Source organism: Streptomyces sp. NPDC093591 (assembly GCF_044764885.1).
In the GTDB taxonomy this organism is placed as follows: domain Bacteria; phylum Actinomycetota; class Actinomycetes; order Streptomycetales; family Streptomycetaceae; genus Streptomyces.
The window spans coordinates 112161-168589 of the sequence record NZ_JBIWIY010000009.1; the positions used below are offsets into that span (position 1 = coordinate 112161).

The following is a 56429-nucleotide window of genomic DNA, read 5'->3' on the forward strand; positions in this document are numbered from 1 at the left end:
CCCGCGTCGGCGCCGGCCCGTTCCCGACGGAGCTGTTCGACGAGGACGGCGAGGCGCTGCGCCGCATCGGCGGCGAGCGGGGTGTGACGACCGGCCGTGACCGTCGCTGCGGCTGGTTCGACGCGGTCATCGCCCGCTACGCGACCCGCGTGAACGGCCTGACCGACTTCTTCCTCACCAAGCTGGACGTCCTGACCGGCTGGGAGGAGATCCCGGTCTGCGTGGCGTACGAGATCGACGGCAAGCGCGTCGAGGAACTCCCGTACTCCCAGACGGACTTCCACCACGCGAAGCCGGTCTACGAGATGCTGCCGGGCTGGAGCGAGGACATCAGCAAGGCCAAGTCCTTCTCCGACCTCCCGAAGAACGCCCAGGCGTACGTCAAGGCGCTCGAGGAGATGTCCGGCGCGCCGATCTCCGCGATCGGCGTGGGTCCGGGCCGGGACGAGACGATCGAGATCAACTCGTTCCTGTAGGACAGGGAGTGGAATCGCCCGGCCGGTCCTCCGGCCGGGCGATTCTGTGCGCATCCAGGCGTTTCTGTGCGCATCCATCGGACGTTTATGTGCGTTCGTCACCCTGACCTCATGCGTACTCAGTCATTCAGGGGGAGACCGGCGGGCGCCGCCGGGGCGACGGAGTCAGCGCACCCGGCCATCCGCGAGGACAGGGCGGTCCGGGGCGTCACGGCATGGGCCGAGGTGCTGAGCGGGCTGTACGGGCCGGTCGGCGTCTCAGCCGACCAGGGGTTCCGCGCGACCGTGCGGGCGCGGCAGCTGGGCGTCGTACGGGTGTCCGCGGTGGACTGCCCGGCCGCGGAGATACGGGGGACGCCCGGGCCGGGCGGGGCACGCGCGGCCCGGTACCACCTCGTCCTGGTGCCGGGCGGCGAGGCGGTGCTCGAACAGGCAGGGCGGAGCGTGCGGGTCGGGGCCCGCGGCCCGGTACTGCTCGACACGGATCGGCCGTTCCGCCTGCACCTGACCCGACCGCGGAACACGGTGGTCACCGCGCACCTGCCGTGGGCGGAGCGGGACGGCCTGGGGGGACTGGTCGCGCGGGAGTTGCCGGGTCGTGAACAACTCGCCCTGCTGGTAGCGGAGTTCCTGTCCGGCCTTGCGCGGGACGGGACGCCGTACGGGCCGATCGACGAACTGCGACTGGCCTCGGCGGTGACCGAGCTGGCGCGGGCCCTGCTCGACCACCGGCTCGGCGCCGACGAGGGCCCGGCAGCCCCGGTTCTGCTGCGCCGGATCCAGCTGTACATCCTGGACCACCTCGACGACCGGCGGGTTACGCCGGACCAGGTCGCCGCCGCGCACCACATCTCCACCCGCTATCTGCACCGGCTCTTCCAGGGGCAGGAGCTGACCGTCGCCGCCTGGATCAAGGCCCAGCGGCTGGAGCGGTGCCGACGCGACCTGACCGACCCGGCGCTGCGTCATCTGCCCGTCCACACCATCGGGGCGCGCTGGGGTTTCGACCGGCCGGCCGACTTCAGCCGGGCGTTCCGTGCCGCGTACGGCATCACGCCGACAGGCATTCGCGCGGGTGCGCTCCCTGCGCAGAAACAGTGCGCGCCACGCCAACGACAGGTCTCCGCCGTCCCAGCAGACTCAACTTCCTGAGGGGACACGGAAGTTGTGGGTCCCCCCGGTATCTGTCGGCAGAACCCATGGGGGAAGAGCATGACCGAACAGGAAGCGCAGGTGAAGGCGACGGCCGCCGCCCCGCGAGCGGTGGAGCCGCGCGGCGGCGCCGGCATCTTCGACGTCGATCCGGACCAGAGCAAGGTGAGCCAGGACCCGAAGGTCGTGGTCAAGGGCGACATCGCCGCGTTCCCCGAGAACGGGGTGGTGTGACATGGGATCCGTGGAAGGGATGCTCGCGCAGATGCGCAAGCTGATCGGCACCGGAGAGAACCCGCCCGGCTCGAACAACAACTTCATCACCGACTGGTACGGCTTCGACGACGCGTGGTGCAACATGACCGTCAGCTACGCCGCCGCCAAGTCGGACAACCTCGACGCGATCTTCGGCAAGCACGCGTGGACGGTCGGACACGCCCGGAGGTTCCAGTCCAAGGGGCGCTGGCACTACGGGGTCGGCGGCATCCGCGCGGGCGACGTCGTGTTCTTCGACTGGAGCGGCACCCGGTCCATCGACAACATCGACCACGTCGGCGTGGTCGAGGCCGTGCACTCCAGCGGCAAGATCACCACCATCGAGGGCAACACCAGCGACAAGGTCCTGCGCCGGGACCGCTACTCCTCCGAGATCGTGGGCTACGGCCGCCCCGCCTACGGCAACGCCGCGCCGCTTCCGCCCACCGACGGCATCCTGCGCCGGGGTTCCAAGGGCGGGGCGGTGAAGACCCTCCAGGGCAACCTGAACAAGGTCATGGGCTCGAAGCTGGTCGTCGACGGGGACTTCGGCCCCGCCACCGAGTCCGCGGTGAAGGCCTTCCAGAAGAAGTACGGCCTCACGGTCGACGGTGAGTACGGGCCCGCCTCGGACAAGATGATGCAGTCCGCCCTCAAGGGCGGCACCAAGCCGCAGAAGCCGACTCCGCGTCCGCCGGCTGCCGGGAAGCTCGTCGTCGACGGCCAGTTCGGGCCCGCGACCTGCGCCGCGCTCCAGCGTTCGCTGAACTCGCACGGCGCCAAGCTGTCCGTCGACGGTTCCTTCGGGCCGCTCACGAAGAAGGCCCTTCAGGGCTACCTGAAGGTGACCGCGGACGGCGTCATCGGTCCGCAGACCGTCAAGGCCCTCCAGAAGAAGGTGGGCTCGGGCGTCGACGGCCAGTGGGGCCCCGACACCACCCGCCACCTCCAGCAGGCCCTCAACGCGGGCAGGTTCTGACCCGGGCGCGCACGCCCTGACAGCGTGAGGAAGGCGGCCCGGCCTTCACCGGAGACGGTGAGGTTCGGGTCGCCGGGGTTTGGAGGGGCAGAAAGGCGCAGCCTCGACGGCGACCTCAGCGGGCGGCACCGCCGATGAAAGCGGCCCAGGCCCTGCCGGAGACGGTGAGGTTCGGGCCGTCGGGGTTCTTGGAGTCGCGGATGTGGATGGTGGGGGAGTGGGGGCAGGGGGCGACTTCGAGGCAGTTGCCGCCGCCGCCGTCGCTGTACGAGGACTTGCGCCAGGCGTAGGCGACTTCGACGCATGCTCCGCCGCCGCTGTCGCTGTGGCTGGACTTGAACCAGCGCAGGGTTCCGGTGCGGGTCATCGCTTCTCTCCTGCCAACTGCTCGATGAGGCTCAGTGACTCGTCGGGACTCAGGGCCTGTGCACGGATCTTCGCATAGCGGTGTGCCAGTTGGGACACCTCCGCCGGATCGCTGATCAGGATGCCCTGGTCCTCGACCTCCAGGTACACGACGTGTTGGTGGTCCTTGGTCTCCACGAGGTGCATGCCTCCCCGGTCACCGGCGTACGTCCCGCGCAGCCCACGCTCCAGGGACAGCACCTGCACGCACACATTGTCCCTCCGGGCGTCCTCGGCGAGCGAGCGCAATTGCCCGCGCAGGATCTCCCAGTTACCGAACGGCCGCCGTAGCACGGTTTCTTCGAGGATCAGCTCGATCATGGGGGCTGGGTCCCGGTCGAAGAGCGCCCTGCGGGCCAGTCGGGCCTCGACAAGTTCCTCGCGCTTCTGCTCGGACACCGGTGGATAGCCGCCACCGATCAACGCCCGGGCGTAGTCCTCGGTCTGGAACAGGCCGTCGACTACCAGCGTCTCGTACGAGCAGATAGTGACCGCCTCAGCCTCCAACCCCGAGAACCCACGGAAGCGGACCGGGTATTTCTCCAGCAGCATCCACTTGCGCGCCGTCTGAAAGACGCCCAGCCCGCCCCCGATCTCCTCCTCCAACTTCACCAGCATCTGATCGCTCGCGGGCTGCGCACACGTCTCCATCGCGCTGATCGCCGCTGCCGTGTACCCAAGCTTGTCTCCCAACTGCGGTTGCGTCAGCCCGTGTTGCTCCCGCAATGCTTTCGCCAGGGCGGCGACCAAATGGGCCGTGCCGCCCGCCTCCGTCTTGTTCTCCGCCCGCGCCATTGCGGTCACCTCCGAACTCAACCGAACTCAACCGGTCACAACTCACGGACGCCGCCACTCAACCGTGTTCAACCGGCGACTCAGAGTCATGGATCAAGCTAGCTGCACACCCGCAAACTGACCCCGTGAATACGCAAAGTGACCTGACCTGGCTCCCTGCGACCGGCGTTCAACTCCGCAAGGCCGGCGTCCAGTTCGACGCGATCAGAGTCGACGGCGAGGAGGGCCGGGACGTCGCCGACTGGCTGGCGCGGATGACCGGCGGTGATCCGGGGCCGATCGTCGAGACGGCGACGGGCCGGCGCGGGGTCTACTTCCTCGTGCCCGTCGGCAGTACGTCCCACCGCGCCTGGCCCGACCACGTCACCCGCTTCACCGCCGGTCCGAGCCGTGTCTCGTTCATCCCGGTGCCCGCGCTCGACGGCCTGACCTGGCCCTTGAGTTGGCGCTACCGGCCGACGGCCCCCGACCGCCTCGTGCACACGCGTCTGCTGTGCAGCGTCCTTCACTCGCAGGGGTGAAGAACCCTAACTCCCGCCTGGGAAAAGGCGGTTTCGACTTGCAATCGTCGCTTTGCGTGGCCTTAGAGTCACGCCAACAGAAATGCCCCCGCGGTGCGCCAACACCCGGGGGCTCGACACCCAGGAGCAACACCTCCGGATGCGTACGTATCGTACGACGCCTGCGCGCGTCTTTTCAGGCTTCTCCGCTGCCCTTCTCCGCGACCGGAGCATCTCCTGGTGCGCGGTGAGCGTACTGACGTACCTGCTGACCCTCCCGAACCACACCCGCGTCACCCTCCGCGCACTCGCCGTGCCACGCGCCGAGGAGCGGGCGCGGATCGCCGCCGCCCTGCGTGAGCTGGAGGAACGGCGGTATCTGCGGCGGGTGGTGCGGGAGGCGGGTGAGGGCGGGGCGGCGGTCCAACTCTCCGTCTGCTACGAGGTGTTCGACACCCCGTACGAAGTCGTGCCACGAACGGGTGAAACCAAAAAGGTGCCGGGCCGTTCTGCGTCGCCGGGCCGGCAGACCGCCGCAGCCGTCCGTCTGCTGCTCCTGCTCGGGGAGTACGACCGGCGTCTCACGCTCGACGGCGCCGAGGCGCGGCGGCTCGCGCCGCTGGTGGAGGAGTGGTGGCGGCGGGGTGCGAGCAGTGCCCAGGTGCGGGCGGCGGTGACGGGTGGCTGGCCTCGGTGGGTGGGCTCGGCGTACAGCCATATCGAGGCCCGGTTATGGGGCGGGATGCCGCCTCCCGCAGCACCAACTGCCGTGTGTGTAACGGCCGTTGAGGTTGATTTCCGCAGGCGACGAGGCTTCGCCTGGCGGTTCCTTCGAGGGAAATGGAGCGTTTTCGATGACCGTCGTACTAGAGCGGCCTGAGCTGGTATACCGTCGGTATACTGCTCTCATGGCTGACACCACCGTCAAGGTCGACCCCGCTGTCCGTGACCGCCTCATGGTCCTCGCCCGCGAGCGCGGGATGACCATGCGTGACCTGATTGCGGAGCTGGCGGGGGCCACGCCGACCAAGGAAGAGCTGCGGAAGCGGTACGAGGAGACAAAGGCGTACTGCGAGACCCACTTCGGGGTGACACTCACGGACGAGGACCACGACAGGGTGGAGAAGGTCTGGCAGGACCTTGAGGCCGGTCGGCCCGTGGACAGCCTGTGAGCGCGGCGAGGGCCGGGTCGACCGGCGTCGTCTTCGACGAGTCGGCCCTGCTGGCGCTCGGCTCGGGGAACTCGCTGGCCTCTCAGTTCGTCGCGAACACCGAGCACGGGCCCACTCGGCATGTGTACGTTCCGGCGCTGTGCCTGGCCGCTGCCGACGGCATGCGCAAGGGGCTTGCCGAGCATGTCGGAGCGCTGCCCGCCGTGGAGATCGTCGAGTTGGACTTCGCCGGGGCGTCCACCCTGGGCGGGCTGTTGCGCGACGGGGTGGAGTGGCGGCTCGGCCACGCGATCCACCTGTCCAGGCCGACGCCGGACTGGCCGGACGGGCGTCACGTGCTGACCGTCGAACCCGACCTGTACGCGGACATGCCCCTCGTACGGACCATCAGGTTGCCTCGCCGGCGATGACCCCAAGGGGAGGGCGCCCGCCGGGTGCCCTCTTCCGGCGCCCCGGTCCGCTCAGGTGGGCCGGGGCCGTCGTGTTGGTGGGGAACGGCTGAACGGGTAAAGGGAGTTGAGCAGAGGGGTGTGACGGAGGCATGCCCAGACTGCCCGCTACGAGACCACACCGCCGTGAAGTGACGGGAGAGTGTGTTCGTGGATCAGATCGCACCTGAACTGCTCATGGCCCTCGCCGGAGGCACCGCGGGGGCCGCCGGCGGGGTGCTGGTGAGGCATCGGCCGTCCGGACGGGCCTTGAGCGGGGAGGGCGAGTTGGCCGCCCTCGATGCGGCGGCGGACGACGCGGAACGGGCCAGGGAGCTCGCCGAGTTGCTGGCCCGGCGGGCCGGGCAGGACCCGGCCTTCGCCCAGGCCCTCGAAACCTGGCGCCACCGGGCCCAGGCGTGGGACGACGGGCGGACCGGCGCGGGCGACGTGCACAACGAGATCTCCGGGGGGGACGTTCCAGGGGCCCGTCGTCCAGGCACGGGACATTAACGGGTCCCTCACCTTCGGCGCTTAGCCGGTCTGCTTCCGGTCTGCTTCCGATGGAGTAGTGGGCGGGCAAAGCGCGCACAACGCCCATAGCGTGAACGCGTACGGCTCAGTCCCCCGTACGCGTTCACCCCACGCGGCGATCAGAAGAAGGTGAGTGTCATGCGCGTGCTGCTCCAGGCCCATCTCGACACGGAGAAGACGAACGACGTCATCCGCAGCGGCCAGATGCCCCAGGTGATGCAGGAGATCATGGCGGCTTTCAAGCCGGAGGCCTCCTACTTCGGCCCTGACCAGGGGGTCCGCACGATGTTCCTGGTCTTCGACATGCAGGACACCTCCCAGATGCCGCCGATCACCGAGCAGCTCTTCCAGGCGTTCGGCGCCGAGGTGAACTACACGCCCGTGATGAACCTGGAGGACCTGCAGAAGGGGCTGTCCCAGCTGAAGTAGGCCAGCCGGTCGCAGCAGACCGCCCGGACGAAGCAGGTCAGCTGAAGACGATCATCGAGCCCTGTGCCAGGCTTCGCGTCGCCGCCGCGTGCAGCCCCAGCCACACATGCCGTTCGCGGGCGAAGGGGCTCGGGTCGTACGGGGCGGGGACCGCCGGTTCCTCCAGGGCCGTGGGCGCGAGCGGAGGCTGGGGGGCCGTCGGCGGGTTGGCCGGGTCGATGCCGATGACCGGGGCCACGAACTCCAGCTCCCGCAGCAGCGACTGCGAGGAGCCCAACGGGCCGCCGCCCGCGAGGAGTTCGTCGTTGGAGAGCGGGCTCGGGAAGTCGACGGGGACGTACGCGCCCGCGTGGTCGTAGTGCCAGACCAGGTGCGACTGCTGGGCCGTGGTCTCGAACATCTCCAGGAGCTGTTCGTAGTCGCCGCCCAGTTCGTCGACCGGGGTCACCGGCAGGCCGCACACCTGGAGCAGGTACGCGCGGCGCAGGAAGTGCAGCGCGTCGTAGTCGAAGCCGGCGACCGGCGCGACGTCGCCGGACAGGCCCGGCATGTACTGGTACACCGGCACCGGCGGCAGCCCGGCCTCGGCGAGCACCTTGTTGTATTGCGCGAGTTCCTCGGCGAAGGGATTGTCGGGGGTGTGGCACAACACGTCGACAAGCGGTACCAGCCACAGGTCACAGGCCAAAAGAGGGCTCCTCGCGTAGCACGTCGGTCAGGGAAGGGTAATCGGTGCGGCTCGGGGGCGGATCCCCTCATGCGGGTCTTCATGGGACTCTTCAGGGCTCTTCCGGGGCTCCTCATGCAAGTCCCCGCTCGTGCAGGTCCCATACCCACACTCCGTCGACCCACCTACCCGGCCCGCCCACCAGCTTTTCCACGGTCTCACGCAGCGCCGTGTCGTTCCGCTGTGGCGCCAGCACCAGTACGCCCGCGCGCCAGTACGCCAGATCTGCCCGGGCCTGTTCCCGCCAGGACGCGTTGACCGGCGGGACCTCGCCCGAGTCGCGCACGTCCCGGAGCAGGTTGGAGGTGAAGCGGTGCTCGGCGCCGTAGATCTTGAAGCCGAGGCCGGCCTCGGTCTGCCAGTGCAGCGCCTCCGCGTCGGAGGGGTCCGGCAACGGCACCGGCACGAGTGACTCGCCCTCGCGGACGTACGACTTCCCGGGGTGCGCTCCGGGGCATGGGGGTGGCTCGGGGGCGTCCGGGCTCGGAGGGCCCCGGTAAGTCGGGGGCCTTCCGCAGCTCCCGCTCATGGGTCATCCCGACGCCAGCCGCTCTATCAGGGCGAGGGAGTCCGCGTCGTGGGCGGCGATGATCGAGCGGGCCGTCGGCAGGTCGCGGCGCATCAGGGCGTCGACCAGGTCGGTGTGCCGGGACCACAGATGGCCGCGCAGATCGTCGAGGCGGCGCAGATGCTGGACCGCGCAGACCCAGGACTGCACGCGCAGCCGGTGCAGGAAGTCGGCGAGGTAGGGGTTGCCGAAGAGGGCGCCGAGCTCGCGCCAGAAGCGCAGGTCGTAGCCGATGAGCACGGTGAGGTCGCCGGCGGTGGCGGCCCGCTGGGCCTCGTCGGCACGGCGGCGTACCCCGACCACGGCGGCGTGCACGCGGGGGTCGTCGGGGTCCCGGTGGGCGGCGCGGTCGGTGGCCAGGACCTGGAACATGCCGTCGATGACCAGGCCGCGTGCCTCGATGATGCCGCGGTAGTCCTCGACGGAGTACTCGTGGACGCGGAAGCCGCGGTGCTGGTCGGCCTCGAGGAGGCCTTGCGCGGAGAGATCGACGAGTGCCTCGCGTACGGGGGTCGCGGACACTCCGTACTGCTCGGCGATCTCCTTGACGGTGAACTCCCGCCCCGCCTGCAAACGCCCGGCCAGCACTTCGTCCCGCAGCGCGTCCGCGATCTGCTGCCGCAGGGTGCTCCGGGTCACGGAGCCGTTGCTGCCGTTGCCGGGCATGGTCAGGGCGTCTCCCGTCGTCGCGATGAGGTGGCGTGCACGTATATGTCTACGAGCACGCCACCTTACGCGTTCGGGTGGCGGGGGAGGTTTCTGCGGGCAACAGCGCTTTTCCCGCCCCGCCGCCCCTACCCGTCCCCTCCCTGGGGGCTGCGCCCCCAGACCCCCGTTGTCGGCCCTTCGGGCCTCGTCCTCAAGCGCCGGACGGGCTGGAGTGCCCGCGTCACTCCGTGTACTCGTCCGCCACGGCCAGCGCAGCGTCCAGCGCTGCCAGGCCCTCCTTCAGCTCGGCCTCGCTCACGTTGCACGGCGGTACGACGTGGGTGCGGTTCATGTTCATGAACGGCCACAGGCCGCCGGCCTTCGCGGTGGAGGCGAACGCCGTCATCGGGGCGTTCGCCTCGCCGGCCGCGTTGTACGGCACCAGCGGCTCCCGGGTCTCCCGGTTCTTCACCAGCTCGACGGCCCAGAACATGCCGACGCCGCGCACCTCGCCCACGCTCGGGTGCCGTTCGGCCAGTTCGCGCAGCGCCGGTCCGACCACCTCGGCGCCCAGCCGGGCGGCGTTCTCGACGACGCCCTCCTCGGCCATGACGTTGATCGTCGCGACGGCGGCCGCGCAGGCCAGCGGGTGACCGGAGTACGTGAGACCGCCGGGGTACGGCCGCTTCGCGAAGGTCTCGGCGACGGCCCCGGAGATGGCCACCCCGCCCAGCGGCACGTATCCGGAGTTCACGCCCTTCGCGAAGGTCATCAGGTCGGGGGTGACGTCGTACAGATCCGCGGCGAACCACTCACCGGTCCGCCCGAACCCCGCCATGACCTCGTCCAGGACGAAGAGGATCCCGTACTTGTCGCAGAGCTCGCGCACGCCGGCCAGATATCCGGCCGGCGGCAGCATGATCCCCGCCGTCCCCGGGATCGTCTCCAGGATGATCGCGGCGATGGTCGACGGCCCTTCGAAGGCGATCGTCGTCTCCAGGTGCTCCAGCGCCCGCGCGCACTCCTGCTCCTCGGTCTCCGCGTAGAAACGGGAGCGGTAGAGGAAGGGGGCCCAGAAGTGCACGACACCGGCAGTGGCGCTGTCGGAGGCCCAGCGGCGCGGGTCGCCGGTGATGTTTACGGCCTGCTGCGTGCCCCCGTGGTACGACCGGTACGCCGACAGCACCTTCGGCCGCCCGGTGTGCAGCCGCGCCATCCGTACGGCGTGCTCCACGGCGTCCGCGCCGCCGTTGGTGAAGAAGATCTTGTCCAGGTCGCCGGGAGTCCGCTCGGCGATCAGCCGCGCCGCCTCGGACCGGGCCTCGACGGCGAAGGCGGGCGCGAAGGTCGTCATCCTCGCGGCCTGCTCCTGTATCGCCGCGACGACCTTCGGGTGCTGGTAGCCGATGTTCGTGTAGACGAGCCCGCTGGTGAAGTCGAGGTATCGCTTGCCGTCGTAGTCCCAGAAGTACGACCCCTCCGCGCCGGCGACGGCGAGCGGGTCGATGAGCTCCTGGGCGGACCAGGAGTGGAACACATGCGCACGGTCCGCGGCCTTCACGGCGGCGCCGGCCTTGGGATGAGGGGTCATGCGGTGAGCGTAGGCATCCGGGACACGGGCGGGATATCGGCGTCTTGTCTGCGGTCGGCGGGTTTCCGCGACAGGTTGTCCACGCGCGGCCTTCCCGTCGATTGACAGCAAGCTGTCTAAGTGACAGGATGTTGTCATCTTCGAGGTCTCCAGGAGGAGCCATGAGCAAGCCCGTGTATCTCGCCGTCTACAACACCCTGGCCGACTGGGAGCCGGGCTACGCCACCGCACAGCTCGCCCGCGCCGGATACGAGATCCGCACCGTCGGCCCGAGCCGAGAACCCGTCACCACCGTCGGCGGCCTGCGTATCCAGCCCGACCTCGCCCTCGCGGACGTACGGCCATCCGACGCGTCCCTGCTGATCCTCCCGGGCGCCGACCTCTGGGACGCCGGCGACGACCTCGCCCCCTTCGCCCGCAAGGCGCGGGAGTTCCTCGACGCCGGTGTGCCCGTCGCCGCGATCTGCGGGGCGACGGCCGGGCTGGCCCGCGAAGGCCTGCTCGACGACCGGAACCACACCAGCGCCGTCTCCTTCTACCTGGCCGCGACCGGTTACGGCGGCGGCGAGCGGTACGTCGAGGCCGACGCCGTCACCGACAGGGGGCTCGTGACCGCCGGCCCCACCGAACCCGTCGCCTTCGCCCGGGAGATCCTGCGGCTGCTGAAGGTGTACGACGACGAGGCCGTCGACGCCTGGTACCGCCTGTTCCACGACTCCGACGCGACGGCGTACGCCGTACTCGAAAAGGCCGGCGTCCTGTGAGCCGGAAGGAGCGCCAGGACCTGCTCAGCCGCAGCGCGCTCGGTGTCTTCCGGCTCAACGGCCAGTTCCTCGCGGTCGCCGAGGAACTGGCCCGGCCGGCCGGGCTGACGGCGGCCTGGTGGCAGGTGCTGGGCGCGGTGCTCGGCGAGCCCCTCCCCGTCGCCGGCATCGCCCGTGCCATGGGCATCACCCGGCAGAGCGTGCAGCGCATCGCCGACCTGCTGGTGGACAAGGGCCTCGCCGAGTACCGGCCCAACCCGGCCCACCGCCGCGCCAAGCTCCTCGCGCCGACCGAGGAAGGGCGGGAGGCGATCTCCCGGATCGACCCCGGGCACGCGGCCCTCGCGGACCGGCTGGCGGAGGCCTTCGGGGAGACGGAACTCACCGATGCCGTACGGGTTCTGGAACGGTTGTCGAAGGTGCTCGACCAGATCGCCGTTCCTGTTACGGAACCGTAGACGCGGCCCCGCTCACCTCCCCATATGCCGCACTATCGTGGGGCCGTCGCGTGAGCGGGGGCTTGCGTGGGCGGGGTTGGGGGCGTGCGATGGAGAAGCTGGGGCCGGGCGATCCACTGGGGGTCCCCCCAGGCGTTCAGCACTGGGGGAAGATCGGGGCTTATCGGCTGCTGGCGCGGCTGGGCGCGGGCGGCATGGGAGACGTGTTTCTCGCCCGCTCGGACCGTGGCCGTACCGTCGCCGTCAAACTCGTACGGCGGGAGCTGGCCGCGCAGGAGGAGTTCCGGGCCCGGTTCCGGCAGGAGGTGCGGGCCGCGCGGCAGGTCGGCGGGTTCTGGACCGCGCCGGTGCTCGACGCGGACACCGAGGCCGAGGTGCCCTGGGTCGCCACCGGGTATGTGGCCGGGCCCAGCCTCCAGCAGGTCGTCGGGCGGGACCACGGGGCGCTGCCCGAGCGTTCGGTACGGATCCTGGCGGCGGGGCTGGCGCACGCGCTGCGGGACATCCACGCCGCGGGGATAGTGCACCGGGACCTGAAACCGTCCAACGTCCTGGTCACCATCGACGGGCCCCGCGTCATCGACTTCGGGATCGCCCGCGCGCTGGAGACGCTGGGCGAGAGCGGGCTCACCCGCACCGGCGCGCTCATCGGGTCGCCGGGGTTCATGGCGCCCGAGCAGGTCCGCGGCGACCGGATCACCCCTGCCTGCGACGTGTTCTGCCTGGGCTCGGTGCTCGCGTACGCCGCGACCGGCATGCTGCCCTTCGGCTCCGCCGACAGCGGCGCGCACGCCGTGATGTTCCGGATCGCCCAGGAGGAACCCGACCTGGAGGGGGTGCCCGAGGGGATCGCCGACCTGGTGCGGGACTGCTTGCGCAAGGACCCCGGCGCCCGGCCGACGCTGGACCGGATCCTGGAGCGTACGGGGGCCGAGGACACCGTCTCCGACGGCCGGTCCCGGGATCCGTGGCTGCCGAGTGCGCTGGTGGCGCAACTGGGGCGGCACGCGGTGCGGTTGCTGGACGCGGAGGATCCGGTGGGGCTGGCCGAGACGCGTGCGCCGCAGGTGGGCGCCGGGGCTGGGCCCGGCTCCGGGGAGCCGACTCCGGCGGCCTCACCCGAGCACGCCGCAGCGACGCCGCCGGACCAACTCCCCACCGTGGCCGCGACGGCAGCACCGGCACCGGGCGCCGCACAACAGCACCCCCAGCCCTCGCGGCAACCGGCGTACGTCTACCCGCCGTACGGCCCGACCCCGCCGTACGCCCCACCCGAAGAGCCCCGCCGAAGCGGCCGTTCCACGGCGGCGCTCATCGTCGTCGCGCTGGTCGTGGCGCTCGCCGCCGGCGGCTCGGTGTACGCCCTCATGAACGGCGGCGCCGAGGACAGGGCAGGCGCCGAGCCGACCGCCACCACGGAGCCCCCCACCGACGATCCGACCACCCCTTCCCCCTCCACGTCACCGACGGACGGCGTGATCCCGGCGGACTACCTGGGCACCTGGACGGCCTCGATCGACAACGGCGACGGCGAGAACACCCGTCGACTCACCATCCGGCAGGGCGAAGTGGGCGACACGGTCCTGACCCTGGTCGCCGACGGCCCTGCCGGCACCGGCACCTACCACTGCGAGTTCGAGGCGCAACTCTCCGAAGAGCCCGGCGAGGCGGGCCCGTTGGAGATGGGCCCGTCCTCAGTGACGGCCGGCGAGCCGCCCACCGCCTGCTCCCCGGGCGACGCCACCGAGGTCACGGTCCTGGCGGACGGCAGGCTGGAGCGGGTGAACACCAGCAGCGGGGAGAAGCTGACGTACACCAGGCGGTGACATCTCAGCCCGTCTGGGGGTGCCCCCTCTGGGGGAGTTCGAGGACGAGGCCCGAAGGGCCGACAGCGGGGGTCTGGGGGCGCAGCCCCCAGGGGTGGGACGGGTAGGGGCGGCGGAGGCGAGGAACCCTCTACCTGGGCTCCGGCGGCCGCTGCCGAGGCATGTTCGGCCGAGCCCCGTTCCCCGGCGGAACGGAAAGCCGCCCCTGCCCGACCCCCACATCCTGCCGAGCACCCCCGGCCACGGCCGACTGAATCCCCAAAGGCGCCGACCCCGTCCGGAACTCCACCATCCAGTCCGCGGTCTCCGCCCGCACCAACTCGCTCACGTCCTCCGAGAACCGCCGCAACACCCCCAGACACCGCTCCGCCGCCTCACTCGCCGTCCCCTCGGCCGGCCCCAGAACCTCCCGCACACTCTCCGTCGCCCAGTCGAACTGCAACACCTGAAGCCGCCGCTGCACCGCCTGAGCCGTGGCGACGTCCCTTATCCACCCGGACGTCACCCCGAAGAACCGATCGACCGCCACGCACGCCACCGCCAGCAGCAACGCCAGATACCCCCACGGCGCCACCCCGCTCGCGACCCCCGTCAGATCCAGCAGCGGCAACGCGGCCCCCACGACCGCCCCCGACGCCGCCCCACCCCGCAGCGCCCAGGCCCCCCGCCGCTTCCACACCCGGTCCGCGAGATACCACGCGGCCGTGTCCAGCGCCCCCCGCTCCACCCACCGGTACAACTCGTGCAACCGCACGGCCGGCTCCCCCCAGTCCCCGAGCGGAAACGCCCGCCCCCGCAGATCGCCCGGCCGGATCCCGGCCGCCCCATCGCCGCCCCCGCCCCCGACGCTCCGCCCGTGCTGAGACGACCTCTCGGGCTGCATCTCCGGCTGACCCACCCGGCACTCCCTACTGTCACGGTGCGTGACATCACGTGCGAACTGCGACGTGGATACGACCCCCGCCGTGCACGGAACGTCACGCAGCACCTGAGGCTGACGCGCCAAACCCTTCCTAGCGCCCCATGAGTGTCGAAGAGATGCCTTTCGCCTCTTTTCCGCCCGGAAGAGGGGTCTTGATCAGGTATAGGACTCCAGTTCCTCCCGTTCCTCTCACCCGAAAGAGTGCTGGGGCGACGGCTGCGCGGACCACGTAGGCTCGTGCTGAACGGGAAGCCGAGCGGCAACCCCGCACAGGCGCCGCTACAGGCACCCCTACAGACACGCGTACACACGCAAGGAGCTGATCGTGATCCCCGGTGGTGGCCAGCCCAACATGCAGCAGCTGCTCCAGCAGGCCCAGAAGATGCAGCAGGACCTGGCGAGGGCGCAGGAGGAACTGGCTCAGACGGAGGTCGAGGGCCAGGCGGGCGGCGGCCTGGTGAAGGCCACCGTGACGGGTTCCGGCGAACTCAGGGCGCTCCGGATCGACCCGAAGGCGGTGGACCCGGAGGACACCGAGACCCTCGCCGACCTGGTCGTCGCGGCCGTACAGGCGGCCAACGAGAACGCGCAGAACCTCCAGCAGCAGAAGCTGGGCCCGCTGGCCCAGGGCCTGGGCGGCGGCAGCGGTATCCCCGGCCTGCCCTTCTGACGCAGCCGGTGTTCTACGGCTTGCCTTTCTAAGACGGGCCGCGGCCAACTACGGTACGTACCGTAAGGAACCCCAGGAAGGACGGCAGTCCGTTGTACGAAGGCGTGGTCCAGGACCTCATCGACGAGTTGGGGCGGTTGCCCGGCGTCGGTCCCAAGAGCGCGCAGCGGATCGCCTTCCACATCCTGCAGGCGGAACCGACGGACGTACGGCGCCTGGCCCAGGCACTGCTGGAGGTCAAGGCGAAGGTCCGCTTCTGCGCGACATGCGGGAACGTCGCGCAGGAGGAGCTGTGCAACATCTGCCGGGACACACGCCGTGACCCGGCGGTGATCTGCGTGGTCGAGGAGCCGAAGGACGTCGTGGCGATCGAGCGGACCCGAGAGTTCCGCGGCCGTTACCACGTCCTCGGCGGCGCGATCAGCCCGATCGAGGGTGTCGGACCGGACGACCTGCGTATACGGGAACTTCTCGCGAGGTTGGCCGACGGGACGGTCACGGAACTGATCCTGGCCACGGATCCGAATCTCGAGGGCGAGGCCACGGCCACGTACCTCGCGCGCATGATCAAGCCCATGGGCCTGAAGGTCACCCGCCTGGCCAGCGGCCTCCCGGTGGGTGGCGACCTGGAATACGCGGACGAGGTCACTCTCGGCCGCGCCTTCGAGGGGAGACGACTCCTAGATGTCTGACGCCACGCTGCACGCGACCGAGCACAACCCGGACGACTTCGCCGTCCAGATCTCGGACCAGATCGAGAGCTTCCTGGTCGCCGTCACGGAGGTCGCGAAGGGCGACGAGCCGGGCTCGACCGTGCCCTTCCTTCTCCTGGAGGTCTCCCAACTCCTCCTGGCCGGCGGCCGTTTGGGCGCCCACGAGGACATCGTCCCCGAGGAGCGCTACGAGCCCGACCTGGGCCCCGAGCCGGACGTCGACGAACTCCGCGAGAACCTCGCCCGGCTGCTGGACCCGGTCGACGTCTACTCGGAGGTCTTCGACCCCTACGAGCCCCGCAAGGCCCCGGTCCCGGCCCGTATCTCCGACGACCTGGCCGACGTCATCACCGACCTGCGCCACGGCATGGCCCACTACCGCGCCGGCCGCACCACGGAGGCCCTGTGGTGGTGGCAGTTCTCCTACTTCTCCAACTGGGGCACGACGGCGTCGGCGACCCTGCGCGCCCTGCACTCGGTCCTGGCCCACGTCCGCCTGAACCAGCCCCTGGAGGAGCTGGACGGCCTGGACACGGACCAGGGGATGATGGGCGACGAGACGCTGGAGTTCGAGGCCGGCAAGGTCATGGAGCAGGAGATCGGCGAGCCGCTGGGGATGCGGCCGGCGCAGTAGCCTCCGGCTTGTCCGCCGTGGACGTGTGCTCGGGCTTCATGACGAGCCCGGGCACCTTGGGGAGGGCGGCCCGGACGGCCTCGCGGACGCGGTCCAGGTCTACGCCGAGGCGTTCCAGTCTTTGGGGGAGGCCGTCGGCAGGCACTCCGGACATGACGATGCGCAGGAAGTCGGCGATCGGCTCGGTGAGGGACAGAAGAGAGCGGTACCCCGAAGAGGTCCTGCTGCCCCACTCACTCAGGCGGTAGTCGATGTCGTCCAGATGGTTCACGCTGCCGCGGATCTGGAAGCCGAGCACCGTGCATTGCTTCGCAAGCTCTCCCAGGTCCTTGGAGAACCTCATTGAGGCCGTCACCAACTGATGGAGCGGCACGGGGGTTTTGTCATCGAGCCACGGCAAGGAGTCGTCGATGAGACGAAGGCTCAAGGTGTCCAGTTCCTCAGAGGGCGCTTTGAGTCGCGTGGTCAGGCCGTACTGGGCGAAGCGGTCCAAGACCTCGCTGAGGGGTCTACCAAGCTTGGTGGCCACGTCGAGCACGTGGCGCACGGGTACCGGCTGGTCAGGCGACAGCGGGGAACCGCCGGGCCTCCGCCAGTCCAAGAGGATCACGTCATCTTCCTCGACCACGGAGGGCAGCTTCGTGTCCGGTGGTACGAGGCCGTAAGCACGGAGTCGGGAGGCCACCACACGTGGTGGGAGCCCGCATTTCAGAGATGCCTCCACCACGTCAAGAACGGAGATCGAAGAATGCGCCGGGACGGTGTTCAGGATCACCGCGTCCGTGTCCTCCACCTGTTCCGGCAGCGTAGTGGGAGGAGTGAGCGCCAGTGCTCTGATGCGCCCAGCCATTTCGTGGAGGGAGACGCCCAGGCGGGACGAGGCCCGGACGAGCAGGCGGGGAGGAATCGCTTTGCCATCGCGGAGCTTCTCCCAGTCGTTGTGGTTCCAGCCCCATCCCGTACTTTCGGCGAGCGCTGCGTTGGTCAACCGTTCGTGAACGGGGGCGGTGTCCACGCGGAAGCCGAGTGCGCGTAGCTGTCGCACCACATCTGACACCGAGCGCCCCAACTCGGCACTGGTCTTCAGCACGTGGCCTGCCGAGACAGGTTCCTCAAGGCTCAGCAATCGCCTGCGGCCCACGCCGAGGCTCACCAGGTGAAGGGTCTCCTTTGTCGCGCTCACCAGCTGGTTCTCACCCACGACAGTGAAGCCGAACGCCTTCATCCACCGCATGGCCAACCTGATGTCGATGCCGAGCTGGAAGTGGGCCCTGAGGAGGTGGCCCGGAGGAACCGGACTACTGACATCACACCACGGCTGCTGGCCGTTCAATTGACGGCTGAGCAGCTTGAGTGCCAGCTCGTCCGCTTCGTCCGCCACCGGAGCCAGTTCCGGAAGAGTAAAGCCAAACCCCTCCATTCTTCGAGCGGCCTCGCTGAGGCTGATGCCGAACTCGAAGTGGGCTTTGAGTAGATGTCCGGGAGGCACAGCCCTGCCCGTGCAAGGTCGGATCGACCTGCGATCCTCCAGTCGCACACCGTGCAGATCATTGCTCAGGAGCGCGAAGTTGATCTCATCGACGAGGGGATCGATGTCGGGCCGGTCCGGATGCTCGATGCACAGTGCGGCCATACGGCTCATGACCTCGCGGAATGGCATCCCGCAGACTCCCGCCACGAAGAGCGCGTGGCCGGGAAGTGTCGCCTTACGGAAGCTTCCTCTCGGCGGCGGGCCGGAGGTCCCCTTGCGGCGGGCGGCCCGAGTCAGCGCGTCCGAGGGAAGCGCCGGAAGGACCCGCTCGACCCGACTCAGCTCCGGAACAAGCTCGGCCAGGGCGGTCAGCATGCTGTTGGGGCGGTGGGCGAGCAACCTCCAAAGACGTGTGGAATCGTCCGGAGAGACATATGTGTTCGTCGTTGGGTACGTCTCATTGAGGTCGCTGCCCCGGACGATGTCGACATCCGGAGCGAAGAAACCGGTGAGCGCCATGGATGAGGAACGGTCACACAACTCCAGCTCGTACCCGGCGGATCCAGCCGCTTCTGTCACGATGTCCGCGAGCCGGGGGTTCTGCTCCGCGATGTGCGAGAGCCACTCGTAGTCCAGGAGCGGAGGATCGGCGGACAGAAGCGCCGGCAGTGCGTCTCGTATGAGCCGTTCGACGTCCGCGCACACGTCGTCGTCCAGGATCTCCGTACGGTCCACCGACAGTCGACGGGGCCGGGTCGCTCCGGAGAGGTTGACCACCACGCCGCGAAGCTCGCGCCGGTCACCCAGGCCGCTCAGGATGCCGTGTCGCCTGCGGGGCTCGGCATGAATCCCATCGACCAGTACCCCACCGCCGTGTCGGCACCAGACCACCTGGCCGTCCCTCCCCATGGGGCCAGCGTTCCAGGAAACCAGACGGCCATGGGCTTCGAAACCGTTGGCATGCAGCCCCGGGGCTCTCGCGGGCGCAGCACTCCCGCCTCCCATTCCACAGTCTGCGCCCCATGTGCGGCGATCGTCCTGAACTCCGCGATCCCCAAGAATCGCCGCAACTCCCTGACACAGGAAGGCGCCTTCTCTCCCTCCCGCAGATACAGCCGCACCGTGGTGCCGATGGTCCCCGCCCGGCCGCTGGGCCGCACCCGGAAGTAGTGCCCGGGGCCGGTGATCAGCACGGTGATCTCGCGCAATCTGCCGTCAACGGGGTCCATGTGGCAGGTCGTCACCCGTACTTCGTCCGCGAGCATGAAGTAACTGAGCACCCCGATGCCGAACCGGCTGTTCGGATGCATGGTGACGCCGCGGCCCTGCCATTCCTGCCGTTCCTCCTGATACCGAGGCAGATCCGTGAAGCGCACCCCGGCCTGGGAGAAGACCTCGGACAGCGTCAGCTCGTCCATGCCGACGCCGTTGTCCCGGCATTCCAGGTAGTACCGGCCTTCCTCCTTGTCGAATCCCTGAGTGAACTCGATCCGGCCCAGGTACGAGCTGAAGCTGTCGGCTGCCTGGGCGCGAGCCTGCCGGTAGCGGCAGGCGTCCAGGGCGTTCTGGTAGAGCTCACGGATGGCGAGGGAGCGGTCGCGGTAGAGGTTCTCGCCCATGAGGAGTTCCTGGACGCGCTCCTCGTCGAGCCGGAAGCGGATGACCCCGCCGACCGGAACGGGGCTTCCCTTGTCATCGACCTCGCGGACGTCGACGGCACGGGTGTACAGCGGCAGGGCGTCGAGTTCGGGGGCGCTGACGTGCCGTACGGACTGAAGAAGTGACTCGACCCGTCGGCTGTGCTCGGTCAGGGCTGCGACGGCGGCCGGGTGGTCGCAGTCGGCCTTGAGTCCCACGCTGCCTCGGCCGAACCGCCAGGACGCCTTGTCGACCGTGGTCAGGAGCGTGGCGGGAACGAGCGCTTCCGGGATCCCGACATGCCGCACGACCACCGAGGGCAGACTCGTGACCTCGACCGCCATGCCGTGGGCGATGGCGAACAACGACCCCACCAGCCGCTCCCGTACGTCCTGGAAGTCATGGCCATGGAAGTCGAGCGGGAAGGCCTCCTCGCGCAGGTGCTCGGCACGCGCGGGATCGAAGAGCTCCGCCGGTCCTGCGTGCGCACAGGTGAGCAGGCGGGTCAGGAGCTCCGGATCGAGTACGACATCGAGGTCGCCGAGTCCGGCGCCGGGTGTGTCCACGGCCGACAGGAGTTCCGTTAGCCGTCCCGGTTGCTGGTCCGCCCACTGGTGGAACAGCCACCATCCGATCTCCGGCCGCCCGTCCCGGCGGTCTTTCAGACCGCCCAACTCCGCTCGTCTGATCAGCCGTTGGTGCCCCCGTACCAGTACCTCGTACATCCGACGGTCCTCGTCCGGTGCTGTCCGCTGCCCGAGATCCGTCGGGTCGACATGGGACAGCTCAGCCGCCGTGCGCGACCGGTGCACCTGATACAGGAACGGCAGCAACGCGATCAGCGCGGCCTCGGCGGGGGCGAGGAAGTGCTCTTTGTCCTTGCGGAGCAGATGTATGAGCTTGTTGGCACTGGAGGAGATCCGTCGTGCCAGGCGTACGTCGTGCCAGGGGTCGTCGGCGAGGGTGTGCCGCACTTCGTCGTACAACTCCGCCAGCCGGTCGGCGATGTCTTCCGCCTGTTCCCGAAGGGACGAGCTGAGCGCCTCTTCGTCGGAGTTGAGACACTGCCACGCCAAGGATTTCGCGACCTCCCTTCGCCAGTCCAGGCGGGGGTGGGCAGTGCGGGGCGGCCTGGAGGCAGCGAGGCCGGCGTCCGGTCCGTTGCCTCCGCTGCGTCGGGCTTTTCGGCCCTGCGTCGCCATGTCGTGCCACTCCTGGTTCGGACGTCGTCGAACCGACTGTGAGCGTCTGCGCGCGATGCCGTACAGCGCGGACAGGAACGGGTCCAGGGCTTTGTTCTGGCGGGGAATCGTCCCACCCAGCCATTCCGAGATGGTGCTGTCGGCCGGGGGCTCTTCGCCGCGTGGCAGGTCCCTTCTCATCTCCGCGCGGACGGCGGCCGCTTCAGGACGTCCGGCCTGCTCCAGCAGCGTGCTCAGTGCTGCCCAGTACTTCTCCGCCATGGCTCCCGCACCCCTGCGACCTCGGTCCTGTGCCCCGAGTCGGGCCGACTCGGCCGACTCGTAAAGACCCAAGTTACTGCTCTGACCTGCGGAACCACTGCCGATCGCGGAGACAGGACGGGGCGGCGGCCATGCCGCCCCGGGCACTGTCGTCGACGTCATCGTCCGACGTCCCGAAGGAGCCCCAATGGATCCGGTCCTTGCTGTCGCCCTGTGCTGCGTTCTGTCCCTGCTCATCGTCGCCTCCGCCGCCGTGCTGATCGCCCGACTCGCCCTCGACGAGACCGACTCGAAGGACAGGCCGCGCATTCTGGTAGCCGCGGCCGAACTGGTCCGGGCGCTGCGAGGGAAGCGTTGAAGGCCGCCGAACCGGTCACGTTGGGATGTCGGTAGGGATACGCTCGGTAGCGACTGAGGTGGTACTCGCTGTGGCGTATCGACCGGAGGTGGGCGCGGTGACGGGTCAGAACAACTCCCAGCGGCCAGTCGCCTGGCGTTACAGCGGCGACCAGATGAAACGCTGGCGCACCAAGGCTGACGTCAGTCGGGAGCAGCTCGCCTCCGCCGCGAACTACTCCCCGGAGACCATCACGTCCATGGAGCGCGGGGTACGGAGGCCGACGCCGCGCGTGCTCGACGTTGCGGACGAACTGTGCGGTGCCGAGGGCATGTTGAGCGCGGCCAAGGAATTCCTGGACCGGGAGCGGTACTCGCCGCGGGCGCAGGACTTCGTGGAGCGGGAGAACGAGGCGACCAGCATCTGGTGGTACGACGTCTTGCTCGTGCCGGGGCTGTTGCAGACGAAGGGGGTACGCCCGCTCCCTCATCGACAGCCGCATCCCGCCCCTGGACGAGGAGACGGTGGCGGAGCGCGTCGAGGGCCGCATGGAGCGGCAGTCCATCCTCACCGAACGGAAACCGCCGGTGGGGCTGAGCTTCGTCCTCTACGAGGCCGTACTGCGCGCCCCGCAGGTGGACGCCGAGCAGTTGCGTCACTTGCTGGAGGTGGGGCGGTTGCGGAACGTCGTGTTGCAGGTGCTCCCGTTTGAACGGGCCATCAGCGACGCGCTCCTGGGCTCCATGGTGCTGCTGGAGACCCGTGACTACGAGCGATTCGCCTTCTCGGAAGGGCCGTTCGCCAGCGAGCTTTTCGGTCGTTCCGGGGGTTGTCAGCCGTGTCACGGAGCGGCTTAGCATGATCCGCAGGCTGGCTCTCGGGGACCCGAGGAGTCGGCCCGTTTCATCGAGCGGATGGTGGACAGCCGTGAGTGACCAGCTGAAGTGGTTCAAGTCGAGCTACAGCGACAACGAGGGCGGCGCCTGCGTCGAAGTGGCTCTCGCCTCCATGATCCACGTCCGCGACTCCAAGGTCCCCGCGAGCCCCGAACTCCAACTCGCCGCCCCCGCCTGGGCAGCGTTCATTTCCGCAGTTCAGCCCGAGGCTTGAGCCTCGTACTTCGAGCCCTTCCCATGGGGTTTCTGGGTTTTGGGTTGGTTGAAGTGCAACCCAACTAAAACAAACCTGTGCGTGAGTTGAGGCGGCGTACTCCGAATGGGTGACGTTCCGTGATCGGCTTGCATCGGAACGTAAAGTCACTTTAGGTTCGCGGCAAATAGATCGGCCCCGGTCGGTGCTACCAACACCGGCTCCGGGGCCTGGACCTACGGATCGAATGCGAGTCGATCGTGGCTTACTCCCACCTTAGCCCTGCCCTGCCGTCCCCGCACCACCCCCTAGCCAAAACGGGCTATGGCAAACGCTCTGCGGGTGACGAAGACCCGCACGCCGACCCGGACTTCGCACACCTGAGCCCCCGCGACCGTGAGATCGCCGTCTTCGTCGACCATCTCGAAGACGGCCACGTGATGGGCTACAAGGCGATCGCGGCCGTGCACCCCCGCTATGGCCAGCAGGCCGTGCGCACTTCGCTGGGCTGCATCACGCTCGCCGGCCATCTGCGCTGGATCAAGGAGCACATCACCGCCGAGGACAACTCGATGCGGTGGGTCACGCGGACGTACTGGTCGCGTACGCGCAGGTCGGAGGAATGGTGGGCGGACTTCGCGCGGGAGCGCCACGGCAAGGACGTCACCGAGCACTACATGCCGGGCCTGGCTCGCGCCGAGCAGGAGCAGGCCGAGGAGCCGATTGCGGAGCCCGAGCCGGACGGGCAGCCCGCTGAGCAGCCCAGCGCCGCCTACCAGACGCTCGCCGAACTGCGTGCCACCGACGCCCGTATGCCGCTGTCCGACCAGGACTGCCGTTCCCTCGAACCCCTCGCCGACGAGTGGCTGGCCCGTGGCGCGACACCCCACGACATCACCCAGGCCCTGACCGGCGGGCTGCCGTCCGCCGTCACCAACCCGGGCGGACTCGCCCGCAACCGATTGGAGAGCAAGATGCCCCCGAAGAAGGCGAAGGTCCGGCAGAAGTCCGCCCGTCGTGCCCGGGTGACCCGCGTGATCATGGCCTGCGGGCTCTGCGACGCGGACGAGCGGACGACGGAGATCGTGGGCGGGCTGTGCCGGGAGTGCCTAGCGGAGATCGAGGCGGAGGGGCCGGTGTACGGGCACGTCCCGGACACCTTCCTGCCCGATCCTCGCGAAGGTGGCGGGCTGCCCGGCGCGGACGAGGGCATCGACGTCACGGAGCGCGTCGACGCTCTTCGGCGGGCGGCGGGTCTGCGGTGAGCGTGCAGGAGACGCCGGTCGGGGCACCATGGTGTCGAGGAGGCGACGACATGACCCCCAGGATCGAAGACCGGCCGCAGATGTCCGTCGAGGAGTTCGAGGAACTGGAACGCCATGCACCGGAGACGGTGAGCCTGGAGTTCGTCAATGGAAAGGTCGTGGTCAAGCCCGTGCCCGATGGCAACCACAGCGAGATCGTTGCCTGGCTGCAGAGACTGTGCATGCAGCACCGTCCCGAATTGTGGCTACACGCGGAACGGGGTTTGCAGACGGAGCGATACCGTAAGGGGCGGGCCAAGCCGGACGGCGTACTGGTGCCGGTCGGAAGCTTCAAGGGCCATGGCGAGTGGTCGGTGACAGACAGCGCGTTGATGGCTGTAGAGGTGACTTCGTACGACTCCGATGCGGGCCGACGTGATCGAGTCGAGAAGCCCGACGGCTATGCGGCCGCCGACATTCCTGTCTACCTCCTCATCGACCGTGACGACTGCTCGGTCACCGTGTTCACTGACCCCCAGGGCGGTCGTTATCGCCAGCAGGTGAACAGGCCGTTCGGTGCCACCGTCAAGCTCCCGGACCCGGTGAACATCACCCTGGACACCGAGCCCCTCAAGGAACTGGTGGACTGAGGGAGCGGACCCGGTGTGACGCGGGTTACAGAAATCGGCGTTTGAAGTGGCGTAATGCTCGGGCCCCTCGGACGGTCTCACAGGCACACCGGTCGGGTCCGTTCACCCGGCCGGTCTGCCCCCGCCCCAGAATCGGAGCCCGCCCATGTACGTCACCCTGGAGCAGCCGACCGGCGCCTGTCTGATCACCGACTCCGGTCAGGAGATCGCGACACCGGCCACCCTGCGCTACACCTCCGCCGACCCCCTGGCCGTGCACATCGACTTCCCGCCCCATGTCACCCTCGACGGCGAGGGTGTGACCTGGACATTCGCCCGGGTCCTGCTCGGGGAGGGCCTGCGGGGCCCCGCCGGTCTCGGCGCCGTCCGGGTCCGCCCGTGCGGGGCGTCCCACACGTACGTGGAGTTCCACTCATCGGTGGGCACGGCCCTGCTCCGGTTCGCCGCCTCTGACCTGTACCGCTTCCTGGCCCGCACTTACACCGTGATCGTCCCCGGCGAGGAGACCGTGGGGGCCGAGCTGGATCACGGTCTGGTGGCGCTGTTCGGGGGGCGGGTGTGATGCGCGGTTTCCGGGGCGCCCTGTCCGCCCCGCAGGCGTATGAGTGGGGGCGCCGGTTGCGGGAGGTCCGTGAGGAACAGGGCCTCACGCGGGGGCAGGCGGCCGACGCCGCGGCCCTCTTCCCGACGTGGATATCGCAGTTGGAGGGGGGCGAGGTCCATGACCTGGAGACCATGCGCGCATACGCGCGTGCGCTCGGAACCCGTATCCCGGGGCCCCGGGCCGCACGCATACGGCGTCGGTGACCCGGTTTCCGGGCCCCGGTCACCGGACTTCTCCATGACGGGCGTATGGCGGGCCGGTCAAGGGCGTTGGTGTGGACGGGAGTCGGGCTCTGCGTGGCGGGTGCCCTGGGGTTGGCTGTCGGCGGCGTGCTGGACGTCGATGCCGCGGACCTCTGGGCGAGCGTGGCCGGGGGAGCGGCGGGGCTGATCGGGCTCGCGGTGACGCTCTACGCCTTCCTCGGACCGGTGCCGTCGCCCACGTCCGCCGTGACCGGGAGCGGTACGCGTGCGGTCGCCGCGGGCGGCGGCATCGGTTCGGTTTCGACGGGAGACGCGTGAGCGGGGGCGGCGGGGGATGGACCCGGAGCCCCACTCCCCGCACCCCTCCTGCGGCAACTCACCGACGACCTGGGCGACATCCGTGCCCCGGGACAGAACTGATCACAGCGCCCACAAGCCCTTCCCCACGGCCATGACCCCGCCCGCCAGGGCCAGCGACAGGACAAGCAGCCGCGCTCGCTTCTCAGGTGTTCGGGAGGCGAGCCCCCTGCCGATCAGTCCTCCGCCGGTCATCGCGGCGGCCACGCCGGCCCACCGTGCTCCGCCCAGTTCCGGCACCCCGTTCGACACCACCGAGAAGGCGTTCACGACGACGCCGTAGAACATCGCGTTCGGCACGAACTCCCGTACCGTCCACCCGGCGTTGACCGCGTACAGGGACACCGGCGGGCCGCCCACCCCCGCCGCCGAGTTCATGAAACCGCCCGCCGCCCCGGCCGCGATCGCTCCCCGCGTGCCGCGCAGGGCCGGTACCCGAACGCCCCGCATGACCAGCAGCGCGGCCATCGTGACCAGGCAGCCCATGGCCAACAGCATCCAGGGCTCGGGGAGTTGACGCGTCACCCAGGTCCCCGCGGGCACCGTGCACGCCGCCGCCACGCACAGCGGGACCATCGCGGCCGGGCGTACGCGTCGCCAACCGCCCGCCATCCCCACCAGACAGATCGCTCCGGCGGCGCAGTTGGCGAGCGCGACGCCCTCGGCCGGTCCGAGCAGCAGCACGAGCGCGGGTACGGCGACCAGGGCGAAGCCCATGCCGGTGAGCCACTGCACGCAGGAGCCGAGCAGTACGATCCCCGCCAGCAGCACGTCGCCGGTCCATCCGCCTGTCACGGGTCGGCATCCTCCCCCGGAGACGGCGCGTGATCAATGGCCGAGACGTTGCCCTGTTGCGTGATCACGCCGATACGAAAAGTGAATTGGAAGCGCCTTGTCCCGGGGCTGTACGTCCACTGCACGGCCCCTAACCGGTGCCACGCGAATCTGGAGTCACCTCCACCGCAGAGAACACAGAAAGCGGAGGGAGACCCACCCGACCGCACAGCACTGGGAGTTCGCGATGACCCGTCGTTCCATAAGCAAGCGCGTAGCCGTCGTCACCGCTGCCGCCCTCGTCGCCGTCGGCACCTTCGCCGCAGGCGGCGCTGTCGCCGGGCCGGAGAAGGCGGCGAAACAGCCCACCAAGAAGCAGGTGGCCGCCCTGTTCGACGAGTGGAACGCGGCGCTGCAGACGCAGGACCCGGAGAAGGTCGCCGACCTCTACTGGGACGACGCGGTCCTGCTGCCCACCCTCTCCAACCAGGTCCGTGCCGACCGCGAGAGCCGTGTCGACTACTTCGAGCACTTCCTGGCGAACAAGCCGGTCGGCAAGAAGATCGAGACGCACATCAACGTCCTCGACTCGAACTCGGTGCTGGACGCGGGTCTCTACGAGTTCGCGCTCACCGACCACGACACCGGCAAGAAGAGCGTCGCCAAGGCCCGCTACACCTACGAGTGGGAGAAGCGGGACGGCGAGTGGAAGATCGTCAACCACCACTCCTCGTTGATGCCCGAAGGCTGATCCGCACGGACAGCCCGCCCCCGGGAGCGTCGCCCAGGGCCACCGTCCCGCCGTCGTCGGTCACCAGCTGCTTGACGACGGCGAGGCCGAGGCCCGAGCCGGCCTTCCCGGTCAGGCCCTGGCCGCGCCAGAAGCGGTCGAAGGCGCGGGACTTCTCCGCGTCCGACATGCCGGGTCCTTCGTCGTCCACCGACAGGACCACCTCGTCCCCCCTCGGCTCCACCCGGACCGTGATCGTGCCACCGTCCGGTGACACCTCCAGGGCGTTCGAGAGCACGTTGTCCAGGACCTGCTCCAGCTGACCGGGGCTGGTCAGCACAAGCAGCCGGCCGTCGGCACTCCCCCTGAGCGTGATGGTGACTCCGCGCTCGTCGGCGGCCGGCCTCCACACCGACAGCCTCTCCCGGACGATGTCCGCCAGCGCCAGCGGCTCCGCCGCCGACACCTTCGCCTCCGCCCGGGCCAGCACCAGCAGGCCGTTCACCAGCCGGCTCATCCGGACGACCTCGGCCGTCGCCTGCTCCACGTCCTCCCTGACGAAGTCGTCGTCCACGCCGTCCGCGATGTTGTCCAGCGACAGCCGCAACGCGGTGAGAGGGGTACGGAGTTGATGCGAGGCGTCGGCCACGAAGATGCGCTGCGCGGCGATCAGGGTGTCCAGGCGCTCGCCTGCCTGGTTGAGGGTGCGGGCGAGGGTCTGTGTCTCCTTCGGGCCCGTCACGGGGGAGCGGGCCGTCAGGTCACCGTCGCTGAACTTGCTCGCCGTGTCGTTGAGCTGGCGCAGCGGGCGGGTGAGCCGACGGGCCACCCCGGCGCCGACCACGGCGGCCACGGCGAGGACGGCCACCGCGAGGCCCGCGCGGAAGCCCCAGATCGTCCACAGCCGACTCGTCAGATCGTCGGTTTTGTACACGATGCGTACGGCGCCGACGACCGGGCCACTGTTGCGGCCGTCGAACTCCGTTTTACTCTCGCGGGCAGCCACCGTGATCTTCAGCTCCGGCCCCCAGATGAAGGACGAGCCCCAGTCGGTCGTGGACTCGCCCGTCTCCAGGGCCTTGGTCAGGGCCGCGTCCTGCTTCGGGCTCGGCAGGACTGTTGCGCAGCGCTCGGTCACCTCGACCTTGCCGGGTGTCTGGCCGGCGTAGGCCTCGGCCATCCTGTCCAGCGCTGTGCAGGACGGGGGGTTCCCGTTGCCGAGCAGCAGGGCCATGGTGTCGGCCTCACGCCGGACGGACGCCGCGGTGTCGTCCCGCAGCTGGTCCGTGAGGGTGAAGGCCACGGGCACGGTGAACAGGGCGATGGCGCCGGCGACGAGCGCGACGTAACTACGCGTGAGCTGGCGGATCATGACGCGCCGCCACCGCTGTCGCCCGTGCCGCCCTGGTCCCCCTTGACGACCTCCAGCCGGAACCCGACCCCCCGCACCGCCTCGATCGTGATCGCCCCGGCGAGCTTGCGCCGCAGCGCCGCCACATGGACGTCCAGCGTCTTCGTCGGGCCGAACCAGTTCGCGTCCCAGACCGCTTCCATGATCTGCTCGCGCGACATGAGCGCCCCGGGCTCCTCGGTGAGGAAGGCCAGCAGGTCGTACTCCTTGGGCGCGAGGGCCACCTCCTCGCCGTTCAGGCGGACGCGGGCCGCCTTGCGGTCGATGGTGAGGCGCTCGCCGTAGCGGTCGGGGCCGGCTTCGGCGGCAGCGGCCGTACGGGGCTGCATCCGGCGCATGACCGCTCGTATCCGCGCGATGACCTCGCGCACCCCGAACGGCTTGGACACATAGTCGTCCGCGCCGAGCTCCAGCCCGACCACCCGGTCCGTCTCGTCGCTGCGCGCGCTGATCACGATGATCGGCACGTCACCGCGCTCGCGCAGCGCCTTGCAGACGTCGAGTCCGTCGGTGTCGGGCAGGCCGAGATCGAGGAGTACGACGTCGTACGGGTCGTCGTGGCTCAGCGCCCCGGCACCCGTGCTGACCCATGCCACCTCGAAGCCGTAACGCAGGAGTCCTCGCCGGAGCGACTCGGCGACCGGCTCGTCGTCTTCCACCAGCAGTACGCGCACAGGCGAACCATAGTGGTTGAACTTTAAAGACGGTCGGCCGCCGAGCCCGTGAGCAGGCGATAAGCGGGTAAAACAGCCGCTATGAGGCTGCTACCACATGACCGGCAGCCGCTCCGGGATCCGTTTCATGAACCCGGTCCGCCACACCAACTGCTCGATCGGCACCGCGAGCCGCAGCCCGGGCATCCGCTCCAGCAGGGTCTCCAGGGCGATCTCCGCGTGCTTGCGGCCGAGGGCGGTCGCCGGGCAGTAGTGGCGGCCGCCGCCGAAGGAGAGGTGGGCGGTGCGGTTCTCGCGGGTGAGGTCGACGGTGTACGGGTCGGGGAAGGCGGCCGCGTCGAAGTTCGCGCCCTCGACCAGGACGAGGATCAGCTCACCCGCTCTGACCTGCACATCTCCGAGGAGTACGTCCTCGGTCGCCAGCCTCGGCAGTCCGTCGCCGATGGACAGGTTGATGCGCAGCAGCTCGTCGACGGCGGCCGGGACCAGGGTGCGGTCGGCGAGGAGGCGGGTGTGCAGCTCGGGGTGCTGGATCAGCGACACCAGCGCCATGGTCAGGAAACCGGCGGTGGAGATGACTCCGGCGCCGAACATCGTCACGCCGACCGTCGCGAGCATCTCGTCGGTGAGATGGCCGTAGTCGGGATCGGCGCGCAGGGCGGCCAGCTCGGCCATCAGACCTGTGGTGGCCGGGTCGTCGAGCCGCTCCGTCATGTACGCGATGTCCCGGTCCCAGTTCAACCGCGCCCCGGCGATGGGGCAGGCCGAGTTCATGAACGCGATGTCCAAAGACCGCATCAGTCCGGGCGCGTCCGCCTGCGGGATACCGAGGATGCGGCAGTGCATGCCCGCCGAGTACGGGTCGGCGAAGCCGCCGCGCAGGTCCGCCGGGGCGCCCTCGCGGATCAGCCCGTCGACGAGTCCGGCGGCGCAGGAGCGCATCCACTCCGCGAGGCCGGGACTCTTCGGGTTCAGCGCCTTCAGTACGGCTTTGCGCAGTCCCGCGCCGGTGATGTTCCCCATGTTGTTGACGACCTCGGGCGGGATCGTCAGCGCGTACTGGCGGGGCACGCCCGGGGCCGAGGTGTCCTTCAGGCTGAAGCGCGGGTCTTCGAGGACCTGCTTGCACAGGTCGTACGACGACACGAGCCAGGCCTCGTCACCGGCGATGGTGCGCACGCGACGCACCGGGCTGGCGGCGCGCAACTCCTCCACCTCGGCGGGGATCTGGTCGCCGCGCCAGGAGAAGGGGAAGTCGATGGGCGCTTCAGTGGCTTCAGTGAGCATCGGTGGTCCTGTCTGCCGGCGTCACGATGGCGTGCCCCTGGTTGCGCGAGGCGCGCAGGCCCGCGCCCCGGGAGTAGAGGAGCTCGGCCATCGGCAGGAGCTGGTGGTAGCAGTTGAGGGAGGAGGGGACGCCGAGGATGGCGGGCGTGTCCAGGAAGAGGGGCGCCTCGGCGCAGACGTAGGCCAGGCAGACCTCGCGCTGCGCCTCGGTCACCCGCTCGGCCTTGTCGGCCAGGAAGGTGTCGACGAGCTTCTCGCAGGTCGTGCGGAACTCGTCGTCGGTGGCCAGGCGGGACTGGAGATGGTCGTGGATCTCGCGGTACGCCGTGTTGCCGCGGAAGTCGGACATGGCGTGGGCGGCCAGGCGCGTGCCGCCGGGGTCGACGGCCTCGACGGCGCCGAGGACCTTGGCGCGCACGCCGCGCAGGTTCTTCACCGCCTTGCGGCGCGCGTCGTCGGGCGGATAGCCGGACGCCGCGTACATCTCGGCCACGTACAGGTCCGTGTAGACGAAGTCCACGCGCTCGAAGAGGGCGAGGCCCCAGCGGGCGAGGTCGTGGACACGGCGGGCGGAGAAGTAGCTGTTGCCCGGGGAGACGCCGATGACGGCGTGGTCGCCGGCGACGCGGATGACCTCGCAGTGCGCGGTGAAGGGCTGGATCTTGAAGAGGCCGGCCGGGGAATCCGTATCGGCTCGGGTGACGTGCTGGATCTCTGGATCGGTCACAGTCGTCAAAGGAAGAGATTCCTTCGCGTCGCGAGTCCCGATGGAGCCTTGTGCTCCTGGTGTGGCGACGACGACGCGAAGTTAGCGGGCGACTACGGAGAGCGTCAATGGCCAAGATCGCGCCGGGTGGTTTCCCGGGCTCTTCGAGCGGGTGAGCATCCGCGCCGCCCCGAGTGACCTGCACCACTAACCCGGTTGCCCTACATCCGACGGGGCAGACACCCTCCCGGAGCGCCGGAATCTCACCATCTGGGAACCCCAAGGTCGTTTTCGGACGCTCGGTAAACTGAGCCGACACACACGGACTGAGCGAGGAGCGCACGTGGGCCTTGTCGTGCAGAAGTACGGAGGCTCCTCCGTAGCCGATGCCGAGGGCATCAAGCGCGTCGCCAAGCGGATCGTGGAAGCCAAGAAGAACGGCCACCAGGTGGTCGCCGTGGTTTCCGCGATGGGCGACACGACGGACGAGCTGATCGATCTCGCCGAGCAGGTATCCCCGATGCCTGCCGGGCGCGAGCTCGACATGCTGCTGACCGCCGGAGAGCGGATCTCCATGGCACTGCTGGCCATGGCGATCAAAAACCTGGGCCACAGCGCCCAGTCGTTCACCGGCAGCCAGGCAGGTGTCATCACCGACTCGGTCCACAACAAAGCCCGGATCATCGATGTCACGCCGGGCCGGATCCGCACCTCGGTGGATGAGGGCAACATCGCCATCGTGGCCGGGTTCCAGGGCGTCAGCCAGGACTCGAAGGACATCACCACCCTGGGGCGCGGCGGCTCGGACACGACCGCCGTGGCGCTGGCCGCCGCCCTCGACGCCGAGGTGTGCGAGATCTACACCGACGTCGACGGCGTGTTCACCGCCGACCCGCGCGTGGTGAAGAAGGCGAAGAAGATCGACTGGATCTCCTTCGAGGACATGCTGGAGCTGGCCGCGTCCGGCTCGAAGGTGCTGCTCCACCGCTGTGTGGAGTACGCCCGCCGGTACAACATCCCGATCCACGTCCGGTCCAGCTTCAGCGGACTGCAGGGCACGTGGGTCAGCAGCGAGCCGATCGATCAAGGGGACAAGCAGGTGGAGCAGGCCATCATCTCCGGTGTCGCGCACGACACCTCCGAGGCCAAGGTCACGGTCGTCGGCGTGCCGGACAAGCCGGGCGAGGCGGCCGCGATCTTCCGGACGATCTCCAACGCCGAGATCAACATCGACATGATCGTGCAGAACGTGTCCGCGGCCTCCACGGGCCTGACGGACATCTCCTTCACGCTGCCGAAGTCCGAGGGCCGCAAGGCCATCGACGCCCTGGAGAAGAACAAGGCCGGCATCGGCTTCGACTCCCTGCGCTACGACGACCAGATCGGCAAGATCTCCCTGGTCGGCGCGGGCATGAAGACGAACCCCGGCGTCACCGCCGACTTCTTCACCGCGCTGTCCGACGCCGGCGTGAACATCGAGCTGATCTCGACCTCCGAGATCCGTATCTCGGTCGTCACCCGCGCCGACGACGTCAACGAGGCCGTACGCGCCGTGCACAGCGCCTTCGGCCTCGACTCCGACAGCGACGAGGCCGTCGTGTACGGAGGCACCGGACGCTGATGGCGGGGATGGAGTCCCGCCGCCCGACGCTCGCGGTCGTGGGAGCGACCGGAGCCGTCGGCACGGTCATGCTCCAGATCCTCTCCCAGCGCGCCGACGTCTGGGGAGAGATCCGTCTCGTCGCCTCACCGCGCTCGGCCGGCCGCAAGCTGGCCGTGCGCGGTGAGGAGGTCGAGGTGGTGGCGCTCACCGAGGAGGCCTTCGACGGGGTCGACGTCGCGATGTTCGACGTACCGGACGAGGTGGCCGCCCGCTGGGCGCCGGTCGCCGCCGCCAAGGGCACGGTGGTGGTGGACAATTCGGGCGCCTTCCGGATGGACCCGGATGTGCCCCTGGTCGTTCCCGAGGTCAACCCGCATGCCGTGCGGATGCGGCCGCGCGGGATCGTCGCCAACCCCAACTGCACCACCCTCTCCATGATCGTGGCGCTGGGCGCGCTGCACGCGGAGTTCGGGCTGCGCTCCCTGGTGGTGTCCTCGTACCAGGCGGTGAGCGGGGCCGGGCGCGCCGGTGTGGAGACGCTCAGGCAGCAGCTGTCCCTGGTCGCCGGTACGGACCTGGGGAACAGCCCCGGTGACGTACGGCGGGCCATCGGCGAGAACACCGGGCCGTTCCCGGAGCCGGTCGCGCTGAACGTCGTGCCCTGGGCCGGGTCGCTGCGCGAGGACGGCTGGTCGTCGGAGGAGATGAAGGTGCGGGACGAGTCCCGCAAGATCCTCGGGCTGCCGAAGCTGCCGGTCGCGGTGACCTGCGTGCGGGTGCCGGTGCTGACCGGGCACTCACTGACCCTGCACGCCCGCTTCGAGGGCGAGGTCACGGTCGCCAAGGCGCGCGAGATCCTGGCCACGGCACCGGGGGTCGTGCTCTACGACGACCCGGAGGCCGGGGAGTTCCCGACGCCCGCCGATGTGGTGGGCACGGATCCGACCTGGGTCGGCCGGGTGCGGCGCGCGCTCGACGATCCGACCGCGCTCGAACTCTTCGTCTGCGGCGACAACTTGCGCAAGGGCGCGGCCCTCAACACCGCGCAGATCGCCGAGCTCGTGGCGGCGGAGTTTTCGTGAGGCCTCCCGTGGCGCCGGAAAACTCCTGGGCGCCAATGGAATCGTTTGTAGGATCTATGCGAAAAGTGTGAGCCGATCGATGGTCCGGACCACTTGAACCGGGCCCCGGCGGCAGTCGAAGATTTTCCTCCCCGCTCTGCAACCGCTTGCAGGGCGGGGAGCGTCTTTGCGGTCGCCCTTATGGGGCGTGAGGACGCGTTTTTCTGGCGTGGGGACGCCATGAGCCGGACGTGGGGACGTCCGCTCATTTTGGACATAAGGGAAGAGCGGGTAGGCATGTGGGCGTTTGACGCACGGTCAGCTGTGCTGCCTGGAGCAAGAGGGTCGGCTGCCGGGACTGACGCAAAAGTGACGTCCGGCACGTACAACCCTCTCGGGGGGACGCGTGTCCAACAGGCGTGGCAGAGGTACTCGACTTCAGTGCGGCGACCCGCGGTACGGCCCTACGGCCGCCCCGCCGGCCCGTCCGATCCCGCATGCCCGGTGCGCCCGGCGGCATGCCGGTGATCGCGCCCATGCCCGCAGCGCGGCCCGCCCGCATTCCCAGTCAGCGCGACGGTTCCGAACACGCCGAGAACACCGCGGCGGCCGGTACGACCGTCGACCACCTCACCGAGACCTACCGGGCGCACTACCGCTCGCTGCTGGGTCTCGCCGCCCTTCTCCTCGACGACACCGCCTCCTGCGAGGACGTCGTCCAGGAGGCGTTCATCCGAGTGCACTCCGCGCGCAAGCGCGTGCGTGACCCGGAGAAGACACTGGCCTATCTGCGCCAGACCGTCGTCAACCTGTCCCGCTCCGCCCTGCGCCGCCGGATACTGGGCCTGAAGCTGCTGTCCAAGCCGATGCCCGACATGGCGAGCGCGGAGGAGGGGGCGTACGACCAGCTCGAGCGCGACTCCCTCATCAAGGCGATGAAGGGCCTGCAGCGCCGACAGCGCGAGGTGCTGGTCCTGCGTTACTTCGCGGACATGACCGAGGCACAGGTCGCCGAGACGCTCGGCATCTCACTGGGCTCGGTAAAGGCGTACGGCTCGCGCGGCATCGCGGCGCTGCGGGTGGCCATGGAGGCGCCGGCATGAGCGAGGACCATGACGGGAGGCGTCATCTGCACGTCCCCCATGAGCCCTATGAGTGGCGGGAGCCGACCGGGCGGCCGGACAGGCAACCGCCGAAGCAATCGCACGCTGGGAACGGAACTGTGAACCACGGCCCCGACGACCAGGGCCCCGAGGGGCTCGACTCGGACGAGCTGGCACTGCGCCGCATGCTGCACGACGTGGTCGAGGAGATCGAGCCGCGCGACGGCACGCTGGACCATCTGCGGCGGGCGGTGCCCGCGCGGCGGGCACGCAAGCGGCAGGCCCTCGTCGGCATGGCGGCCGCGGCACTCTTCGTCGGCACCGCCGTCCCGGCCCTGGTGCACGTCTCCAACTCCACCGGCTCCGACGTCAACCCGTCCGTGGCCGGGCACGGCCAGGACGCGCAGGGCGCGGTCGGCGAGGGCAAGGAGACGGAGGGCGGCGCGAGCACCTCAGGCGGCTCCTCGGGCAAGAGCGAGGACAAGGGCAAGGGGAGCGAGAAGGACGAGGACAAGGGCACCGGCACCGGTGCGGGTGCCGGATCCGGGAGCCCCACCGACCCGTTGGCGACCAGCCCGGCCGGTATAGCCGCGTGTACCGCGGACCAGCTCGGCACGTCCGGCGGGACCACGGACGCCCCCGACCCGTCCGGCACGGTGTACGGCACCTTCACCTTCAGCAACGTCTCCACCGCCGACTGCACGGTGAGCAGTCCGGGCACGGTGAGCCTGGCCGCGGGGGGAGCGGCGGACGGCTCGAAGATCACCGACGCCCGGCATGTCGCCGGCGACGCGGCGGCCGGTCTGCCCGATCCGGCCCAGGAGCTCACGTCCCTCGTCCTCAAGCCGGGCGGCTCCTACCAGGTGAAGTTCGCCTGGGTGGCCTCGGAGACCTGCCCCACGACGAGTGACCCCACCACCGGCGGCCCGGGCGGCAACGACGCCTCACCCACCCCCACCCCGACCGAGGACAACACCGGCACGACCGAGGGCACCTCCACCGGCGGCGACACCGGCACCTCCACCCAGCTGATGACGGAGGACACCACGGCCGACGGGAGCGTCACCATCACCAACACGCCGGAGGCGGGAGCGCCGGCGGCCACGGTGACGGTGTCCAACGCGTGCGCGGGGATCGTGTACTGGACGGGCGTGCTGGCCGGGGCGTAGCTCGCGCGCGGCGCCCGCGGAGGCGGGGACCGGGGCTTGCCCCTAGGCCTTCGCCTTCTCCTGCGCCGTCGGGCCCTCGCTCGACTCCTCGGCCCGGCCCTCCTCGGGACCGCCGGGCCCGTCGGCCTCGCCGTCCGGCACCAGCCCCAGTTCCGCGTCCCGTACGGACTCCACCTCGCGGCGGAGCAGGCGGAACCACATGAAGACCACGAAGCCCGCGAAGACGAACCACTCGCCGGTGTAGCCGAGGTTCTGGAACGCCTTCAGATCGAGGCCGGTGTCGTTGGCGGCGGTCACCGGCACGGGCTTCATACCGGAGTCGGCCTTGTCCAGGGTGACCCAGGCGTCGTAGACGTCGTACGGCACCAGGTTCACCAGCGACGCCGCGCTGATCGCCCCCGTCTGCCCGGACGGCAGGCCACCCTGCGCGGACACGCCGTTCTCGCCGGGCTGCTCGGACGCCTGGAGCGAGCCCGTGACCGTGACCTCGCCGGTGGGCGCGGCGGGGGCCTCGGCCCGGTCCGCGTCGCCGGGCCGCCAGCCGCGCACGACCGGCAGGGCCTTGCCCTCGTCGGTGTGCAGCAGCGTCAGCACGTAGTACCCCTGCTTGCCGTCCAGCTCCCGGTCGGGGACGAGCAGCTGCTTGCCGTACCGTCCGCTCGCGGTGACCTGCTTGCCCACGGTCGCCTTGTCCACGGGCAGCAGCTCGGTGAGCGGACGGGCCGCCTCCCGCTTGTTCTCCGCGGCCTGCTCACCGGCGCTGCGATGGTCCGCCACCCGCGCCTCGAACCGGCTCAGCTGCCACGACCCCATGAACACGCAGAAGGGGATGGCGAGCAGCACGAAGACGTTGATTCCCCACCAACGGGGCGTCAGCAGAAACCGGTACACGCCTTCAACGGTACGGGGCTCCTGCGCAGGGCCCGGCCGCGGGGTCGGTGCGGCTGAGTGAGGTGGGCGTGGCAACGTCAGTCGCGGGTGGCTTTGAGCGAGTACATCAGCGGAATCCGCGGCCGGCCCGCCGGGAAGCGGTAGTAGCCGTTCCGCGCCTCGAAGGACTCGAACCGGTGGAACAGCGAGACGTCGTGCTCGTGCAGGAACTCGATGCGCAGCCCGGCCGCCGCGAGCGCGGTCACGACCTCGCCGACCGGGTGCTGCCACTCGACGCTGCGGTTGTGGACCGTGTCGGTGCTGTCGGACCCGTACGTGCCGGGGATGTCGTACACCTGGGCGTCGCGGTCGAAGTAGTCGCGCACGACCCGGGAGCCCGTCTCGTCGTCGAGGATGTCGGTGACGGGGTGGAACTCGGCGAGGTAGAGGAACCCGCCCGGCGCGACCAGCGAGGCCGCTGTCTCGGCCCAGCGGCGGACGTCGGGCAGCCAGCACAGGGCGCCCCCGCCGGTGTAGACGATGTCGTACGCCGGGTCCGGCACCGCTTCCACCGCGTCGTACACGTCGGCCGCGACGAAGGCCGCCCGGTCCTGGCCGAGGCCGAGGTCGGCGGCGAGCGAGCGGGCCACGTCCACCGCGGGCTCGGAGAAGTCGAGGCCGACCACGCGGGCGGCGCCGTGCCGGGCCCAGGACAGGGTGTCCAGGCCCATGTGGCACTGCAGATGCAGCAGCGACCTGCCTGTGACGTCCCCCACCTCCGCCAGTTCGAAATCGCGCAGGGCGTCGGCGCCGGCGCGGAAGCCGTCGAGGTCGTAGAACGAACCGGCGGCATGCAGGGGGACACGCTCGTCCCAGAGCGCGCGGTTGGCATCATTCCAGTCTGCGGGTATGGCGGAGTGCATGGTCGCGAAGTTATCCACAGGCTGGGGACCTCGCCAGCGAATTGTCGGCGGGCGGAACCGGCGTCGCGGCTGAGGTGGGTACGGGTCTCGCCCTGCCGGAAGCGAACGAAAGTTCTTTGATCGAATGCGTGACCTTGATGCGAGGCGCTCGTTGAGATGGCGAAGGGGCCTTCGAAACGGGGGATTGTCGAGTGAGTGGCAAATTTCGGCCGCAGCGCGGTTGCGTGGTGCAGGCTTACAGGTTCGCCCTCGACTCGAACGCCGAGCAGGAGCGCGCGCTGCGCTCGCACTGCGGTGCTGCTCGCGCTGCCTATAACTGGGCTGTGTCCTGGGTGACCGCGCCGTGGGGGCAGCGTAAGGCCGAGGCCTCCTACGGCATCGACGAAGAAGGGCTCACGCCGTGGCGGCTGTGGTCGCTGCCTACGCTGAGGAAGGAGTTCAACCGCGTCAAGGTCGCCGACCCCAGATTTGCCGACTGGTGGAAGGAGAACTCAAAGGAGGCATACAACACCGGGCTCGCGAACGCCTCGGCCGCCTTCGACAACTACGCCAACTCGAAACGAGGCAAGCGCAAGGGCCGCAAAGTGGGTGCGCCTCGGCGCAAGTCCAAGCGCAGGGCCAGCCTGGCCTGCCGGTTCACGACCGGCACGATCCGCATCGAGCAGGACGGTCGACACGTCACCTTGCCCCGCCTGGGCATGATGCGCACCCACGAACCCACCCGGAAGCTCTTGGCCCGCATCCAGGGCGGCACGGCGCGCATCCTTTCCGCGACCGTCCGGCACGAGCGCGGACGCTGGTTCGTCTCCTTCCAGGTCGAGACCGCCCGCGAAATGACTCGCGTTGCCCGGCCGGACACAGCGGTCGGTATGGACCTCGGGATCAAGCATCTCGCGGTCCTGGCCGACAGCACCGGCGAGATCCGCTATGAGCCCAACCCGAAGCACCTGGATGGAGCGCTCAAGCTGCTGAGGTTCCATTCCCGCCGCGTCTCCCGCCGTCAGGCACCAGACCGCAGGACCGGCCAGAAGTCGTCGAAGCGGTGGGAGAAGGCCAACCGGGAGCGCAACCGCGTGCATCATCGGGTGGCCAACCTGCGCACCGATGCGCTGCACAAGCTCACCAGCAGGGTCAGGGCCGAGTACGGCAAGGTGGTGGTCGAAGACCTCAACGTCGCCGGAATGCTCCGCAACAGACGGCTTGCCCGCCGTGTGGCGGATGCCGGGTTCGGGGAGATCCGGCGCCAGCTTACGTACAAGGGTCAGCGGAACTCCTGCCGCACGGTCGTGGCGGACCGCTGGTATGCCTCCTCCAAGACCTGCTCGGCGTGTGGCGCGGTGAAAGCCAAGCTGCCGCTGCACGTGCGAGTCTTCGACTGCGACGAGTGCCCGCTCGTGCTGGACCGGGACGAGAACGCAGCCCGCAACCTCGCCGCCCTCGTGGCGGCCTGCACCACTGGTACCGGAGTGGCCGGAGACCAGGACACGCCCTGCGTGTCGAAGCCTCGTGGAGCCGACCGTAAGACCCGCCGCCAACGCCCCGACCGGGACATCGGTCGAGGCGGGCGGGCAGGTGGCGCAAGCCTGCCGTACCAGCGGCAGGAGGAAGCGAGAGATCGTCGTCAGGACGCCGAAGCCCTCACGCTTTGGTGACACTGTCACGAACCTTCCTGACAGCAATGTCAGGAACGCTGAGAGGAGCTGAGCCTTACAGTGACGGCCATGACTGAGAGCCACGGGTCCGATTCGCGGGATCACCACAAGCAGGACAAGGCCATGCCGGACTGGGAGAAGCGCTTCCGGGCGCCTCGGGTGTCGCTGCCCGACTGGGCGGAGGACGCCCCGGACCGCTCCCTGTTCGTGTCGAACGCCACAGGGACGTACGAGCTGTACGCCTGGGACCGGTCGACGGGCGAGCAGCGCCAGGTGACCGACCGGCCGAACGGCACGACGGACGGCGTGCTCACCCCGGACGGGGCGTGGATCTGGTGGTTCGACGACAAGGACGGCGACGAGTTCGGTGTCTGGCGACGCCAGCGGTTCGACGGCGGCGAGGACGAGCTCGCGGCGCCGGGCCTGGACCCGTCCTACCCGGCGGGCCTCGCCCTGGGCCGCGACGGCCGTACGGCGATCGTGGGCCGCTCGACCGACGAGGACGGCACGACGATCCATCTGGCCCGCACCGGTGAGCCCCCGCTGGAGATCTACCGCCACCGCGAGTCCGCGGGCGTCGGTGACCTCTCGCACGACGGCACGCTGATCGCCATCGAGCACACCGAGCACGGCGACGCGATGCACTCGGCGCTGCGCGTCCTGCGCCCCGACGGCACGGCGGTCGCCGAACTCGACGACACCAAGGGCGGCTCGAAGGAACTGGGCCTGGAGGTCCTGGGCTTCGCCCCGGTGGAGGGCGACGCGCGCCTGCTCATCGGCCACCAGAGGCGCGGCCGCTGGGAGCCGCTGGTGTGGGACGTGGCGACGGGGGAGGAGACGGACCTGGCGCTGGAGCTGCCCGGTGACGTGAGCGCCGAGTGGTATCCCGACGGCACCGGTCTGCTGATCGCGCACAGCTTCGAGGCCCGCAGCGAGCTGTTCCGGTACGACCTGGCCGCGCGTGAACTGGTGCGGATCCCGACCCCGGCGGGCTCGGTGTCGGGGGCGACGGCCCGGCCGGACGGCAGCGTGGAGTACCTGTGGTCGTCGGCGGCACAGCCGTCGGCGGTGCGGTCGACGACGGGGCGCGTCGTGCTGGACCCGCCCGGCATGAAGTCCCCCGGCTCGGTCCCGGTCCAGGACGTGTGGGTGGAGGGCCCGGGCGGCCGCATCCACGCACTGGTGCAGCGACCTGCCGGCACCGAGGGTCCCCTCCCCACGGTGTTCGACATCCACGGCGGCCCGACCTGGCACGACAGCGACGCGTTCGCGGCAGGCCCCGCGGCCTGGGTGGACCACGGGTACGCCGTGGTCCGGGTCAACTACCGCGGCTCCACGGGCTACGGGCGTGCCTGGACGGACGCGCTCAAGCACCGGGTCGGGCTGATCGAGCTGGAGGACATCGCGGCGGTACGGGAATGGGCGGTGACGTCGGGCCTCGCCGACCCGGCCCGCCTGATCCTGACCGGCGGTTCGTGGGGCGGCTACCTCACCCTCCTCGGCCTCGGCACCCAGCCGGACGCGTGGACCCTGGGCATCGCGGCGGTCCCGGTCGCCGACTACGTCACGGCGTACCACGACGAGATGGAGTCACTGAAGGCCCTGGACCGCACACTGCTGGGCGGCACCCCGGAGGAGGTGCCGGAGCGCTTCGAGGCGTCGTCCCCGCTGACGTACGTCGACCAGGTGAAGGCCCCGGTCTACATCTCGGCGGGCGTGAACGACCCGCGTTGCCCGATCCGGCAGATCGACAACTACGTCAGGCGGCTGGAGGCCCGGGAGGCGGTGCACGAGGTGTACCGCTACGACGCGGGCCACGGTTCGCTGGTGGTGGACGAGCGGATCAAGCAGGTGAGACTGGAACTGGACTTCGCGGAACGCCACCTGGGGGCTCCGCGGCAGCCGTAGCCCACCGCCGGCCCGTGAGAAGCCGCCGTCCGTCTCGCCGAGGTGAAGGGGCGCTGCCCCTTCGACCCCGCCAGGGGGCTCCGCCCCCTGGACCCCGGCCTTCGCCCACCCACCACCCGACTCGGTCGGCCAGGAGGCTGAACTCGAAAAACTTCCAGGCCCTGCGCCTCGAGCACCGAGCGTCGCTCGTCGGCGCCGGCCGCCGTCATCCAGCCCGTCCGGCGTTTGAGGACGAGGCCCCTTCAGGGCCGAAGCGGGGGTCTGGGGGCGGCAGCCCCCAGGAGGCGGGGTCGAAGGGGCGGCAGCCCCTGGGGATGGGACGGGTAGGGGCGGCGGGGGCGCTGCATCCATCAGCGGCTCCGCCGCGGGCCCCCCGGCCTAGGTCCCCGCCCGCTCCCGCGCCCGCCTCCCCAACAGCTCCGCCAACCCCCGCCGCGTGGCGGCCAGTACCACCCGGTCCTCCTTCTGGAGGACGTAGTCGTCGCCCAGCTCCCACACCCACCCCGAAGCAGCCGCACCCCCCGCCCGACCGTCCTCGTACGCCTCCTCCACCGCCGGCTCCTCCCGCCGCTCGTCACGCCCGCTCCGATCCAGAGCCAACACCCGCCAGGCCCCCGCCCGAAAGGCCTGCCCGACGGTCTTGTCCTCCAGCTGCGGATGCCCGGCCACATCCACCGCCGCAAACAGCAGCACCCGCCGCTCGACGGGAATCGCACCCAGGATCTGACGCCCCATCATCGCCCCGGCGAACGCGGGCGCGGCCAGATGCGTCACGCTCCGGCTGCGGGTGGACGCGTACGGGTGCGCGGCACGCAGCGTGCGATAGACGGCGGTGGCGAAGTCGTCGTCGTACAGCCGCAGGACCACACGGAGGTCGGGGCGCACGGAGCGCGCGTACAGGGCGGCTTCGAGGTTGGTCGTATCCGCACTGGTCACCGCCAGCAGCGCATGCGCCCGGTGGATCTTCGCCGCCTCCAGGACGCCCTCCTGAGTGACGTCCCCGAGCACCACCGGCACCCGCAGCCGCCGCGCCGTCGCCAGCCCGCGCGCCTCGGGGTCGGCCTCGACGCACACCACGGGGATCTGCAGTTCCCGCAGCCGCGTCAGCACCCGGGTGCCGATCTTGCCCAGCCCGAGCAGAACCACGTGCCCGCCCAGCCCACGCGGCGGTTTGCGCAGCGCCGACGCGGAACGGAACGTGCCGAGGGCCTCCAGCACGGCCGCCAGCAGCACAGGAAGCAGCAGCAGACCCATCAGCCCGGACAGGAGCTGGAGGATCTGGCGGGCCAGACCCTGGTGGAGCGCGGGTTCGTTGATGGCGAAGAGGTCGAGGAGGGTCATGTAGGTGGCGTACAGCGGGTGTTGTCCGGTCACCACCGTCAGCGCGATGGCCAGCGCCGCCACACACCCCACCAGCCCCGCCAGCGACCACCTGAGCCGCCGCGAGAACAGCGACGCGAACGCCAGTACGACGCCCCGCCCCCCGCGGTTCGACGGCAGCGACGGGCCGGCGTACGACACCTGCTCCAGGACGACCGTGCCCCGCCCCCTGGCCCCGCGCACCGCCGTCGCGTCCGGCAGCAGCAGCGGCCCCTGCTCGCCATTGCCTTCCGAACCGCCCGCTCCGGACGAGCCGTTGCCGTTCGTCGACAGCAGGGCCAGCGTGGCCAGCCCTCCAGGGGGCACCTGACCGGACCGCAGCGGCGGGCGTTCCACCGCGCGCAGCAGCAGGCCGTCCGTCTGTACGACCTTGGTGGTGCCGGCCACGGCGGACGCGGCCAGCGCGGGGGCGGCCGTATCGGCGTCGGACAGGACCGTGGTGGACGCGTCCAGAGCGGCGTCGCCCGTGCCCGTCGCCAACGTGGCGGCCTGGTCGAGGAGTTCCTCGATGTGCTGGCCCAACCGGCGGTTGTACAGGCGCAGGACGAGGCGGAGACGGGGGTTGAGGCGGCGGGCGGTGAGGGCGGCGCGGATGTTGGTCTCGTCGTCGTCGTAGACGAGGGCGAGCGCGGCGGCCCGTTCCACGCCCGCGTCGGCGAACGCCTCCTCGGTGGCCTCGGCGGCCTCCAGCACCCGTACGCTTCCGGCCGGTTCGGTGCCGGTGTCGGGCCCGCCGCCCGTGCCGCCGCCCGCTCGGTTGACGGCCGCGTTCACCACCCGGTCGAGCAGCGCAGCCGACACCGCCCGGGCCCGGCCCACGACCGGTGGCCGTACCGTGCGTTCGGAGGGCGGCACGACGAGCGTGACCTGTTCGCCGTACACCCCGCGCAACTCGGCGGCCAGCCGGTGCGCGAGCCCGTCGTCGCCGCACACCACCATGTGCGCGGCCGTGTCACTCCCTAAGCCCTGATTCGGAACGCTCGCCACAAGGGGAAAGACTGCCTCACCGGTACGGGTGGTTCCACAGGCGCCCCCTCGGAACCTGAACGCCCGCGCCCGGCCGCCCGTATGAGAGGGGAGGGAAATCAGCGCCCTTCCGCACCACCGGAGGTACCTCGCCCGTGGCGATCACGAAGACCGTCCCGCAGCGGACCGACGACGGCAGGGACAGGGAAGGGCCCGGGGGGCCTGAACGGGCCGGGGACCCGAAGTGCCCGGCGGACCCGCAGTCGACGGACGAGGGCCGCCACCTCAACTCCCCCCTCCTGCTCACCATGCTCATGCTCGTGCTGGTGCTTCTCCAGAGCCCGATCCGCCGCGCCCTCGCCGCACCGGTGATGCAGAGCTGGACGACGGTGTTCGTCGCGGTGATGGTCCAGGCGCTGCCGTTCCTGGTGCTGGGCGTGCTGCTCTCGGCGGCGATCGCGGTGTTCGTGCCGCCGTCCTTCTTCGCCCGCGCCCTGCCCCGCCGTCCCGCCCTCGCCGTCCCGGTCGCCTCGGCGGCGGGCGCGGTGCTGCCCGGCTGCGAGTGCGCGTCCGTGCCGGTGGCCGGAGCGCTGGTCCGGCGTGGCGTCACCCCGGCCGCGGCGCTGGCGTTCCTGCTGTCCGCCCCCGCGATCAACCCGATCGTGCTGACCGCGACCGCCGTGGCCTTCCCCGGCAACCCGGAGATGGTCCTCGCCCGCCTGGTCGCGAGCCTGCTGGTGGCCTGCGCGATGGGCTGGCTGTGGCTGCGCCTCGGCCGTACGGACTGGCTGCGCCCGCCCTCCCACCTGTCCTACGACGGCCAGAGCAAGGGCGAGGCCTTCTGGGGCTCCGTCCGGCACGACGTGATGCACGCGGGCGGCTTCCTGGTGGTCGGCGCGATCGCGGCCGCGACCCTCAAGGCGGTGGCCCCGGAGAGCTGGCTGCGCGCGGCGGCCGACAATCCGGTGCTGGCGGTCCTCGCCCTCGCGGTCCTCGCGGTGGTGCTGTCGATCTGCTCGGAGGCGGACGCGTTCGTGGCGGCGTCGCTGTCGCAGTTCTCGCTCACGGCCCGCCTCACCTTCCTCGTCGTGGGCCCGATGATCGACCTGAAGCTGTTCGCGATGCAGGCGGGCACCTTCGGCCGCGCCTTCGCCCTGCGCTTCGCACCGGCCACCTTCGCGCTGGCCGTGGTCGTGTCGGTGCTCACCGGGGCGGTGATCCTGTGAACCGCCAGGCCCAGGCCGCGGTCCTGTTCCTGCTGGGCGCGTCGCTCCTGCACGCGGCCACGACCGACCTCTATCTGCGGTACGTCAAACAGGGACTGCGCCCGCTGGTGCTGGTGGCCGGCGCGGTGCTGATCGCGGCGGCGGTGGCCACGGTCTGGTACGAACGGAAGCGGACGCGGGCGCACAAGCAACGCGAGGCCGGTCAGGACAGGGACGAGAACAGCGGCGAGGAGGCCCACACCCACCGCGAACCCCGCGTCTCCTGGCTCCTCGTCCTCCCCCTCTTCGCCCTGATCCTGGTGGCCCCGCCCGCCCTCGGCTCCTACAGCGCGACCCGCGCCGGTACGGCCCTGCAGGAACCCGTCGCCTATCCGTCCCTCCCCGCCGCCGACCCCCTGCGCCTCAGCGTGGTCGACTACGCGGGCCGCGCCGTCTACGACCACGGCCGCACCCTCCACGACCGCCGCGTCCAGCTCACCGGCTTCCTGGCCCTGGACCGCGACGGCACCCCCTACCTCGTCCGCATGGCCCTCAACTGCTGCGCCGCCGACGCCCAGCCGGTCAAGGTCGCCCTCGCCGGACACGTCCCCCCGGTGCTCCAGCCGGACACCTGGCTCCAGGTCACCGGCACCTACACCCCGCGCCGCGTCAAGGACCCGGTCAACGGCGGCCCGATCCCGTTCATCGAGGTCACGGAGGCGAAACCGGTGGCGGAGCCGACGGATCCGTACGACGAGAGCTGGAACAACTGACTCCGTCGGGACGCTCCGCGTACCCCTGACGCGCGAGGGGTAAGGGGCCGCTGTGGGGGAACAGGCGCAGGGGCTGGAGGCGGCGCGGGTCGCCGAGATACTGGTGCGGCGGCCGGGCGGACCGGCCGGCCGCCGCGGTTCCGGATACCGGGTGGGCGAGACGTGCGTGCTGACGGCCGCTCATGTCGTGGCCGGGCCGGTGGCCTCGGTCCGGGTGCGCTTCGACGCGGACCGGCCGGGGGAGTGGAGCGCCGAGGCCCGTATCGTGCTGCTGGCCGAGTCCGCGGATCTCGCGCTGCTGGAGCTCGCCGACCTGCCGCCCGGCCGGCCCCCGGTCGGCCCGCCCTGCTACGCGGCGGTGCCGGACGCCGATGTGACCCTGCCCTTCAGCGCGATGGGCTTTCCTCGCTTCAAGCTCCGTGTGGACACCGCGCACCGCCTCGACGACGGATCGCCCAGCCAGTACCGGGACTCGTGCCATGTCTCGGGCACGGTCTCCGTCCTGTCCAACCGTCGTGCGGGCACGCTGGAGCTGGCCGTGGTCACCCCGCCCGCCGAGGTCGAACCGGAACGCTCGCCGTGGGAGGGGATGTCGGGTGCCGTGGTGTGGTGCGGCGGCAGCGTGATCGGCGTGGTGAGCGCCCATCACCGCTCGGACGGCCTGGGCAGGCTCGCGGCCGGCCGGGTGGAACGCTGGTACGACGCCCTGGCCCCCGCCGAACTGGAACTGCTCCAGCGGTGCGGAGGCCTGCCCCCGCGCACCGCGCTCGCCCTCGCCGACGGCGCCCGTGACGCCCACCCGGTTCCCACCCTGGCCGGTCTGCCCGCGGACCTGCCGCTGCGGGAACTGACGGAGCTCGTCGACGCCCTGACGGCGCTTCCGATGCTGCGCGGCGGGAGCGGGACGGAACTCCTCCTGGAGAGCATCGACGGCCGTATCGCGGCCAACACCCCCCGCGACCCCAGGCTGCGGATGGCGGTCTACGGCATCGTGCGCACCTGCCTGCGCTACCCGGGCACACTCGACCAGCTCCTGGAAGCCGTGCGCCTGCTGGAGGGGCCGTCCCCGGAAGTGGAACGCGTGGACCGTGCGGCGGCCGGACTCGCGCGGCGCAACGGGTGACGCCGGCGTGCTCTCGGCAGGTACCCGGGGCCCCGACGGTGTGGGCCATTGGCTGACTTGATGTAGTGGCGCGGCCGGGATACGGGGTTTCGACATGTGCCCTGCTGGGTCATCATGGTTGAGGCACCGACAGCGCTGACTGGTAGGTACGGGAGGGGACTTGGCAGCCGTGGAGGAAACGATGCCTGCCGTCGAGTCCGGTCTCGTCGATCTCTCGGGGGTCTCTCTTGAAGCGCTGCGCTCCATGGACGGCACCGTCCTCGGCGAGTCGCTCGAACAGGTGGTGCACGACATCGACGGCCCCCAGGGCATCACTGCGGGCGGTTACAACGGGTCCCGCTTCGACGCCTGACGAGGTGATCGACCCGGTGCGGTGGGGCGTCCGTGGCCGCTGAAGCCACGAGCACACGGGATCGCCTGCCCTTGCATCGACTCTCGGCGGAAGGCGTTCAGGCCCTCGCGCGAGGCGAGGGCGACGGCGCGGTGGTGCAGGCACTGATCGGCGCGGAGCGCAGCCGTCGACTCCTTCTGCTGCGGGCACTCGACAACGAGCTGTCCCGGCGTGCTCCGACCGTGTCCCGGGGAGCGTCGGCTCTCTACGCGGAGGCCTGGGCCCTGCTGGAGCGCGCCCAGCGGCACGCGCCCGAGGCGTTCGAAGACGTCATGATGTCCCCCAACACCGGGATGTGGGCCTCACTCGCGGTCCGCAGGGCCAGGGGGTGGGCGGCCGACGAAGAGGCGCCGCAATGGGTGGTCACGGGGCATCTGGCGGCACTGGCCGCCGCCGCGGGGGCGCGGGCCCGACTGGACTTCTCGATCACCGTTCCGGTGCGTCATGGGCTGGTGCTGTTGCCGACCCTGGGATGCGCGGTCCTGCCGGACACAGAACCGTGGGCCACCGGCCGGGTCCGGGGCCGCAAGGGCCGGTTATGGATCACGGGTGCGGGCGGCGACGTGGAGGTCGCACCCGGATGGGACCGGCGCGGCGCAGCCTGGCTGCCGGTGCGCAGGGTCGTGTTGGGGGCCGCGCAGACAGTGAAATCCCTCGTGCTCGAGGATCTGGACCCCTACCGGACGTTCCCCCGTCCCAGCGAGCCCCGCCCGTTGTCCGAGGCGGAGGCGGAAGCGTGGGCCTCGCTCCTCGGCGATGCCTGGAAGGTGCTGCTGCGCGACGATCCGGTGAGTGCCGGGGCGATGCGCGACGGGCTGATGTCGGTGGCTCCCACACCGGCGAGAGAAAGGTTTCGGCCGTACAGCTGCACGGCCGCCGCCGCGTTCGGCGGGGTCGTGGCCTCCCGCCCGGACGACGCCGCCCAGCTCGCCGCGACGTTGGTGCACGAAGTCCAGCACATCAAACTGGGCGGCCTGATCCACCTGGGACCACTGACCGTGCCGGCACCGGACCCACAGGTGCCGGAAGAGCTGTTCTACGCCCCCTGGCGCGACGATCCCCGTCCGCTGGACGGTCTGCTCCAGGGCATCTACGCCTTCCTGGGGGTGACCCGGTTCTGGCGCGCGCACCGGCACGCCGCCGACCCGGCATACGCCCCACTCGCCCACTTCGAGTTCGCGCTCTGGCGTGGTCAGGTGTGGTCCACGCTGAACCTGGTCCGCGGACACGAGCGACTGACAGCGCTGGGGCGGCGTGTCGTGGAGTGCCTGAGCGAGCGTTGCGCGCAGTGGATGACCGAGGAGGTGCCCGCGGCCGAGCTGCGGCTCGCCGAGGACGCCGCACACGACCACTTCGCGCGCTGGCGGGCCCACCACCTGCGCCCTCCGGCCGCGGCCGTCGAGGACGCCGTACAGGCCTGGCAGCGCGGCGACGACCGGCCACCGGTCACCCTCGCCGAAGAGCCCGAGCTGACCCCGGACACCGAGGTCCGGTTCCTGGACAGCGCCGCCGTCCTCGCCCGGCACCGGCTCAGCGAGCCCGAGGGAACCTGGCGGCACACCGCCGCCCGGTACGGCGCGGAGGCCGGGGGCGTCGACGGCGCCGAGGCGGCCGACGTCCTGCTGGCCTGCGGTGATCTCGCCGGAGCGCGGACCGCCTTCGCCGCCCGGCTGGCCGGCAAGGGGGCGCCGGTGGCCGCCTGGGCCGGCCTGGGGCGGGCCCTGGCCGACGATCCGGCCCACGAGGCCGCGTCCCGCCTCCTGCTCGGCTTCCCTGAGCGGGCCCGAGCCGTGCAGGACGCCTTGGAGACGGCGACGGGACGGGGCGCGGACCCCGTCACCCTGGCGACCTGGCTGGCCCGCCGCCCGAACTGACGGGAGCCTTCTGACGCGTCAGGCGCACCGGCCCTTGCGGGGCGGGGCCGACGGCCCCGCCCGTTCAGAGCCCGGGAAGAAATCCCCTGCCTGCGCCGCGATGCCTGGCACGCACTCCCCCAGCCGGGGGGGAGCCGCGTTACCGAACCGCCCACGTGGCGCCTCCCCCACGCTCGAACAACCTCGCGCGGGGGAGCCCCCTGACGCCTCGGCACTCGCCCTACGGGCGGACGAGGGGGATTCCTTCACCGCCTCTCACAGCGGCAGCGGGTCGATGTCGCAGTTGGCCCGCTCGCGGTCCCTGAACTGCACGGTGGCCGGGTGCGGGGTGCCGTGCTCCGCGCGCAGCCGGGGTGCGTCGAGCACGCGCTCCATGCGCGCCATGGTGTCCTCGCGCAGGGCGCTGCCCTGGGCCTGAGCACCGACGGAGACGAGGTCCATCGCCAGGTTGCCGGCGCACGCCAGCGTGGTCGGATGGTCCTCCCCGAAGGTGATGCGGCACAGGGCCGACGCGTCCTCACCCCGGCGACGCGCGTCCTCGTGCCGGTCGAGCGCGGCCAGGTCGCTGGCCAGGTTGATGGCGCAGATCAGGGCGAGCGGGTGATCCGCGCCGAGCCGGTCGGTGAGCGAGGCGAGTGCCGTCTCGTCCAGGCGGTGTGCCTCCTCGGGCCTGCCGAGCAGGCGCAGCGTGACGGCGAGGTCCACGTCGGCGGAGAGCACATGCGGGTGGTGCGGGTCGTAGATCTGCCGGTATCCCTCGCTGGCCCTGAGGCCCCGGGTCCTGGCCGCCTGCAGATCGCCGTTCTGGCGCAACGCCACCGACAGTGTCAGCGCGGAGGCCAGCGACTGAGGGTGGGTCTCGCCGTAGCGGCGGATGAACAGCGCGTGCGCCTCGGTGGCCAGCTCCAGCGAGCGCACATGGTCGCCTTCCTTGCGGCAGGACTCGCTGAGCTGGCGCATCGCCTCGATCGTGGCGGGGTTCTCATGACCGAACACCTCCCGGTAGGCCGCCAGCACGGTCTCGTGCAGGGACCGGGCGCCGACGTAGTCCCCCGTCTCGCGCACATCGATGGCGACGCTGTTCTCGGTGATCAGGGTCCGCCGGTCGTCACGGCCGTACAGACGCAGCTTCAGCGCGAGCGTGCGCTGGTCGAGTTGGAGCGCCTGGCGGAAGTCACCGACCAGACGCAGACTCACTCCGAGGTTGTGCGCGATGTTGAGGGTGGTCGGGTCGTCCTCACCGAAGGCCCTGCGGGCGCGTTCGTACGCGATCTTGTCGAGCTCGGCGCCGGTGGCGAACCTGCCCTCGACCCGGCGTACGGCGGCTTCCAGCTGGAGTGCGTCGAGCGCGTCCTCCCGGGTGTCCTCGCCCTCGTCGGGGGCGGTGCGTTCGTAGACCTCCCGGAGGTGGGTCACCAACCGGGCCGCGTCGTCGAACCGTCCCACCGTCCAGTACATGATGCACAGCCACTGCCCCATCAACAGCGTCTGCTGGTCCTCCTCGCCGAAGATGGTCAGCCAGGACTCCCAGGCCTGCTCCGAGAAGTCGAGCGACACCTCGTGGTCGCCCCAGTAGTAGAGGTACTCGGCGATGTTCCTGACCAGCTGGCGCACCCACGGCTGGTCGGACTTGATCGCCTCCGCGGCGATGACATGGCTGTAGAGCTCCGCGTAGCGGGGCCAGCTCGCCGGGTCGTTCGGGGACTTCGGGTCGGCGGCGGCCATCAGGGTGTGGGCGCCATGGCGCATGCGGGACTGCTCCTCGGAGGTCATGCGGTTGTTCAGGACGAGCTGCACGAGGCGGTGCATCTCGATGGAGTTCGTGCGGTGGTCGATGCGGGCGAGGGAGTAGCGGTTCACCTCCCTTATCGCGCGCGCGAGTTTCATCGGGTCGTTCAGGGCGGCGTCCAGCTCCGGGAAGATGCTGCTGTTGCCGAGGCCCGAGAAGATGGAACGGGAGATCGGGTCGGGGGCGAAGTAGGAGCACAGCTGCAACAGGCGCAGTGCTGCGGGGCTGCGGGTCTCCAGGTGGTCCAGGGAGACGTTCCAGGCCGCGGCGACCGGCAGTTGGTAGTCCGGCGGCGGGGCCACTTCCAGCAGTTCCATGCGCTTGTTCTCGAACAGCCGCAGATACTCGGAGGCGGGCATGCCCGTCTCGGCGCGCCAGGCGGCGGCCTGCTCCAGGGCCAGCGGCAGATCGCCCAGCGCCTCGGCCAGCGCGTCGGCCTCGTCGTCGTGGAGCGGTGGCCCGGAGCGGCGCAGCAGCTGCTTGCTCTCCTCCCGGGTGAACACGTCCACTTCCAGGGATCCACCCACCTGCCCCCACCGCCGGTTGCGGGAGGTGACGAGGATGGTGCCGTTGCCGCCCTGCGGGAAGTAGTGGCGAACCTGCTCGGGGTTGTCGGCGTTGTCGAAAATGAGCAGCCAGCGGGAGTACGGCCGGCCCTCGCGCAGCGCCTCCCGGACCGCGGGACCGGCGATGTTGGCCTCGGTCGTGGTCACCAGACCCAGCCGCTGGGCCAGTTCCACCAGCGCCTGGCCGATCTGCCCCGGCCGCTCCGCCGGGATCCACCACACGATGTCGTACTCCGCCTGGTGGCGGTAGGCGTACTCGATCGCGAGCTGTGTCTTGCCGACGCCGCCCATGCCGTGGATCGCTTCCGGCAGCACCGTGGTCGTGCCTTCCCGCAGGCGCTGGTCGAGCAGCTCCAGCAGGGCGGTGCGACCCGTGAAGTTCGGGTTCCGTGGCGGCAGGTTCCCCCAGACACGCGGCCGTGTCGCCCGGTCCTCCTCCACGGTGCGCTGGGGTGTTGTCGACATCTGAGGGGCTCCTTCAAAAGCGGGCCGGGACTGAGGACGCTGTTCGGCCGCCGCCGTGGCCGAGCCGGGCGGTGCGGATCCCGGCGACGTACGGGGCGGTTTTTCCAGGCTGACGGCGTATCGCCGATCGTGCCAGCTCAGCACCCTCGTCAACATGGCGGCACGCTGGCCATAACGCCCGGACAAAGCACGCAAAGCGGTCAGCTCCACCCGGAGGAACGCGATGTTACGGCTGTTGACGCGCGGCATCGCCAGGGTGTCGAGCGGCTCGGCGGGGTCGGGCAACAGGGAGCGGGTCGCGGGGTCCGCGGCCAATAAGGCGCGTACGTCGTGCAGGACCCGGGCGGTCGCGCTGCGGCGGCCCAGCGCCAGCAGTTCCTCGCGGGTGTTCGGAGCGAAGGTGAACGCCACGTCCGCCGGGCCCTCGTTCTCCGTCCGGGTGGGCCGGACCAGACCGCTCAGCAGCAGTTCGGAGACGTGCACCGGGCCCGCGTTCGGGGCGCTCTCCATGACGGAACGGATGGCCGGCAGGCTCAATGGCGCGGCGGCCAGCCGGGTCGCGAGCATGAACGCGGTGGGGCTCGCGGCGGCTCTGAAGTCGGAGACCCGTTCCGCGGCGGGCACGGTGCTGTGCGGGTCGGGCACGTCCTCGGCCCAGGGCAGGGCACGGGCCGCGTCGGGCCTGCTCTTCCACTCCCGTGCCTGGATGGCGGACAGATCCCGCCATTCGGACGCCGGCCCGGCCACCAGCCGGACCAGGGACTCCGCCGAACGGTGGGTCAGGGCGAGAACGGGTACGAGCACGGCGTCGCCCTCGGACCCGGACTCCTCGGCATCCGGTAATCCGGCCGGGACCTCGCGCCCCTCCCAGTCCCACTTGCGGTTGGCCGCCCAGGCGTACGGGGCGCGGATGCGTACCCGGTGCACGTCCAGCCCGGTACGGAACCACAGCCGCTGCGGAAGCAGGTGCACCACGGCGACGGGGCACCTGCGCCCCGCCGCGCGCAGCAGCGGCTGTACGGCGCCCAGCCGCCAGCCGACCGCCAGGGCGTCGGTCAGCACCAGCACCACCCGGCGCGGGTCCGCGGTGGCCGGGGCGAGGGGCTCCTCGGTGCTCACCCGCGCCGCGTCCGTCTCGTCCGTCCCGAGCAGGCGCACCACCCGCACCCGGGTGAACCGCCCCGACTGCCGCAGCTCGTCGACCAGTTCGTCGACCGAACGGTCCCACACCCGCATCGTCGGGTGGGTGTCGAGGACGAGTAACGCCTCCGTGAGCCGCGGCCCGTCCGGCCGCCCGAGCCGTCCGAGGGCCCGCGCGGCCTCACGACGTGCCCGCGCAGCCCGTGCCGGTCGCTGACCATCGTCGTCACGCATAGGTGCTCTCAAGGCGTCGAAGTGACGGTGAGAGTGCTGGGGAGTCGCGCAGACCCCGGGCATGCGTGACATCCACGGTCAAAGCCTTGCAGTGCGTGCACTGCTGAAGCAAGTGCGTACGGGGGCTCGCGCAGGGTGTGCGCATGGGCACGTCAGGGGCAGGGAAGCCGGTGCGAAACAGACGCGGACCAGCGGATGCACGCTGCTGCATATCGGGGCAGCCCCTCTCGCCGCGGGCGGATCGATCCTGGGTCCTTGCGGTCCGCGCCACCCGTGCTCCGCCTCCGCCCTTGCACCCGGTCACGGCTTCACCGGCCGGTGTTCGGGCCCGGGAGGGCCGGGTCTGCGTTCCGGATCGTCGAGCAGGATCGCAAGGTGGCGTCCCACGTGGTTGTCCCACCCCTCCGGCCCCATGGCCAGAGCCTCCCTGCGCCATTTTCCGGTCCGCTCCAGCAGACCTGCCAGGCCCCGGTCCTGCACGATGTCGGCCACCGCCTCCTTGAAGGAGGGGTCGGAACAGTCGCCGCGGTGCCAGAGCATGGCCGGTATGCCCGACCGCAGTCCCGCCAGGTACTCCTGACGGCCGGTCAGGGAGTCGGTGCCCGGGGGTTCGCTGAGCACCAGACAGACCGCCTGCTCGTCCTCCTTCAACTCCCGCTCCAGATGGAAGTGGGAGCGTCCCGGGCGGTTCCAGTGCGAGTGGGTGTCGGCCGGCCGCTCCTTGAACTGGCGCCACTTGTTGTGCCACGGCCGGTGCCAGGCGGCCTTGCGCAGGCGTTCGAACGAGCGTACGAGCACTGCGTAGTCCATCACCAGCGGTGTCGGCGAGGCCGAGTCCGACTCCTTGTGCCACCACTCGACCGGCTCGCCGAGCAGTTCCCACGGGAGGATGAACTCGAGCACGACCGGCTGACGCAGGTCCGACCAGCGTTCCTCGGTCTGCTCGATGAGGAGTTCGACCTCCGAGGGGAGCTCGTCGCGGTGCAGGTGCAGCGTCTCGCCGGGCACCGGATGCCATCCCTCCGCATCTGACTGCCGCCAGTGGGAGAGGTAGTACCGCTCGGGATCCACCCCGTCGGGTTCGAACTGGATCATCAGATACGCCGGCACCAGGGAAGGAGGCGGCTGAGCGACGCCGCTGCGCTGCCACTCCGACAGCTTCTCCTCCAGCTCCCAGGCGCGGGCCTGGCGGCGGAGCCAGCGGCGCAGCTCCTCGGCCGCCGGCGCCTGGCCGTCCTCCATCAGGTGGTCGGCGGCCAGGGACAGGAACGCCATGCTCACCGGCAGGTCCTTCGCCCCGGAGTTGTCGCCGGCCAGCCGCAGGAACACCGTCCAGCCCGTGTCGCACCACGGGGGAAGCTCCTGGGTGCGTGAGCGGCTCGCCCGTCGCGCCAGGGTCGCGAGGGCGGACGACGACCGCATCTCCAGGAGTATGTGCCGCAGTGGGAGCAGATCGGCGCCGTCGAAGAAGTCCACGGCCTCCCACTCGTCCACCAGGGGCCGCAGCGTCGTCACGGCGACGGACTGCTGCTCGACATAGCCCAGGCAGCGCACCAGACACGGCAGTCCGTCCGGTATCCGGGTGCAGTGCTCGACGAGGTGCAGCAGCCACGGCCGCAGCGACTCGTTACGCCGGGGTTCCACGGGTGAGCCCAGTTCCTGGCCGAGCATGGTCACCAGCAGGTCGGCGCTGGTCGGCTGCCGCATGGTGGTCGATTCCTGGAGTACGTCGACGACCTCGGCCATCAACTCGTTGCGAACCCGTGCAGGGCTGCGCCCTTCCACCCCCGTGACCTCCCGATCGCCACCAGTCGTCATCGAGTTCCTACCGACAGTCGTCGATTCAGCGTACGGCCACATCTCCAGCCACGTCAGGGGCGCGAAGCGGCGCGGATCAGCGTTCCGCGTCGGCTTCGTCCCCGGCGATCAGCACCGTGCGCCGCGTTCCGTCCGGCGCGACCAGTCTGGGCTCCAGGGTGAGGCTGATCCGGTGCGTCAGTGACGACTCCGACTGCGCGTCACCGCCCGCCTCGACGACCCAGAACCGCACCTTCCCGGCCGCGCCGCCTCTGCGCCCCACCATGACAGTCGCCTCGATCTCCACAGGCCCGAGCTCGAACCGCACGGGCGCGGCCGACCCGTCCGCCAGTGCCGCGTTCAGCTCGTGACGCAACTCCCGGATCATTTCTGCGAGTTCGATCACTTGGGGATCGTAGCGGCGCACACGGAACCCGGCAGCCCCCCGCGTCGGACCTTCGCGAACTCGCCGCGTTTCACCGCCGACCGGATGGCCCCTTGCCGTCGCCGGGGAGGCCCCTTACTGTGAACCACAAATCTGATGGACCGTCAGATTAGGATTCCGGCGGTCCGCCGCAGGCACGAGGCAGGGACGAGGGGGCCAGACGTGGCGACCGCCAACCGCAGTACCACCGACAGCAGCACCAAGGATCTGCCCAAGGTCATCAGCGTGGACGATCACGTGATCGAGCCCGCGCACCTCTTCGAGACCTGGCTTCCGGCCAAGTACCGGGACCGGGGCCCGAAGCCCCTCACCGCCGGGATCGGCGAACTGGAGTACGTCGGCGGGAAGTACCGGTTCACCACGGACCCGGACGGCCAGATCACCGACTGGTGGGAGTACGAGGGCGACCTCTTCCCGTACAAACGCATCATCGCGGCCGTCGGCTTCTCCCGGGACGAGATGACGCTGGACGGCATCACCCGCGAGCAGATGCGGCGCGGCTGCTGGGACCCCAAGGCGCGGCTGGCGGACATGGACATCAACCACGTCGAGGCCTCGCTCTGCTTCCCCACCTTCCCGCGCTTCTGCGGCCAGACCTTCGCCGAGGCCAAGGACAAGGAGGTCGGGCTGGCCTGCGTGCGCGCCTACAACGACTGGATGGTCGAGGAGTGGTGCGGCGACAGCGGCGGCCGGCTCATCCCGCTGTGC

The 56429-nt window shown here is 70.4% G+C and carries 56 protein-coding genes and 2 pseudogenes (2 of these 58 cut by a window edge); 38 read left to right on the forward strand and 20 right to left on the reverse strand.

The window, feature by feature from the left end:
* The 4 genes from ACIREI_RS20405 to ACIREI_RS20420 form a co-directional block, all read left to right on the forward strand.
* A protein-coding gene (locus tag ACIREI_RS20405; protein ID WP_403334556.1) for an adenylosuccinate synthase crosses the window boundary here: on the forward strand, positions 1-476 show its 3' portion. It extends 808 nt beyond the left edge of the window; 476 of the gene's 1284 nt are visible here — the last part of the coding sequence; its start codon lies beyond the left edge, outside the window; its stop codon occupies positions 474-476.
* Between the two features lie 111 nt (positions 477-587).
* Complete coding sequence (locus ACIREI_RS20410) at positions 588-1628, forward strand: helix-turn-helix domain-containing protein (RefSeq protein ID WP_403334558.1); 1041 nt, start codon at positions 588-590, stop codon at positions 1626-1628.
* A 60-nt stretch (positions 1629-1688) separates the two neighbouring features.
* A complete protein-coding gene (locus tag ACIREI_RS20415) occupies positions 1689-1862 on the forward strand; it encodes a hypothetical protein (RefSeq protein WP_159053478.1) in 174 nt (57 codons plus the stop codon).
* Between the two features lies 1 nt (position 1863).
* Complete coding sequence (locus tag ACIREI_RS20420; protein ID WP_403334561.1) at positions 1864-2862, forward strand: peptidoglycan-binding protein; 999 nt, start codon at positions 1864-1866, stop codon at positions 2860-2862.
* A 115-nt stretch (positions 2863-2977) separates the two neighbouring features.
* On the opposite strand, the gene ACIREI_RS20425 is transcribed toward ACIREI_RS20420, so the two are convergent.
* A complete protein-coding gene (locus ACIREI_RS20425) occupies positions 2978-3229 on the reverse strand; it encodes a DUF397 domain-containing protein (protein ID WP_403334563.1) in 252 nt (83 codons plus the stop codon).
* Positions 3226-4062 carry a Scr1 family TA system antitoxin-like transcriptional regulator gene (locus ACIREI_RS20430; RefSeq protein WP_403334565.1) on the reverse strand — a complete coding sequence of 279 codons (837 nt, stop codon included), beginning with the start codon at positions 4060-4062 and terminating at the stop codon, positions 3226-3228. The genes ACIREI_RS20425 and ACIREI_RS20430 overlap by 4 nt, the downstream gene beginning before the upstream one ends.
* 125 nt (positions 4063-4187) lie before the next feature.
* Between ACIREI_RS20430 and ACIREI_RS20435 the strand changes: the two genes are divergently transcribed.
* From ACIREI_RS20435 to ACIREI_RS20460, 6 genes are all read left to right on the forward strand, one after another.
* On the forward strand, positions 4188-4583 hold the full coding sequence (locus tag ACIREI_RS20435; protein WP_403334567.1) for a hypothetical protein: 396 nt from the start codon (positions 4188-4190) through the stop codon (positions 4581-4583).
* A 226-nt stretch (positions 4584-4809) separates the two neighbouring features.
* Positions 4810-5442, forward strand: coding sequence for a hypothetical protein (locus ACIREI_RS20440; protein WP_403334569.1), 633 nt, complete (start codon positions 4810-4812; stop codon positions 5440-5442).
* 28 nt (positions 5443-5470) lie between these two features.
* Positions 5471-5734 carry a hypothetical protein gene (locus ACIREI_RS20445; RefSeq protein ID WP_228044417.1) on the forward strand — a complete coding sequence of 88 codons (264 nt, stop codon included), beginning with the start codon at positions 5471-5473 and terminating at the stop codon, positions 5732-5734.
* Positions 5731-6144, forward strand: a complete 414-nt coding sequence (locus tag ACIREI_RS20450) for a hypothetical protein (protein WP_403334570.1) — start codon at positions 5731-5733, stop codon at positions 6142-6144. Before ACIREI_RS20445 ends, ACIREI_RS20450 begins: the two co-directional genes overlap by 4 nt.
* Positions 6145-6333: 189 nt before the next feature.
* A complete protein-coding gene (locus ACIREI_RS20455) occupies positions 6334-6675 on the forward strand; it encodes a hypothetical protein (RefSeq protein ID WP_403334571.1) in 342 nt (113 codons plus the stop codon).
* A gap of 159 nt (positions 6676-6834) precedes the next feature.
* Positions 6835-7125 carry a hypothetical protein gene (locus ACIREI_RS20460; RefSeq protein WP_403334573.1) on the forward strand — a complete coding sequence of 97 codons (291 nt, stop codon included), beginning with the start codon at positions 6835-6837 and terminating at the stop codon, positions 7123-7125.
* Between the two features lie 37 nt (positions 7126-7162).
* On the opposite strand, the gene ACIREI_RS20465 is transcribed toward ACIREI_RS20460, so the two are convergent.
* From ACIREI_RS20465 to ACIREI_RS20480, 4 genes and pseudogenes are all read right to left on the reverse strand, one after another.
* Positions 7163-7813: a hypothetical protein gene (locus ACIREI_RS20465; protein ID WP_403334574.1), complete on the reverse strand. Its 651-nt coding sequence runs from the start codon at positions 7811-7813 to the stop codon at positions 7163-7165.
* A gap of 112 nt (positions 7814-7925) precedes the next feature.
* A pseudogene (locus ACIREI_RS20470) lies at positions 7926-8288 on the reverse strand (glycosyltransferase family 2 protein); the annotation flags it as partial.
* Between the two features lie 96 nt (positions 8289-8384).
* On the reverse strand, positions 8385-9086 hold the full coding sequence (locus ACIREI_RS20475; RefSeq protein WP_403334576.1) for a GntR family transcriptional regulator: 702 nt from the start codon (positions 9084-9086) through the stop codon (positions 8385-8387).
* A gap of 223 nt (positions 9087-9309) precedes the next feature.
* Positions 9310-10659 carry an aspartate aminotransferase family protein gene (locus tag ACIREI_RS20480; protein WP_403334578.1) on the reverse strand — a complete coding sequence of 450 codons (1350 nt, stop codon included), beginning with the start codon at positions 10657-10659 and terminating at the stop codon, positions 9310-9312.
* Between the two features lie 161 nt (positions 10660-10820).
* Here ACIREI_RS20480 and ACIREI_RS20485 point away from each other — a divergent pair, with 161 nt between their 5' ends.
* The 3 genes from ACIREI_RS20485 (at position 10821) to ACIREI_RS20495 (ending at position 13707) form a co-directional block, all read left to right on the forward strand.
* The gene (locus ACIREI_RS20485) at positions 10821-11423 is read left to right on the forward strand and encodes a type 1 glutamine amidotransferase family protein (protein ID WP_403334580.1); all 603 of its coding nucleotides are present in this window, start codon (positions 10821-10823) and stop codon (positions 11421-11423) included.
* Positions 11420-11881, forward strand: coding sequence for a MarR family winged helix-turn-helix transcriptional regulator (locus tag ACIREI_RS20490; RefSeq protein ID WP_403334582.1), 462 nt, complete (start codon positions 11420-11422; stop codon positions 11879-11881). The genes ACIREI_RS20485 and ACIREI_RS20490 overlap by 4 nt, the downstream gene beginning before the upstream one ends.
* Before the next feature lie 89 nt (positions 11882-11970).
* Positions 11971-13707, forward strand: coding sequence for a serine/threonine-protein kinase (locus ACIREI_RS20495; protein ID WP_403334584.1), 1737 nt, complete (start codon positions 11971-11973; stop codon positions 13705-13707).
* A gap of 130 nt (positions 13708-13837) precedes the next feature.
* Here ACIREI_RS20495 and ACIREI_RS20500 read toward each other — a convergent pair whose 3' ends face one another.
* Entirely contained in the window at positions 13838-14605 is a 768-nt protein-coding gene (locus tag ACIREI_RS20500) for an SLATT domain-containing protein (protein ID WP_403334586.1), read from the reverse strand.
* A 349-nt stretch (positions 14606-14954) separates the two neighbouring features.
* On the opposite strand from ACIREI_RS20500, the gene ACIREI_RS20505 reads away from it, so the two are divergent.
* The 3 genes from ACIREI_RS20505 to ACIREI_RS20515 all read left to right on the forward strand — a co-directional run bounded on the left by ACIREI_RS20505 (position 14955) and on the right by ACIREI_RS20515 (position 16646).
* The gene (locus ACIREI_RS20505) at positions 14955-15299 is read left to right on the forward strand and encodes a YbaB/EbfC family nucleoid-associated protein (protein WP_062697765.1); all 345 of its coding nucleotides are present in this window, start codon (positions 14955-14957) and stop codon (positions 15297-15299) included.
* Between the two features lie 92 nt (positions 15300-15391).
* Positions 15392-15991, forward strand: a complete 600-nt coding sequence (gene recR / locus ACIREI_RS20510; RefSeq protein ID WP_128433740.1) for a recombination mediator RecR — start codon at positions 15392-15394, stop codon at positions 15989-15991.
* Positions 15984-16646: a DUF5063 domain-containing protein gene (locus tag ACIREI_RS20515; RefSeq protein WP_403334588.1), complete on the forward strand. Its 663-nt coding sequence runs from the start codon at positions 15984-15986 to the stop codon at positions 16644-16646. The genes recR and ACIREI_RS20515 overlap by 8 nt, the downstream gene beginning before the upstream one ends.
* On the opposite strand, the gene ACIREI_RS20520 is transcribed toward ACIREI_RS20515, so the two are convergent.
* Positions 16597-18897 (reverse strand): hypothetical protein, encoded by a 2301-nt coding sequence (locus tag ACIREI_RS20520; protein ID WP_403334590.1) that lies wholly within the window; start codon positions 18895-18897, stop codon positions 16597-16599. The two genes, ACIREI_RS20515 and ACIREI_RS20520, sit on opposite strands and share 50 nt — an antisense overlap.
* A 32-nt stretch (positions 18898-18929) precedes the next feature.
* Complete coding sequence (locus ACIREI_RS20525; protein WP_403334592.1) at positions 18930-21218, reverse strand: hypothetical protein; 2289 nt, start codon at positions 21216-21218, stop codon at positions 18930-18932.
* A gap of 187 nt (positions 21219-21405) precedes the next feature.
* Here ACIREI_RS20525 and ACIREI_RS20530 point away from each other — a divergent pair, with 187 nt between their 5' ends.
* The 9 genes and pseudogenes from ACIREI_RS20530 to ACIREI_RS20570 all read left to right on the forward strand — a co-directional run bounded on the left by ACIREI_RS20530 (position 21406) and on the right by ACIREI_RS20570 (position 25663).
* Complete coding sequence (locus ACIREI_RS20530; protein ID WP_403334594.1) at positions 21406-21576, forward strand: hypothetical protein; 171 nt, start codon at positions 21406-21408, stop codon at positions 21574-21576.
* A 154-nt stretch (positions 21577-21730) separates the two neighbouring features.
* Positions 21731-21976: pseudogene (locus ACIREI_RS20535) on the forward strand (helix-turn-helix domain-containing protein); the annotation flags it as partial.
* 88 nt (positions 21977-22064) lie between these two features.
* A complete protein-coding gene (locus ACIREI_RS20540) occupies positions 22065-22412 on the forward strand; it encodes a Scr1 family TA system antitoxin-like transcriptional regulator (protein ID WP_403335096.1) in 348 nt (115 codons plus the stop codon).
* Positions 22413-22482: 70 nt separating this feature from the next.
* On the forward strand, positions 22483-22665 hold the full coding sequence (locus ACIREI_RS20545) for a DUF397 domain-containing protein (RefSeq protein ID WP_403334596.1): 183 nt from the start codon (positions 22483-22485) through the stop codon (positions 22663-22665).
* 236 nt (positions 22666-22901) lie between these two features.
* On the forward strand, positions 22902-23909 hold the full coding sequence (locus ACIREI_RS20550) for a hypothetical protein (RefSeq protein WP_403335099.1): 1008 nt from the start codon (positions 22902-22904) through the stop codon (positions 23907-23909).
* A 50-nt stretch (positions 23910-23959) separates the two neighbouring features.
* Positions 23960-24538, forward strand: coding sequence for a Uma2 family endonuclease (locus ACIREI_RS20555; protein WP_403334597.1), 579 nt, complete (start codon positions 23960-23962; stop codon positions 24536-24538).
* A 145-nt stretch (positions 24539-24683) separates the two neighbouring features.
* A complete protein-coding gene (locus ACIREI_RS20560; protein ID WP_403334599.1) occupies positions 24684-25100 on the forward strand; it encodes an SsgA family sporulation/cell division regulator in 417 nt (138 codons plus the stop codon).
* Positions 25100-25345 carry a helix-turn-helix domain-containing protein gene (locus tag ACIREI_RS20565; protein ID WP_403334601.1) on the forward strand — a complete coding sequence of 82 codons (246 nt, stop codon included), beginning with the start codon at positions 25100-25102 and terminating at the stop codon, positions 25343-25345. Before ACIREI_RS20560 ends, ACIREI_RS20565 begins: the two co-directional genes overlap by 1 nt.
* A 93-nt stretch (positions 25346-25438) precedes the next feature.
* The gene (locus ACIREI_RS20570; protein ID WP_403334603.1) at positions 25439-25663 is read left to right on the forward strand and encodes a hypothetical protein; all 225 of its coding nucleotides are present in this window, start codon (positions 25439-25441) and stop codon (positions 25661-25663) included.
* Positions 25664-25765: 102 nt separating this feature from the next.
* Here the strand turns inward: ACIREI_RS20570 and ACIREI_RS20575 are convergent, their stop codons facing one another.
* Entirely contained in the window at positions 25766-26497 is a 732-nt protein-coding gene (locus tag ACIREI_RS20575) for a TSUP family transporter (protein WP_403334605.1), read from the reverse strand.
* 226 nt (positions 26498-26723) lie between these two features.
* On the opposite strand from ACIREI_RS20575, the gene ACIREI_RS20580 reads away from it, so the two are divergent.
* Positions 26724-27227 (forward strand): SgcJ/EcaC family oxidoreductase, encoded by a 504-nt coding sequence (locus ACIREI_RS20580; protein WP_403334607.1) that lies wholly within the window; start codon positions 26724-26726, stop codon positions 27225-27227.
* Here ACIREI_RS20580 and ACIREI_RS20585 read toward each other — a convergent pair.
* The 4 genes from ACIREI_RS20585 to ACIREI_RS20600 form a co-directional block, all read right to left on the reverse strand.
* Entirely contained in the window at positions 27193-28578 is a 1386-nt protein-coding gene (locus tag ACIREI_RS20585; protein WP_403334609.1) for a sensor histidine kinase, read from the reverse strand. The two genes, ACIREI_RS20580 and ACIREI_RS20585, sit on opposite strands and share 35 nt — an antisense overlap.
* Positions 28575-29291, reverse strand: coding sequence for a response regulator transcription factor (locus ACIREI_RS20590; protein ID WP_403334611.1), 717 nt, complete (start codon positions 29289-29291; stop codon positions 28575-28577). The genes ACIREI_RS20585 and ACIREI_RS20590 overlap by 4 nt, the downstream gene beginning before the upstream one ends.
* A gap of 90 nt (positions 29292-29381) precedes the next feature.
* On the reverse strand, positions 29382-30578 hold the full coding sequence (locus ACIREI_RS20595) for a cytochrome P450 (protein WP_403334613.1): 1197 nt from the start codon (positions 30576-30578) through the stop codon (positions 29382-29384).
* On the reverse strand, positions 30568-31305 hold the full coding sequence (locus ACIREI_RS20600; protein WP_403335101.1) for a tRNA-dependent cyclodipeptide synthase: 738 nt from the start codon (positions 31303-31305) through the stop codon (positions 30568-30570). Before ACIREI_RS20600 ends, ACIREI_RS20595 begins: the two co-directional genes overlap by 11 nt.
* Positions 31306-31627: 322 nt before the next feature.
* On the opposite strand from ACIREI_RS20600, the gene ACIREI_RS20605 reads away from it, so the two are divergent.
* From ACIREI_RS20605 to ACIREI_RS20620, 4 genes are all read left to right on the forward strand, one after another.
* Positions 31628-32905: an aspartate kinase gene (locus tag ACIREI_RS20605; protein ID WP_403334615.1), complete on the forward strand. Its 1278-nt coding sequence runs from the start codon at positions 31628-31630 to the stop codon at positions 32903-32905.
* On the forward strand, positions 32905-33969 hold the full coding sequence (locus tag ACIREI_RS20610; protein WP_403334617.1) for an aspartate-semialdehyde dehydrogenase: 1065 nt from the start codon (positions 32905-32907) through the stop codon (positions 33967-33969). The genes ACIREI_RS20605 and ACIREI_RS20610 overlap by 1 nt, the downstream gene beginning before the upstream one ends.
* Before the next feature lie 398 nt (positions 33970-34367).
* Positions 34368-35051, forward strand: a complete 684-nt coding sequence (locus ACIREI_RS20615) for a SigE family RNA polymerase sigma factor (RefSeq protein WP_301998541.1) — start codon at positions 34368-34370, stop codon at positions 35049-35051.
* 119 nt (positions 35052-35170) lie between these two features.
* On the forward strand, positions 35171-36220 hold the full coding sequence (locus tag ACIREI_RS20620; protein WP_403334619.1) for a hypothetical protein: 1050 nt from the start codon (positions 35171-35173) through the stop codon (positions 36218-36220).
* A gap of 42 nt (positions 36221-36262) precedes the next feature.
* Here ACIREI_RS20620 and ACIREI_RS20625 read toward each other — a convergent pair whose 3' ends face one another.
* A complete protein-coding gene (locus ACIREI_RS20625; RefSeq protein ID WP_403334621.1) occupies positions 36263-37111 on the reverse strand; it encodes an SURF1 family protein in 849 nt (282 codons plus the stop codon).
* Between the two features lie 77 nt (positions 37112-37188).
* Complete coding sequence (locus ACIREI_RS20630; RefSeq protein WP_403334623.1) at positions 37189-38013, reverse strand: class I SAM-dependent methyltransferase; 825 nt, start codon at positions 38011-38013, stop codon at positions 37189-37191.
* 224 nt (positions 38014-38237) lie between these two features.
* Between ACIREI_RS20630 and tnpB the strand changes: the two genes are divergently transcribed.
* Together tnpB and ACIREI_RS20640 are read left to right on the forward strand one after the other, a co-directional pair.
* The gene (gene tnpB, locus ACIREI_RS20635; protein ID WP_403334625.1) at positions 38238-39665 is read left to right on the forward strand and encodes an IS607 family element RNA-guided endonuclease TnpB; all 1428 of its coding nucleotides are present in this window, start codon (positions 38238-38240) and stop codon (positions 39663-39665) included.
* Between the two features lie 69 nt (positions 39666-39734).
* Complete coding sequence (locus tag ACIREI_RS20640) at positions 39735-41573, forward strand: prolyl oligopeptidase family serine peptidase (protein WP_403334626.1); 1839 nt, start codon at positions 39735-39737, stop codon at positions 41571-41573.
* 378 nt (positions 41574-41951) lie between these two features.
* On the opposite strand, the gene ACIREI_RS20645 is transcribed toward ACIREI_RS20640, so the two are convergent.
* The gene (locus tag ACIREI_RS20645) at positions 41952-43892 is read right to left on the reverse strand and encodes an NAD-binding protein (RefSeq protein ID WP_403334628.1); all 1941 of its coding nucleotides are present in this window, start codon (positions 43890-43892) and stop codon (positions 41952-41954) included.
* A gap of 182 nt (positions 43893-44074) precedes the next feature.
* On the opposite strand from ACIREI_RS20645, the gene ACIREI_RS20650 reads away from it, so the two are divergent.
* The 5 genes from ACIREI_RS20650 to ACIREI_RS20670 all read left to right on the forward strand — a co-directional run bounded on the left by ACIREI_RS20650 (position 44075) and on the right by ACIREI_RS20670 (position 49285).
* Positions 44075-45145, forward strand: a complete 1071-nt coding sequence (locus ACIREI_RS20650; RefSeq protein WP_403334630.1) for a permease — start codon at positions 44075-44077, stop codon at positions 45143-45145.
* Positions 45142-45897, forward strand: coding sequence for a TIGR03943 family putative permease subunit (locus ACIREI_RS20655; RefSeq protein ID WP_403334631.1), 756 nt, complete (start codon positions 45142-45144; stop codon positions 45895-45897). The genes ACIREI_RS20650 and ACIREI_RS20655 overlap by 4 nt, the downstream gene beginning before the upstream one ends.
* 52 nt (positions 45898-45949) lie before the next feature.
* Positions 45950-47020: a trypsin-like peptidase domain-containing protein gene (locus ACIREI_RS20660; RefSeq protein ID WP_403334633.1), complete on the forward strand. Its 1071-nt coding sequence runs from the start codon at positions 45950-45952 to the stop codon at positions 47018-47020.
* A 181-nt stretch (positions 47021-47201) separates the two neighbouring features.
* Complete coding sequence (locus ACIREI_RS20665) at positions 47202-47372, forward strand: hypothetical protein (protein ID WP_403334635.1); 171 nt, start codon at positions 47202-47204, stop codon at positions 47370-47372.
* Positions 47373-47443: 71 nt separating this feature from the next.
* The gene (locus ACIREI_RS20670; protein WP_403334636.1) at positions 47444-49285 is read left to right on the forward strand and encodes an HEXXH motif domain-containing protein; all 1842 of its coding nucleotides are present in this window, start codon (positions 47444-47446) and stop codon (positions 49283-49285) included.
* Positions 49286-49540: 255 nt separating this feature from the next.
* On the opposite strand, the gene fxsT is transcribed toward ACIREI_RS20670, so the two are convergent.
* From fxsT to ACIREI_RS20685, 3 genes are all read right to left on the reverse strand, one after another.
* Entirely contained in the window at positions 49541-53479 is a 3939-nt protein-coding gene (gene fxsT / locus ACIREI_RS20675; protein ID WP_403334638.1) for an FxSxx-COOH system tetratricopeptide repeat protein, read from the reverse strand.
* Between the two features lie 300 nt (positions 53480-53779).
* Positions 53780-55297, reverse strand: coding sequence for a hypothetical protein (locus ACIREI_RS20680; RefSeq protein ID WP_403334640.1), 1518 nt, complete (start codon positions 55295-55297; stop codon positions 53780-53782).
* A 76-nt stretch (positions 55298-55373) separates the two neighbouring features.
* On the reverse strand, positions 55374-55682 hold the full coding sequence (locus tag ACIREI_RS20685; RefSeq protein WP_403334642.1) for a trypco2 family protein: 309 nt from the start codon (positions 55680-55682) through the stop codon (positions 55374-55376).
* 201 nt (positions 55683-55883) lie between these two features.
* On the opposite strand from ACIREI_RS20685, the gene ACIREI_RS20690 reads away from it, so the two are divergent.
* A protein-coding gene (locus ACIREI_RS20690; protein WP_403334644.1) for an amidohydrolase family protein crosses the window boundary here: on the forward strand, positions 55884-56429 show its 5' end (the start). The gene runs 684 nt beyond the window's last position; 546 of the gene's 1230 nt are visible here — the first part of the coding sequence; its start codon is at positions 55884-55886; its stop codon lies beyond the right edge, outside the window.

Excerpts from the sequence above, each read along its gene's own strand:
- ACIREI_RS20475 (WP_403334576.1), bottom strand. The coding sequence starts at position 9,086 with ATGCCCGGCAACGGCAGCAACGGCTCCGTGACCCGGAGCACCCTGCGG.
- ACIREI_RS20425 (WP_403334563.1), bottom strand. The coding sequence starts at position 3,229 with ATGACCCGCACCGGAACCCTGCGCTGGTTCAAGTCCAGCCACAGCGAC.
- ACIREI_RS20525 (WP_403334592.1), bottom strand. The coding sequence starts at position 21,218 with ATGGCGGAGAAGTACTGGGCAGCACTGAGCACGCTGCTGGAGCAGGCC.
- ACIREI_RS20565 (WP_403334601.1), top strand. The coding sequence starts at position 25,100 with ATGCGCGGTTTCCGGGGCGCCCTGTCCGCCCCGCAGGCGTATGAGTGG.
- ACIREI_RS20665 (WP_403334635.1), top strand. The coding sequence starts at position 47,202 with ATGCCTGCCGTCGAGTCCGGTCTCGTCGATCTCTCGGGGGTCTCTCTT.
- ACIREI_RS20640 (WP_403334626.1), top strand. The coding sequence starts at position 39,735 with ATGACTGAGAGCCACGGGTCCGATTCGCGGGATCACCACAAGCAGGAC.
- ACIREI_RS20585 (WP_403334609.1), bottom strand. The coding sequence starts at position 28,578 with ATGATCCGCCAGCTCACGCGTAGTTACGTCGCGCTCGTCGCCGGCGCC.
- ACIREI_RS20430 (WP_403334565.1), bottom strand. The coding sequence starts at position 4,062 with ATGGCGCGGGCGGAGAACAAGACGGAGGCGGGCGGCACGGCCCATTTG.
- ACIREI_RS20530 (WP_403334594.1), top strand. The coding sequence starts at position 21,406 with ATGGATCCGGTCCTTGCTGTCGCCCTGTGCTGCGTTCTGTCCCTGCTC.
- ACIREI_RS20630 (WP_403334623.1), bottom strand. The coding sequence starts at position 38,013 with ATGCACTCCGCCATACCCGCAGACTGGAATGATGCCAACCGCGCGCTC.
- ACIREI_RS20410 (WP_403334558.1), top strand. The coding sequence starts at position 588 with ATGCGTACTCAGTCATTCAGGGGGAGACCGGCGGGCGCCGCCGGGGCG.
- fxsT (WP_403334638.1), bottom strand. The coding sequence starts at position 53,479 with ATGCGTGACGACGATGGTCAGCGACCGGCACGGGCTGCGCGGGCACGT.
- ACIREI_RS20515 (WP_403334588.1), top strand. The coding sequence starts at position 15,984 with ATGTCTGACGCCACGCTGCACGCGACCGAGCACAACCCGGACGACTTC.
- ACIREI_RS20460 (WP_403334573.1), top strand. The coding sequence starts at position 6,835 with ATGCGCGTGCTGCTCCAGGCCCATCTCGACACGGAGAAGACGAACGAC.
- ACIREI_RS20680 (WP_403334640.1), bottom strand. The coding sequence starts at position 55,297 with ATGACGACTGGTGGCGATCGGGAGGTCACGGGGGTGGAAGGGCGCAGC.
- ACIREI_RS20580 (WP_403334607.1), top strand. The coding sequence starts at position 26,724 with ATGACCCGTCGTTCCATAAGCAAGCGCGTAGCCGTCGTCACCGCTGCC.
- ACIREI_RS20415 (WP_159053478.1), top strand. The coding sequence starts at position 1,689 with ATGACCGAACAGGAAGCGCAGGTGAAGGCGACGGCCGCCGCCCCGCGA.
- ACIREI_RS20485 (WP_403334580.1), top strand. The coding sequence starts at position 10,821 with ATGAGCAAGCCCGTGTATCTCGCCGTCTACAACACCCTGGCCGACTGG.
- ACIREI_RS20645 (WP_403334628.1), bottom strand. The coding sequence starts at position 43,892 with ATGGTGGTGTGCGGCGACGACGGGCTCGCGCACCGGCTGGCCGCCGAG.
- ACIREI_RS20480 (WP_403334578.1), bottom strand. The coding sequence starts at position 10,659 with ATGACCCCTCATCCCAAGGCCGGCGCCGCCGTGAAGGCCGCGGACCGT.
- ACIREI_RS20555 (WP_403334597.1), top strand. The coding sequence starts at position 23,960 with ATGACCCCCAGGATCGAAGACCGGCCGCAGATGTCCGTCGAGGAGTTC.
- ACIREI_RS20495 (WP_403334584.1), top strand. The coding sequence starts at position 11,971 with ATGGAGAAGCTGGGGCCGGGCGATCCACTGGGGGTCCCCCCAGGCGTT.
- ACIREI_RS20420 (WP_403334561.1), top strand. The coding sequence starts at position 1,864 with ATGGGATCCGTGGAAGGGATGCTCGCGCAGATGCGCAAGCTGATCGGC.
- ACIREI_RS20595 (WP_403334613.1), bottom strand. The coding sequence starts at position 30,578 with ATGCTCACTGAAGCCACTGAAGCGCCCATCGACTTCCCCTTCTCCTGG.
- ACIREI_RS20445 (WP_228044417.1), top strand. The coding sequence starts at position 5,471 with ATGGCTGACACCACCGTCAAGGTCGACCCCGCTGTCCGTGACCGCCTC.
- ACIREI_RS20610 (WP_403334617.1), top strand. The coding sequence starts at position 32,905 with ATGGCGGGGATGGAGTCCCGCCGCCCGACGCTCGCGGTCGTGGGAGCG.
- ACIREI_RS20560 (WP_403334599.1), top strand. The coding sequence starts at position 24,684 with ATGTACGTCACCCTGGAGCAGCCGACCGGCGCCTGTCTGATCACCGAC.